Source organism: Thalassobaculum salexigens DSM 19539, assembly GCF_000423805.1.
Classification (GTDB): Bacteria; Pseudomonadota; Alphaproteobacteria; order Thalassobaculales; family Thalassobaculaceae; genus Thalassobaculum; species Thalassobaculum litoreum.
The window spans coordinates 56,957-114,627 of record NZ_KE384095.1; the positions used below are offsets into that span (position 1 = coordinate 56,957).

Annotated in this window: 44 protein-coding genes (2 of these 44 running past the window's edge); 13 read left to right on the top strand and 31 right to left on the bottom strand. The window is 68.3% G+C overall.

The genetic code is table 11. From position 1 onward, the window contains the following. On the top strand, positions 1–485 hold the 3' portion of the coding sequence (gene parA / locus G578_RS0120750; protein ID WP_028795872.1) for a ParA family partition ATPase. It extends 163 nt beyond the left edge of the window; the window shows 485 of its 648 coding nt (coding positions 164–648); its start codon lies beyond the left edge, outside the window; the stop codon is at positions 483–485. A gap of 50 nt (positions 486–535) precedes the next feature. Here parA and G578_RS0120755 read toward each other — a convergent pair whose 3' ends face one another. Further along, positions 536–2,188 carry an acyl-CoA synthetase gene (locus tag G578_RS0120755; protein ID WP_051245226.1) on the bottom strand — a complete coding sequence of 551 codons (1,653 nt, stop codon included), beginning with the start codon at positions 2,186–2,188 and terminating at the stop codon, positions 536–538. Positions 2,189–2,235: 47 nt separating this feature from the next. Then, the gene (locus G578_RS0120760) at positions 2,236–2,790 is read right to left on the bottom strand and encodes a manganese efflux pump MntP (protein ID WP_028795874.1); all 555 of its coding nucleotides are present in this window, start codon (positions 2,788–2,790) and stop codon (positions 2,236–2,238) included. A 330-nt stretch (positions 2,791–3,120) separates the two neighbouring features. Here G578_RS0120760 and G578_RS0120765 point away from each other — a divergent pair, with 330 nt between their 5' ends. Together G578_RS0120765 and G578_RS0120770 are read left to right on the top strand one after the other, a co-directional pair. Beyond that, the gene (locus G578_RS0120765) at positions 3,121–5,019 is read left to right on the top strand and encodes a propionyl-CoA synthetase (RefSeq protein WP_028795875.1); all 1,899 of its coding nucleotides are present in this window, start codon (positions 3,121–3,123) and stop codon (positions 5,017–5,019) included. 17 nt (positions 5,020–5,036) lie between these two features. Continuing rightward, on the top strand, positions 5,037–5,816 hold the full coding sequence (locus G578_RS0120770; protein WP_028795876.1) for an SDR family NAD(P)-dependent oxidoreductase: 780 nt from the start codon (positions 5,037–5,039) through the stop codon (positions 5,814–5,816). Positions 5,817–6,125: 309 nt separating this feature from the next. Here G578_RS0120770 and G578_RS27430 read toward each other — a convergent pair whose 3' ends face one another. The 6 genes from G578_RS27430 to G578_RS0120800 form a co-directional block, all read right to left on the bottom strand. Further along, positions 6,126–6,584 carry an Hsp20/alpha crystallin family protein gene (locus tag G578_RS27430; RefSeq protein ID WP_051245115.1) on the bottom strand — a complete coding sequence of 153 codons (459 nt, stop codon included), beginning with the start codon at positions 6,582–6,584 and terminating at the stop codon, positions 6,126–6,128. A gap of 170 nt (positions 6,585–6,754) precedes the next feature. After that, the gene (locus G578_RS0120780; RefSeq protein ID WP_028795877.1) at positions 6,755–8,887 is read right to left on the bottom strand and encodes a methyl-accepting chemotaxis protein; all 2,133 of its coding nucleotides are present in this window, start codon (positions 8,885–8,887) and stop codon (positions 6,755–6,757) included. Between the two features lie 58 nt (positions 8,888–8,945). Then, positions 8,946–9,806, bottom strand: coding sequence for a UPF0280 family protein (locus tag G578_RS0120785; RefSeq protein ID WP_028795878.1), 861 nt, complete (start codon positions 9,804–9,806; stop codon positions 8,946–8,948). Between the two features lie 8 nt (positions 9,807–9,814). Beyond that, the gene (locus G578_RS27435; protein ID WP_038015593.1) at positions 9,815–11,299 is read right to left on the bottom strand and encodes a 6-hydroxynicotinate reductase; all 1,485 of its coding nucleotides are present in this window, start codon (positions 11,297–11,299) and stop codon (positions 9,815–9,817) included. Continuing rightward, positions 11,296–14,052 (bottom strand): molybdopterin-dependent oxidoreductase, encoded by a 2,757-nt coding sequence (locus G578_RS0120795; protein ID WP_028795879.1) that lies wholly within the window; start codon positions 14,050–14,052, stop codon positions 11,296–11,298. Before G578_RS0120795 ends, G578_RS27435 begins: the two co-directional genes overlap by 4 nt. Next, positions 14,049–14,888, bottom strand: a complete 840-nt coding sequence (locus G578_RS0120800) for an FAD binding domain-containing protein (protein ID WP_028795880.1) — start codon at positions 14,886–14,888, stop codon at positions 14,049–14,051. Before G578_RS0120800 ends, G578_RS0120795 begins: the two co-directional genes overlap by 4 nt. Positions 14,889–15,120: 232 nt before the next feature. On the opposite strand from G578_RS0120800, the gene G578_RS27440 reads away from it, so the two are divergent. Then, on the top strand, positions 15,121–15,870 hold the full coding sequence (locus G578_RS27440) for a DUF1194 domain-containing protein (protein WP_051245116.1): 750 nt from the start codon (positions 15,121–15,123) through the stop codon (positions 15,868–15,870). Between the two features lie 5 nt (positions 15,871–15,875). Then, a complete protein-coding gene (locus tag G578_RS0120810; protein WP_028795881.1) occupies positions 15,876–16,586 on the top strand; it encodes a DUF1194 domain-containing protein in 711 nt (236 codons plus the stop codon). A 162-nt stretch (positions 16,587–16,748) separates the two neighbouring features. Here the strand turns inward: G578_RS0120810 and G578_RS0120815 are convergent, their stop codons facing one another. The 3 genes from G578_RS0120815 to G578_RS0120825 all read right to left on the bottom strand — a co-directional run bounded on the left by G578_RS0120815 (position 16,749) and on the right by G578_RS0120825 (position 24,091). Then, the gene (locus G578_RS0120815; RefSeq protein ID WP_028795882.1) at positions 16,749–17,780 is read right to left on the bottom strand and encodes a histone deacetylase family protein; all 1,032 of its coding nucleotides are present in this window, start codon (positions 17,778–17,780) and stop codon (positions 16,749–16,751) included. 272 nt (positions 17,781–18,052) lie between these two features. Next, positions 18,053–22,612, bottom strand: a complete 4,560-nt coding sequence (gltB, locus tag G578_RS0120820) for a glutamate synthase large subunit (protein WP_038015596.1) — start codon at positions 22,610–22,612, stop codon at positions 18,053–18,055. Positions 22,613–22,654: 42 nt separating this feature from the next. Then, positions 22,655–24,091 carry an NAD(P)-dependent oxidoreductase gene (locus G578_RS0120825; RefSeq protein WP_028795884.1) on the bottom strand — a complete coding sequence of 479 codons (1,437 nt, stop codon included), beginning with the start codon at positions 24,089–24,091 and terminating at the stop codon, positions 22,655–22,657. 315 nt (positions 24,092–24,406) lie between these two features. On the opposite strand from G578_RS0120825, the gene G578_RS0120830 reads away from it, so the two are divergent. Beyond that, complete coding sequence (locus G578_RS0120830) at positions 24,407–25,207, top strand: undecaprenyl-diphosphate phosphatase (RefSeq protein WP_028795885.1); 801 nt, start codon at positions 24,407–24,409, stop codon at positions 25,205–25,207. Between the two features lie 46 nt (positions 25,208–25,253). Further along, positions 25,254–26,507, top strand: a complete 1,254-nt coding sequence (locus tag G578_RS0120835; RefSeq protein ID WP_051245117.1) for a serine hydrolase domain-containing protein — start codon at positions 25,254–25,256, stop codon at positions 26,505–26,507. On the opposite strand, the gene G578_RS0120840 is transcribed toward G578_RS0120835, so the two are convergent. Then, positions 26,489–26,770, bottom strand: coding sequence for a helix-turn-helix domain-containing protein (locus G578_RS0120840; protein WP_245565665.1), 282 nt, complete (start codon positions 26,768–26,770; stop codon positions 26,489–26,491). The genes G578_RS0120835 and G578_RS0120840 overlap by 19 nt on opposite strands. Positions 26,771–26,913: 143 nt before the next feature. On the opposite strand from G578_RS0120840, the gene G578_RS0120845 reads away from it, so the two are divergent. Further along, positions 26,914–27,159, top strand: coding sequence for a hypothetical protein (locus G578_RS0120845; RefSeq protein WP_139189405.1), 246 nt, complete (start codon positions 26,914–26,916; stop codon positions 27,157–27,159). Positions 27,160–27,175: 16 nt separating this feature from the next. Here the strand turns inward: G578_RS0120845 and G578_RS27445 are convergent, their stop codons facing one another. From G578_RS27445 to araD, 11 genes are all read right to left on the bottom strand, one after another. Next, complete coding sequence (locus G578_RS27445; RefSeq protein ID WP_051245118.1) at positions 27,176–27,655, bottom strand: acyl-CoA thioesterase; 480 nt, start codon at positions 27,653–27,655, stop codon at positions 27,176–27,178. A gap of 28 nt (positions 27,656–27,683) precedes the next feature. Further along, on the bottom strand, positions 27,684–32,078 hold the full coding sequence (locus tag G578_RS0120855) for a translocation/assembly module TamB domain-containing protein (RefSeq protein WP_028795889.1): 4,395 nt from the start codon (positions 32,076–32,078) through the stop codon (positions 27,684–27,686). A gap of 3 nt (positions 32,079–32,081) precedes the next feature. Further along, positions 32,082–33,881 (bottom strand): autotransporter assembly complex protein TamA, encoded by a 1,800-nt coding sequence (locus G578_RS27450; protein WP_156907415.1) that lies wholly within the window; start codon positions 33,879–33,881, stop codon positions 32,082–32,084. A gap of 120 nt (positions 33,882–34,001) precedes the next feature. Further along, entirely contained in the window at positions 34,002–34,223 is a 222-nt protein-coding gene (locus G578_RS0120865) for a hypothetical protein (protein WP_028795890.1), read from the bottom strand. Then, entirely contained in the window at positions 34,216–36,225 is a 2,010-nt protein-coding gene (locus G578_RS27455; protein WP_051245120.1) for a TRAP transporter permease, read from the bottom strand. Before G578_RS27455 ends, G578_RS0120865 begins: the two co-directional genes overlap by 8 nt. A 92-nt stretch (positions 36,226–36,317) precedes the next feature. Beyond that, positions 36,318–37,286, bottom strand: coding sequence for a TAXI family TRAP transporter solute-binding subunit (locus G578_RS0120875; protein WP_169400894.1), 969 nt, complete (start codon positions 37,284–37,286; stop codon positions 36,318–36,320). Between the two features lie 150 nt (positions 37,287–37,436). Continuing rightward, positions 37,437–38,822: a sensor histidine kinase gene (locus G578_RS28745; RefSeq protein WP_051245121.1), complete on the bottom strand. Its 1,386-nt coding sequence runs from the start codon at positions 38,820–38,822 to the stop codon at positions 37,437–37,439. Positions 38,823–38,937: 115 nt separating this feature from the next. Next, positions 38,938–39,408: a GFA family protein gene (locus G578_RS0120885; RefSeq protein WP_028795892.1), complete on the bottom strand. Its 471-nt coding sequence runs from the start codon at positions 39,406–39,408 to the stop codon at positions 38,938–38,940. A 23-nt stretch (positions 39,409–39,431) separates the two neighbouring features. Beyond that, positions 39,432–40,298 carry a TauD/TfdA dioxygenase family protein gene (locus G578_RS0120890; protein ID WP_028795893.1) on the bottom strand — a complete coding sequence of 289 codons (867 nt, stop codon included), beginning with the start codon at positions 40,296–40,298 and terminating at the stop codon, positions 39,432–39,434. A 94-nt stretch (positions 40,299–40,392) separates the two neighbouring features. Further along, positions 40,393–41,097, bottom strand: coding sequence for an SDR family oxidoreductase (locus G578_RS0120895; RefSeq protein ID WP_028795894.1), 705 nt, complete (start codon positions 41,095–41,097; stop codon positions 40,393–40,395). A gap of 16 nt (positions 41,098–41,113) precedes the next feature. Beyond that, a complete protein-coding gene (araD, locus tag G578_RS0120900) occupies positions 41,114–42,838 on the bottom strand; it encodes an L-arabinonate dehydratase (protein ID WP_028795895.1) in 1,725 nt (574 codons plus the stop codon). Positions 42,839–42,988: 150 nt separating this feature from the next. Here araD and G578_RS27465 point away from each other — a divergent pair, with 150 nt between their 5' ends. Both G578_RS27465 and G578_RS27470 read left to right on the top strand, forming a co-directional pair. Next, on the top strand, positions 42,989–43,999 hold the full coding sequence (locus G578_RS27465) for a hypothetical protein (protein WP_051245122.1): 1,011 nt from the start codon (positions 42,989–42,991) through the stop codon (positions 43,997–43,999). A 14-nt stretch (positions 44,000–44,013) separates the two neighbouring features. Beyond that, a complete protein-coding gene (locus G578_RS27470) occupies positions 44,014–44,544 on the top strand; it encodes a cupin domain-containing protein (protein ID WP_051245123.1) in 531 nt (176 codons plus the stop codon). Between the two features lie 4 nt (positions 44,545–44,548). Here the strand turns inward: G578_RS27470 and G578_RS0120915 are convergent, their stop codons facing one another. The 5 genes from G578_RS0120915 to G578_RS27475 all read right to left on the bottom strand — a co-directional run bounded on the left by G578_RS0120915 (position 44,549) and on the right by G578_RS27475 (position 50,084). Beyond that, positions 44,549–45,808 (bottom strand): hypothetical protein, encoded by a 1,260-nt coding sequence (locus G578_RS0120915; protein WP_028795896.1) that lies wholly within the window; start codon positions 45,806–45,808, stop codon positions 44,549–44,551. After that, positions 45,805–46,638 (bottom strand): nucleotidyl cyclase domain-containing protein, encoded by an 834-nt coding sequence (locus tag G578_RS0120920; RefSeq protein WP_028795897.1) that lies wholly within the window; start codon positions 46,636–46,638, stop codon positions 45,805–45,807. Before G578_RS0120920 ends, G578_RS0120915 begins: the two co-directional genes overlap by 4 nt. A gap of 701 nt (positions 46,639–47,339) precedes the next feature. Beyond that, entirely contained in the window at positions 47,340–48,704 is a 1,365-nt protein-coding gene (locus G578_RS0120925) for a glutamate--cysteine ligase (RefSeq protein ID WP_028795898.1), read from the bottom strand. 13 nt (positions 48,705–48,717) lie between these two features. Further along, the gene (locus G578_RS0120930) at positions 48,718–49,539 is read right to left on the bottom strand and encodes a 16S rRNA (uracil(1498)-N(3))-methyltransferase (protein ID WP_342664904.1); all 822 of its coding nucleotides are present in this window, start codon (positions 49,537–49,539) and stop codon (positions 48,718–48,720) included. Positions 49,540–49,697: 158 nt separating this feature from the next. Next, a complete protein-coding gene (locus G578_RS27475; protein WP_038015599.1) occupies positions 49,698–50,084 on the bottom strand; it encodes a nuclear transport factor 2 family protein in 387 nt (128 codons plus the stop codon). 182 nt (positions 50,085–50,266) lie between these two features. Here G578_RS27475 and G578_RS0120940 point away from each other — a divergent pair, with 182 nt between their 5' ends. After that, positions 50,267–50,593: a DUF2312 domain-containing protein gene (locus G578_RS0120940; protein ID WP_084619091.1), complete on the top strand. Its 327-nt coding sequence runs from the start codon at positions 50,267–50,269 to the stop codon at positions 50,591–50,593. Between the two features lie 172 nt (positions 50,594–50,765). Here G578_RS0120940 and G578_RS0120945 read toward each other — a convergent pair whose 3' ends face one another. Both G578_RS0120945 and G578_RS0120950 read right to left on the bottom strand, forming a co-directional pair. Continuing rightward, entirely contained in the window at positions 50,766–54,293 is a 3,528-nt protein-coding gene (locus G578_RS0120945; protein WP_028795901.1) for an indolepyruvate ferredoxin oxidoreductase family protein, read from the bottom strand. A gap of 188 nt (positions 54,294–54,481) precedes the next feature. Continuing rightward, complete coding sequence (locus G578_RS0120950) at positions 54,482–55,051, bottom strand: PAS domain-containing protein (protein WP_169400895.1); 570 nt, start codon at positions 55,049–55,051, stop codon at positions 54,482–54,484. A 211-nt stretch (positions 55,052–55,262) separates the two neighbouring features. Between G578_RS0120950 and G578_RS0120955 the strand changes: the two genes are divergently transcribed. Next, complete coding sequence (locus tag G578_RS0120955; protein ID WP_028795903.1) at positions 55,263–56,276, top strand: NAD-dependent epimerase/dehydratase family protein; 1,014 nt, start codon at positions 55,263–55,265, stop codon at positions 56,274–56,276. A 6-nt stretch (positions 56,277–56,282) separates the two neighbouring features. Here G578_RS0120955 and G578_RS0120960 read toward each other — a convergent pair whose 3' ends face one another. Then, complete coding sequence (locus G578_RS0120960; RefSeq protein WP_028795904.1) at positions 56,283–56,804, bottom strand: SH3 domain-containing protein; 522 nt, start codon at positions 56,802–56,804, stop codon at positions 56,283–56,285. Between the two features lie 231 nt (positions 56,805–57,035). Between G578_RS0120960 and G578_RS0120965 the strand changes: the two genes are divergently transcribed. After that, on the top strand, positions 57,036–57,671 hold the 5' portion of the coding sequence (locus G578_RS0120965) for a 2-hydroxyacid dehydrogenase (RefSeq protein WP_028795905.1). 351 nt of this gene lie beyond the right edge of the window; only the first 636 of its 987 coding nucleotides appear in the window; its start codon is at positions 57,036–57,038; its stop codon lies off the right edge, out of view.

Sequence of the window (57,671 nt, forward strand, 5' to 3'; positions counted from 1 at the left end):
TGGGCCTGCCCGCCCCGTCCAACGGCAGGGGCAAGGGCAGCCTGTCGGTGCACCGGATCACCGGCTGGCGCACCGCCAACGAGGTCGAGAAGCTGGCCCGCGACCACGACGTGGTGGTGGTCGACAGCCCGCCGCACGCCGAGACCGAGGCCAAGATCGCCGTGCGGGTGGCGGATCTGGTGCTGGTGCCGCTGCAACCGAGCCCGATGGATTTCTGGGCGACCCAGGCGACCCTGGACCTGGCGAAGGCGGAGAGGACCGACGCCCTGCTGGTGCTGAACCGGGTACCGCCCCGCGCCTCGCTGACCGAGGCGATGACCGTGAAGATCGGCGAGATGGGGGCCAAGGTGGCCAAGGCGCAGATCGGCAACCGGGTGGCCCTGGCGGCGTCCCTGCTGGAGGGCAAGGGGGTGACCGAATATCAGAAGCGCGGCACCGCGGCGGCCGAGATAAAGGCGCTGGCCGCCGAGGTGATGAAGGGATAGCGGGGCCCGGATCCCCGGGATGACGATGAGGGGATGGAGAAGAAAGGCGCCTAAAGGTTCCGCGCCCGCTCCCGCAGGACGAATTTCTGCACCTTGCCGGTGGAGGTCTTCGGCAGTTCGCCGAACACCACCGTCTTCGGCGCCTTGAAATGCGCCATGTTCTCGCGGGCGAAGGCGATCAGTTGGGCCTCCGTCGCCTCCTTACCGGGGCGCAGGGTGACGAAGGCGCAGGGCGTCTCGCCCCATTTCTCGTCGGGACGGGCGACCACCGCCACGTCCATCACCGCCGGGTGCCTGTACAGCACGCCCTCCACCTCGATGGTCGAGATGTTCTCGCCGCCGGAGATGATGACGTCCTTGGAGCGGTCCTTGAGCTCGATATAGCCGTCCTCGTGCATCACGCCGAGGTCGCCGGTGCGGAACCAGCCACCCTGGAACGCCTTGTCAGTGGCCGACGGGTTCTTCAGGTAGCCCTTCATCACCACGTTGCCGCGCATCATGACCTCGCCCATGGTCTCGCCATCGGCGGGGACGGGGTCCAGGGTCTCGGCATCGGCGATGTACAGGCCTTCCAGCGAGGGATAGCGCACGCCCTGGCGCGACTTCAGCGCCGCCTGCTCGTCGACCGGCTTGATCGACCACTCGTCATGCCAGGCGCAGACCACCGCCGGGCCGTAGACCTCGGTCAGGCCGTAGACATGGGTGACATCGATGCCCAGGTTCTGCATCCCAGCCAGGACCGGAGCCGGCGGCGGCGACGCGGCGGTCATCATCTGCACCGATTGCGGAAACGACTGCTTGGTCTGCTCATCGGCGTTCAGCAGCATCGACATGACGATCGGCGCGCCGCAGAGATGGGTCACCCCCTCCTCGGCGAAGGCCTTGTAGATCGCCGCGGCCTCGACCTTGCGCAGGCAGACATGGGTGCCGGCCTGCACGGTGATGGTCCAGGGGAAGCACCAGCCGTTGCAGTGGAACATCGGCAGGGTCCACAGATAGACCGGATGCATCTTCATGCCCCAGACCATGATGTTGCCCAGCGCGTTCAGATAGGCGCCCCGGTGGTGGTAGACCACGCCCTTGGGGTCGCCGGTCGTGCCCGAGGTGTAGTTCAGAGCGATGGCGTCCCACTCGTCGCTCGGCCGCAGGCCCTCGAACGCCGGGTCGCCGGTCGTCAGGAACGATTCGTAATCCGTCTCGCCGAGCTTCTCGCCGCCCGGCCCCTCGCTGTCGTCGACATCGACCACAAGCAGCTCGCGGTCGGTCAGGGTCAGCGCTTCCCTGATCACCGGCGCGAACTCGGTGTCGGTCAGCAGGACCTTGGCCTCGCCGTGATCGAGGATGAAGGCGATGGTGGCCGCATCCAGGCGCGTGTTCAGCATGTTCAGCACGCCGCCGGCCATCGGCACGCCATGGGCCGCTTCCACCCCTTCCGGCGTGTTGGTCAGCATGGCCGCGACGGTGTCGTTCCTGCCGACGCCGCGGGCCGCAAGGGCGGAGGCCAGCCGGCGGCAACGCTCGGCCGTCTGCGCCCAGGTATAGCGGCGCTTGCCATGGGCGACCGCCAGCCGGTCCGGGAAGGTCGCGGCGGTGCGCGCCAGGAAGCTGAGTGGGGACAGCGGCACATAATTGGCCGCGTTCCGGTCCAGATCGGTCTCGTAAGGATTGGCCTGGGCGGGATCAGAAGGGGCGGTTGCAGTCATCGTCATCGCTCTCCGGTGGTCGCGGAGACCCTAGCCGAGAACGAATTCTATGCCCACACCCCGAGATGCTGAACCAGAATCACGCTACCGATGGCGATCAGGATGACACCGCCGATCGCGCCGGCGGGCCGGCCCAGCGCGGTGCCCGCCGCGCGGCCGAGCAGCATCCCGAGGCACGCCATCACGAAGGTGACGGCGGCGATGGCGAGCGCGGTCGGCACCAGGGCATCCTCCATCAGCGCCAGCACGGCGCCGACGGCGAAGGTATCGACGCTGGTGCCGATGGCGGTCAGCGCCAGGGTCGGCCAGATCACCGCCGGTCCGCTGTCGGGGTTCGCGACCAGGCTCTCCCAGATCATCTTCGCGCCGACGCCGCCGAGAATCCCGAACGCGATCCAATGATCGACCGCCGCCACATAGGCATTGGCGGCATGCCCCAGCGACCAGCCGAGCAGCAGCGCCACCGTCTCCGCCGCGGCGAAGAGGAAGGCGATCAGCAGCATGTCGACCGTGCGGTGACGGTCCTGCCTCGCGCCGTTCCCGATCGACACGGTGAACGCATCCGCGGAGACGCCGACAGCAAGGGCAAGGGTCGAGATCATTCCGGTTTCCGCCGGTCTGTGGATGGGGTGCCCGGGCACCCCCTTAAGGAAGCCCGTATATAGCCCCGCCCGGACCCGAAGTCAAAAATTAGGCAAAGCTAACTTTATGATATTAAATAGATTTTCTTACATGGACGATGAAATCTCCAACCCCTTGAAGCTTGTTAGTCGCCCCCATCGGAGTGGATGTCCGGACGGCATGCCGGCGCGTCACCATCGGGCCCCGCGACGAAGCGGGCGCTTAACAAGACCGCTGCCTCCCGCATAGAGTTCACCGAAGAACGAAGACACGGACCGATCACGGATCCGGCGACAAGGGAGAGCGCGACGATGGGCCAATTCGACGACGTCTATACGTCCTGGCAGTCAGATCCGCAGGCGTTCTGGGCGCGCGCCGCCGAGGACGTGGTCTGGACCAAGCGCTGGGACACCGTTCTCGACGACAGCAACCCGCCGTTCTACCGGTGGTTCGTCGGCGGCACGACCAACACCTGCTACAACGCCGTCGACCGCCACGTGGATGAAGGCCGCGGCAGCCAGCCGGCGATCATTTACGACAGTCCCGTCACCAATACCGTGGAGACCATCACCTACGCCCAGCTCAAGGAGCGCACGGCAGCCTTCGCCGGCGCCCTGGCGGGCTTGGGCGTGCGCTACGGGGACCGGGTGATCCTCTACATGCCGATGATCCCCGAAGCGGTCGTCGCCATGCTGGCCTGCAGCCGGATCGGCGCCATCCATTCCGTGGTGTTCGGCGGTTTCGCCTCCAAGGAGCTCGCCACCCGGATCGACGACGCCAAGCCGAAGGTCATCGTCGCCGCCTCCTGCGGCCTGGAGGGCCAGCGGGTGGTGCACTACAAGCCGCTGCTCGACCGGGCCATCGAGCTGGCCGAGCACAAGCCCAACGCCTGCATCATCAAGCAGCGCCCCCAGGAGGAGGCCACCCTGGTCATGGGCCGCGACTGGCTGTGGGAAGACGCGGTCGCCCAGGCGGAGCCGGCCAAATGCGTGCCGGTGAAGGCGGAGGATCCCGTCTACATCCTCTACACCTCCGGCACGACCGGGAAGCCGAAGGGTGTGGTGCGCGCCACCGGCGGGCACCTGGTCACCCTGAAATGGTCGATGCCCAACATCTACGGCATGGACACCGGCGACGTGTACTGGGCCGCCTCCGACGTGGGCTGGGTGGTGGGGCACTCCTACATCGTCTACGCGCCGCTGTTCCACGGCTGCACCACGATCCTGTACGAGGGCAAGCCGATCGGCACGCCCGACGCCGGCGCGTTCTGGCGGGTGATCGCCGACCACAAGGTCAAGGCGATGTTCACCGCGCCGACCGCCCTGCGCGCGATCAAGAAGGAGGATCCCCAGGGCAAGCTGTTGGAGAAATACGACCTCTCCCACTACCGCGCCCAGTTCCTGGCGGGCGAGCGCTGCGACCCGGACACCCTGAAATGGGCCGAGGACCACCTGAAGGTGCCGGTGATCGACAATTGGTGGCAGACCGAGACCGGCTCGCCGATCGCGTCGAACTGCCTCGGCATCGAGCTGCTGCCGTTCAAGCCGGGCTCGCCCACCCGCGCGGTGCCGGGCTACGAGGTCCATGCGCTGTCGCCGGAGGGCGAGGAGATGCCGCCGGGCGAGATCGGCTCGCTGGCGATCAAGCTGCCGATGGCCCCGGCCGCCCTGCCGACCCTGTGGAACAACGACGACCGGTTCATCGAAAGCTACATGGCGGAGTTCCCCGGCTACTACCAGACCGGCGATGCCGGGATCGTCGACGCGGACGGCTATCTCCATGTCATGTCGCGCACCGACGACATCATCAACGTCGCCGGTCACCGCCTCTCCACCGGCGGCATGGAGGAGGTGCTGGCCAGCCACCAGGACGTGGCCGAATGCGCCGTGATCGGCGTCGCCGACGAGGTGAAGGGCCAGGTGCCGCTCGGCTTCCTGGTGCTGAAGGACGGGGTGAACCGGCCGCATGAGGAAATCGTGAAGGAAGTGGTGGCGATGGTGCGCGACCGCATCGGGCCGGTGGCCGCCTTCAAACAGGCGACCGTGGTCCTGCGTCTGCCGAAGACCCGATCGGGCAAGATCCTGCGCGCCACCATGCAGAAGATCGCCGACGGCGAGAGCTTCGCCACCCCCGCCACCATCGACGACCCGGCGATCCTCGAAGAGATCGCCACGTCGCTGCAAACCATCGGATACGCCCGCAAAGGGTAGAACAAGAGGGATAGGACATGCGTCTGGAAGGAAAAGTTGCCGTCGTCACCGGCGCGGCGCGGGGCATCGGTGCGGCCATCGCCAAGCGGTTCGCCCTGGAAGGGGCCAAGGTCGTGGTGTCGGACGCCGACCCCATGGCCGGCGATACCTCGGTCGAGGCGATCAAGCAGGCCGGCGGCGAGGCCCGCTTCATCGCCTGCGACGTGTCCGACCGCGCCCAGGTCGCGTCGCTGATGGACCGCACGATCGAGGCCTATGGCAGCCTGGACATCGCCGTCGCCAATGCCGGGGTGATCCACAATCACCCGTTCCTGGAGCTGGACGACGAAACCTTCGACCGGGTGATCGCGGTCAACCTTAAGGGCGTGTTCCTGACCGGCCAGGAGGCGGCGCGGCGGATGGTGGATCGCGGCATCCAGGGCCGGATCGTCAACACCGCCTCGGTCAACTCGGTGATCGCCCCGACGGGGCTCGCCGCCTACAACGCGTCCAAGGGCGGGGTGGCGCAGCTCACCAAGACCATGGCGATGGATCTGGCGGATTACGGCATCCGGGTGAACGCCATCGGGCCGGGCAGCGTGGCCACCGACCTGTTCCGCGCCGGCATCCTCACCGACAACGAGGCGATGCGCCGGGTCGAGATGCGCACCCCCATGCGCCGGGCGTCGGAGCCGGACGAAATGGCCGGCGTCGCCCTGTTCCTGGCGAGCGACGACAGCTCGTATGTGACCGGGCAGGTGATCTACGCCGATGGCGGGCGACTCGCCCAGGGGCATGTGATCCAGCCGAAGGATTGAGCCTCCGCGCTCCTCCGATCGTCATCCCGGGAGACCCCGGGCTCGCCCCGGGGACTGCCCGGGACCCGGAGGGCGTCAGCCTGGGTCCCGGCCGACCTCCGGGTCAGGCCCGGAGCTCGCCGGGATGACGATGTTTTCTTGAATGTATCCCGCAACCGTTATCCCGGATCGACCCCGGGTCCGCCCGGGGCGAGGCCGGGACCCAGGGGCACCGACCTGCGAGGCCGGCGTGGCGGATCGGCGGCCGGACACGCATCCGTCCGGCGCCGATCCGCCTGCCCAGCCCCCCACGGGCCAACCGGTAAGTCCCTATTCGAAATTCGGCCGCGGATCGCCGGTGACGCCCTTGGGCGCGCGCTGGATCTCGATGCGACGCTTGCCCTGGGCGGTCTCCGCCTTCTTCGGCAGGGTGATGCGCAGGATGCCGTCTTCGCTATGCGCCTCGATTCCGGTCTCGTCCACGTCCGGCGGGAAACGGAAGGTCCGCCGGAACGCGCCGTAGGTGCGCTCGGAAAAGATGTAGCTGTCCGTCTTCTCGTCGCGCGAGGACCGCTTTTCGCCGCCGACCGTCATCTGGTCGCCATGGACCTCCACATGGATGTCCGCCTCGCGCACGCCCGGCAGCTCGATCTCGATGACGTAGGCGGCACTCGACGCCGTCGCATCGGAGGGCGGGCTGAAGAATTCGGCGACGCGGTTGCCGAACCGCCGCAGCGGGTCCATGACCTGCGGCCACCAGTCTGCATGGGATGGAACACCTTCGACCATAGTCACCTCCGTGGCGGGTTCCCTTGTCCGATTTCGGACGACGGAAGCTTGGCGGAGGTGCGGTCAGCCGACATTGACCTGCATCAAATACGGTCGAAAATCCGACTTGGGCGGTGCTTCCTGGGCGGCACTCCCCGGGCGGCTCTCCCCGGGCAGCGTTCTCCGGCCGGTCAGTTCCGGTAGGCCAGCCGCAGGTTACCCCAGATCCGGTCGGCCACCCGGATCGGGCAGTCGATCTCCTTGAGCACCTGCTTGTTGCCGCCGCCCATGTCGCGGACATAGCTCTGGATCTTGTGCTCGTCGGTATTGCGGGCGGCGAGCAGGCCGGCCCGGTCGTCGAAGATCCGTCGGTTGCGGCTGTTGGCGGTGTTCCAGACCGTCTCCCCCGGCTTCTGCGGCTTGGAGAAGGCGGTGTTGTGGGTCGGAAGGTAGGCGTTCCGGTCGACGGCGGCGCAGAACACGATGGCGGAGTTCTTCGCCACCACCGCCTCCTGGACGACAGGGAACTGCTCGTCGGTGAGGGCGAGGAACCGGGTGGAGTACTGCACCGGGTCGGTCCCCTGGATCGGCACGTAGTCGTCGTCGAACAGATCCTCCATATCGAGCCGGCCGGAGGACAGAGCCGAGGACAGGATGCCGGACAGCTTGTCCGCGGCATCCCGGCACAGCGTCACCAGCGGCGCATCATGGGTCTTGGTCGCCTCGATGACCCGCCGTACCCCGGCGATCTCGGTATCGGTCGGCGCCAGGAACTGCAGATGGGTACCCAGCGGGCTGCTGCCGACGACCCGGGCGCGCAAGGTCCCGATCCCGTCGACCTCCACCGTGCCCTCCTGCCCGGTCGCCTCCTCGTCGAGGCCCGGGAAGAACAGACCGCCGGAGAACGACAGATCGACGGTGTGGCCCTTCAGCGAGGCGGTCCCCATGGACAAGGTGCCTGGAATGCCGACGGCCACCCGGTCGCCCTGGCGCCGGTCGCCGACCCCCGAGGAGCGCAGCATGGTGGTTATGCGGCGCTGCAGGTCGCCGACATCCCGTCCGAGCCGCCCGGCGATCTCCGCCAGCCGGTCCGCCGCCCGCAGAGACACCTTGGCCGTGTCCTGGACCGCCCCGATCTGGTCGGCGACCTGTCCGGTCTCCAGGGAGGCGCGTTCGGCGCTGCGGGCGATCTCGGCGATGGCGGCGCGCTGTTCGTCGGCCGAGCTGGAGACCGAACCGGCCCGTTCGGACAGCTCCTCCACCCCGGTCACGATGCTGCCGAGCGCCAGGTTGACCGAGTCGGTCGAGGCCGAGATCTGCTGGGTGCGTTCGGTGACCGACGCGATCGCGTTCTCGGTCTCCGCGGCGAGCGATTTCACCTCGCCCGCGACCACGGCGAAGCCCTTGCCGGCGTCCCCGGCCCGAGCCGCCTCGATGGTGGCGTTCAGCGCCAGCAGGCGGGTCTGCTTGGCGATGCTGCGGACCAGTTCCGTCACGTCGCCGATCGCCGCCGCGCTCTCGGTCAGCGCCGCCATGGCGCGCTTGGCCTCCTCGATATCGGAGAGGGTGGATTCCGCCTTCTGGGCCGCGCCGGTGGTCTGGTCCGAGATCTGCTGGCTCGAGGCCTCCAGTTCCTGGGCGGCGCTGGCGACGATGTTCACGCCATCGCGGGTATTCTGTGCGCTCGCGCCGACGGTGCCGGCCGCCGAGGTGACGTCGCCGGCGATGTTCTCGAGCTGACCCGCCACCTGGCTCAGGGTCTGAACCTGGTGCCGCACCTCGGACAGGGTGGTCGACATCTCGCGCTCAAGACTGTCCGACATGGCCATCAGCCGGCCAGTGGAGTCGATCTCGTTCGAGGTCGAGCCGAACGAGGCTATGCTGGCGGCGATATCGGCGAAGCATCGACGCAGGATCGCACGGATCTCGTGCTCCTGTCGGTCGCCCTTCCTGACGCTCTTCACCACGCCGACGATCAGGTCCTCGGTCAGCTTCTCGTAGCCGGCCAGGTAGGTCGAGGTATCGATCCGCCGCTCCACATGGACACGGCCGATCCGTTCGGAGGTGGCGAGCACCGCGTCCAGGTCGCGCTCGGATCGCGCGGCGAACAGGGCAGTCCAGTGGCGCAGCTGCGCCTGCTTCAACCGGTCGAGGTCGGAACCCTCGAACAGTGGGGCGATGTCCTCGTGGCCGGTGGCCATGCGGTAGAAGTCGTCGATGGCCGACCGCGCCAGCTTCTCTCCCTCGGCGGCGGGGCCGCTCTCTTCCAGCTGGAACAGCTTGCGGATCTGTCCGGCCGTCGACGGCTCGATTCCATGGTTCATCCATTTCCCCCCGGTCGTCGCATCTGTTCGCGCGGCGACGTTCCCGGCCGGAGCTTTCCTACGTACCGTCGGACCATCTGACGCGGGCCGCCGGCACGGTTTCCCCGGCGATGCGCCACCGTCCTGCCAAAAATAGTACCACGGCATTTACGGGCATGCTTTTCGTAATCGTCTCGTATGCGAGCAATCCCGCATCCAGAGCCGCATCGATCTCCCCGGGGGCGAGCGCGCCGACGTCGAGCACCACCGGCCGGTCGCCGAGATCGCTGTCCGGATCCTCCGCCGAGGCCGAGCCGCGGCGGATTGCGGGATGGCCGGGCAGGTCGACCGCGTTGCCGATCAGCGTCGCCGCCACATCCGCGCTGGCCGCATCCCGGGCCAGGACCGTGACCGCATCGGCGATGCCGAAGGAGAAGGAGCGCCCGCCCCGCCCGCTGGTCGCCACGCCGCGCACCGGGTCCGTGTGGCGCAGCGTCGCCGTGCCCGCCAGGGCAGGCTCCTGCAGATCCGCCACCAGCCCGACATCGAAGCTCTGCTCCGGCGCCAGGTGGAAGGCGATGTCGCCGCCGTCATTGACCCAGGCGCGGGACAGATCGGGAGCGGCATCGAGCATGCACGCCAGGATGTGATCGGCGACCGCGCCGGCGACCGCCGCCATCGGCGTGACGAACCGGTCGGGCCAGGGGGCGACGGCGGCGACCATGCGGCGGGCAACGGGGCCGGACACGGCCGGAGGCGGATCGACGATGGGGCGGCGCAGGATCGGCAGCTCTCCGACCAGTTCCGTCAGCAACCCGTCGAACGCGGCGATCGCCGCCGTCTCAGCCGCGGCGCGGTCGGGGCCTTCCGCCTTCAGGATCAGGTCGATCGGCCCGTCCTGCAGGTGCACGCGGCCATCGTGAAGCCGGACGGCCTGCATGGCCGGCCTCAGGCGCGGGGCGACGCGGACCCCTGGGGCAGGTAGGGCCAGGGGTTGTCCGGCGCCTGACGCTCGCGGCGCAGGTCCGGCCGGCTCTCCAGCACCTCGGCCAGGGGTCGGATGGCATCCGTATAGCCGCCCAACTCCTCGTAGGCCCAGCGCGGCAGGGTGAACTCGATGGGGGCGACCAGCGCCGGGGTCGGCACATAGCCGAACGCGCCCCTGGGCAGTCGCGTGACGTCGACCATCAGGGTGATGCCGCCGCCGGGCCAGACATAGACCGGCGCGCCGCCGCAGGTGACACGGGTGATCGTCGACTGGACCGAGCGGGTCAGCCGCACCGGATTCTCGGTCACTCCGGCCCGCAGGCTGCCGCCGGCGCCGCCCATGAACAGCACGGTGCACAGGGCCGGCTCGCAGTTCTCGCCGATGCGGTCGACCACCACCTCCAGCGGCTTGGGCATTGGTTTGGCGACGAAATTCAGCCCGTCATCCAACTCGAAATAGGCGCTGTCCTCACCGGTGGTGGAGACCATCAGCACCCGCTCGCCCGGCCAGGCGGTCTTGGGGTCGACCCGGTCGATGATGTCCAGCGGATCGGTGACGTCGGTGCCGCCCCAGCCGGAGCCCGGCTCCGCCACCTGGAAGTAGCGGCCGGGCGTCGACTTACGGCCGCGCACGCGGATTCCGCCGGGCTTCATGTCGAGGAACTTGCCGGCCTGATGCTCGCTGAGCACGCCGGTGATGTGGTCGTCCACGACGATGACCTCGTCGGCATGGCCGAGCCATTGGGGCGCGAAGATGCCGATGGTGGCCGAGCCGCAGCCGACCCGCATCCGCGCCTCCTGCTCGCCGTCGACGATCGGCGGCTTGCCGGCCTGAACCGTGACCCGGCTGCCGCCGTCGATCTGCAGCTCCACCGCCTCGCCGTTGCACAGGGCCAGCATCGCGGCACAGGTAGCCGTGCCCTCCTTCTTGCTGCCGCCGGTCAGGTGGCGCACCCCGCCCAGCGACAGCATCTGGCTGCCGTATTCCGCCGTGGTGACATGGCCCACCGGCTCGCCGTCGGCCAGCACCTGGGCCTGTTCCGGGCCGAGATGGCGATCGGTGTCGATCTTCACCTTCACGCCGCAATAGCTGAAGATTCCCTCGGTCACGACGGTGACGGTATCCACCCCGTCCCATTCCGCGCCGACGATGAACGGGGCCGGCTTGTAGTCGGGATAGGTGGTGCCGGAGCCGATGCCGGTGACGAAGACCGGCGGCTCGGCCACGATCCGGCCGTCCCAGTCGGGGGCGCTCTCCAGGAACGGCACCACCGTGCCGTCGCGCTCGGCCACCTGTTCGGTCACCACCAGCGGGTCGAGCCGGACCAGGTCTCCCGCCACGTTCGCGTAGCGGTCGCAGGCCCCCGACTTGCCCTCGCGGATGCGGCACAGCACCGGACAGGCGTCGCAGCGCACGATGCCCTCGGGGAGCGTTTCGGCACTCATTCCGCCGCCTCCCGCGTCTGAGCCGCACGGATCGCCGCGCGCAGGCGGTGCGGCAGGACCGGCACCTTGTCCGGGCACACGCCGACCGCCTGGCGGATGCCGGCGAGAATGGCGGGCGCGGTCGGGACCAGGGCCGGCTCGCCGATGCCCTTGGCGCCGAACGGACCCAATGGCTCCGGATCCTCGATCAGGATGCAGTCGATCTGCGGCATGTCGCCGACCGTGGGGATCAGATAGTCGTGCAGGTTCTCCGTGCGGCCGGGGACGTATTCCTCCATCAGCGCCAGCCCGAGACCCTGGGCGATGCCGCCATGGATCTGCCCCTCCACCAGGGTCGGGTTCACCGCCCGGCCGACGTCGTGGGCTGCGGTCATGTGCAGGACCTTGGTGGTGCCGAGCTCCGGATCGACTTCCACGAGCGCGATCTGCGCGGCGAAGGCGTAGGTGGCGTAGGGAGTCCCCTGGCCGTCGGCGTCGAGCGGGGCGGTCGGCGGATCGAAGGTGCCCTCGCCCACCAGCAGGTGCCCGTCGCCATCCACCGGCAGGACCGACAGGTCGAGATCCCGCAGACCGGCGGCATCGCGCACGACGATCCGGCCGCCGTCGAAGGTCAGCTCCGCATCCTCGCCGGCATTGGCCAGCCGCAGGATCCGCGCCCGCAGGTCGCGCCCCGCCAGTTCCGAGGCCCGGCCCGACACGAAGGTCTGGCGCGAGGCGGAGGTCTTGCCGGCGTCGGGGGTCAGATCGGTATCGCCCCAGACCTGATCGACCAGGCTCAACGGCGCACCGAGCGCGTCGGCGGCGATCTGCGCCATGATCGTGTAGCTGCCCTGGCCGATATCGACGGCGCCGTTGAACAGGGTCAGCCGCCCGTCCGGCTTCAGCGCCAGACGCATGATCGACGGGTTGGACATGGAGGTGTTGCCGCAGCCGTACCACATGCAGCCGATCCCGGCGCCGAGGCGGGTGCGGCCGGCCTTCGCATTGTGGGCCGCCACCTGCTCGCCGTAACGCGCCCAGGCGGGTTTCAGCGCCTCGATGCAGGCCGCCAGCCCGACCGAGGCTTCGATGACCTGTCCGGTCGCCGTCGAGTCGCCGGCGCGCAGGGCGTTCAGCAGCCGGAACTCCAGCGGGTCCATGCCGATGCGGCCCGCCGCCTCGTCCATCAGCCGCTCGCCGATGATCGCCGCCTGAGGCACGCCGAAGCCGCGGAAGGCGCCCGCCGGCGGCCCGTCCGTATAGACCGCGGCACTGGTCGCCAGCACCGACCCCACCCGATAAGGCCCGGGGGCGTGGACCGGCACGCGGCCCGCCACGGTCGGCCCCCAGGACGCGTAGGCGCCGGTGTCGAAATCGCCGTGAAAGCGGAAGCCGGTGATCGCCCCATCGCGGGTCACGCCGAGGCTCGCGGTCATGCGTGCCGGGTGGCGCTTGGTGGTGGCGGCGAAGCTCTCCGGGCGATGGTAGAGCGTGGCGACCGGCCGGCCGAGCTTCCAGGTGGCCACGGCGAGCGGGAGCTGGATCGACTGGTCGAGCTTGCCGCCGAAGCCGCCCCCAACAACCGAAGGCGTCACCCGCACCGCCTCCTGGGCGATGCCGAGCACATGGGCGACCTCGTCGCGGTCCATATAGGGGGTCTGGGTGGTCACCCGCAGCTCGACCCGGTCGCCAGCCCGCCGCGCCCAGCCCGCTTCGGGCTCAATATAGGAGTGCTCGACGAAACTGGTCTGCATCGCAGCCTCGACGACCGCATCGGCCCCGGCCATCGCGGCGTCGACATCGCCGGAGGCCACCCGACCGCGGATCAGCACGTTGCCCGGCGAGGCCTCATGCAGTCGCAGCGCCCCATCCTTCAGCGCCGCCTCGACGCCGACCACCGCCTCGCGGGGCGACCAGTCGACCGGAAAGCCGGAGAGGTCCAACGCCTCGAACGCCGCCCGGGTCTCGACGATGACGGCCGCCACCGCCTCGCCGCGGTACCGCACGAAACCTTCGGCGAAGACAGGCTGGTCCTTGAGGGTCGGGTAGATGCCGAAACTGTTATGCCCCGGCACGTCCCGCGCGGTCAGCACCGCGACGACGCCCGGCACCGAGGCGGCCCAGGCGTCGACATCGCCGAAAGCGAAATCCGCCAGCGCATGGGGCGAGCGCAGCACCCGCAGCCACAGGGCATCCGCCGGCGTGGTGTCGTCGCCATAGAGGTCGCGCCCGTCGAGCTTGCCGACCCCGTCCAGTCTGGCGACCCGGGCGCCCACCGCCGCGCCGGGTGCCGGCGCCTCGGTATCGGGCGCGTTGGAGGCGACATCCAGCACCGCCTCGACGATCTTCAGATAGCCGGTGCAGCGGCACAGCACCCCGCCGAGCGCGTCCTCCACCGCCGCCCGCCCCGGCTGCGGGTCGCGACGCAGCAGATCGTGGGCGGCCATCAGCATGCCGGGCGTGCAGATCCCGCACTGGGCGGCCCCGTGCCGGGCAAAGGCACGCTGCAGGGCGGAATGGGTGCCGTCCCGGTCGGCCAGCCCCTCCACGGTGACGACCTCCCGCCCCTCGGCCTGGCCGGCGGGGACGAGGCAGGCGCAGACCTGCGCGCCGTCCAACAGAACGGTACAGGCGCCGCAATCGCCGGCGTCGCAACCGACCTTGGTGCCGGTCAGCCCGAGATCCTCGCGCAGCACCCTGGACAGGCGGCGCTGGGGGGCGACATCGACGCGGCACTCGCTGCCGTTGACGGTGAAGGTCAGGGTCGCGGTCATGCCGCCTCCGCAAGATCGGCCAGACAGCGCCGCACCAGAGTCCGGGCGGTGTCCATCCGGTAGGGCGCATCGCCCCGTACATCGGCGATCGGCGCCAGGGCGGCGAGGTGACCGTCGTCGAGCCGATCCGCCGCCTCTTTCGGCGACAGCCCGACCAACGCGGTCTCCAGCGCGCCGAGACGCAGAGCGGCCGCGGTGCAGGCGCCGACCGCCAGCCGCGTGCCGGCGATGGTGCCGTCGGCGGCCAGACGCATGGTGCCGGCGACCATGACGATGGAAATCACCAGATAGCGCCGCGCGCCGAGCTTCAGGAACCGGCCGGCCCCGTCGAGGGCCGCCTCGGGGAGGTGCACCGCCGCCAGCAGTTCGCCCGGCTCGAGCGCCGTCTTGCGGTTGCCGAGGACAAAACGGTCGAGCGGCAGCCGGCGGGTTCCGCCTGCCGAGACCAGCTCCACCTCCGCGTCCAGCGACAGCAACGCGGGCACCCCGTCGGCAGCCGGCGAGGCGTTGCAGAGATTGCCGCCGATCGTGCCCCGGTTCTGGATCTGCGCGCCGCCGATCTCCCGCGCCGCCGCCTTCAGCCCGTCGCAGGCCGCCGGCAACTCGGCATCGATCACCGACCGCCAGGTCGCCGCCGCGCCGATCCGCAGTCCGGCGCCGGTCCGCCCGATCCCCTGCAGGGCGTCGAGCGCGGTGACGTCCAGAATGTCCTCGCCGGTGTCGTGGGTGACCCGGGCCGGATAGTGGTCGGTCCCGCCGGCGAGCACCGTCCAGCCGCCGTCCGCAAGGGTGCGCAACGCCTCGTCCAGATCGCGCGGACGCAGATATCGGCTCACGGCACCCCCGATCCATTGCTGCGGAATTTCATTCGTGTACCAATGAAGTGTGCCACGAGTTTGTGAGCGGTCAAGAGGTGGTGCCGACCTTGCGACACTGGATTTGGCCACAATCGGATGCAACTCTTTCCGCATGAGCGCATCCGCTGCCCCGCCGTGGCCCGTACGCCGCCTCCAACCGACCGCCGCGGCACCGTGGAGGCCGACACTTTGGGCATCGCTGCTGTGTGGCGTGGCCCTGCTCCTGGCCGCTCCCGACGTCCGCGCGCAGACGCCGGTCGACCTGGCCTTGGTGCTGGCGGTGGACAGTTCCGCCAGCGTCGACGAGTCGGAATTCGCGCTTCAGCGCGGCGGCATGGCCCAGGCCTTCCGCGACCCGGAGGTGATCAAGGCGATCGAGAGCGGCCCGTTCAAGCGCATCGCCGTCACCGTCGTCGAGTGGGCCGGCCATGCGGACCAGGCGATCGACATCCCCTGGACGGTCGTCGACGGCGCCGCCGGGGCGCTGGACCTGGCCGACCGGATCGACGGCCTGGAGCGGCAGATCCTTACCGGTGCGACGTCCATCGCCGGCGCGCTCAGCTTCGCGAATTCCCTGCTGCTCTCCCACCCTTTCGAGGCCGACCGGCTGGTGATCGACCTGTCCGGCGACGGCCGCAACAACCAGGGACCGCCGGTGGAGACGATCCGCAAGGGCGTGGTCGCCCAGGGGGTGACGATAAACGGGCTGGCCATCGTCAACGAGCATCCCACCCTGAACTACTACTTCGAGGACCGGGTGATCGGCGGCACCGCCGCCTTCGTCGAGGTGGCGAACGACTACGGGGACTATCCGCGCGCCATCCGCCGCAAGCTCATCCGCGAGATCCGCACCATGAACATCAGCGCGCCCAGCGTACCCACCCCCCAGGGGACAGCCCGCGCGTGGCGCCCCGATGCGACCGAGCTGGCCACCCTGCCGGCCGCCTCCGAGCGGTGGTAGCGCCGATGCGTGCAGCCTTCCTGACGGTGCTCACGGCGGCCGGTCTTCTCGCCGCGACGTTTCTGGCACCCGGCATCCCGGCACCGGCCCGGGCGGCGGAGCCGGTCGACCTGGAACTGGTGCTCGCCGTCGACAGCTCGGCCAGCGTCGACTACACCGAGTTCAATCTGCAGCTCCAGGGCCTCACCCTGGCCTTCGAGGATCCCGAACTGGCCGACGCGATCGCCGCCGGGCCGCTCGGCGCGATCGCCGTCACCCTGATCGAATGGTCGAGCGCCGAGCGCCACGAGATCTCGATCCCCTGGACGGTGATCCGCAGCGGCGACGAGGCCCGCGCCTTCGCCGACGAGATCAGCCGCGCCCCGCGCCGGGTGGTCACCGGCGCCACGTCGATCTCCTCCTCGATCCTGTTTGCCGCCGGGATGTTCTACACCAACGGCTACGAGGGCACGCGCCGGGTGATCGACCTGTCCGGCGACGGCTACAACAACCAGGGGGCGGCCCTGTCCGTCGCCCGCGCGCTGGTGCTGGACCGGGCGATCACGATCAACGCGGTGGCCATCGAGAACCAGGTGAAGGGGCTCGGCGACTATTTCGAGGAGAGCCTGATCGGCGGCTTCGGAGCTTTCGTGATCCGGGCGTCCGACTACGAGGACTATATCGGCCAGATCCGCCGCAAGCTGCTGCGCGAGATCATGCCGGCGCCGATCTCGTAGTCCTGGCTTTTACTCTTCTCACACTCCCCGGATTTATTCCGGGGCAAGCCCTCGGGGATCACCGGGCGGGTCGGGGCGCACACGAGCGTCCGTTCAAGCCCTGGCGTTGCCCCGGAATAAATCCGGGGAGTGAATGAAGATGGGTGGGGGTATCCCTCCTCCCTATCCCCGCGCCGCGTCGAACCCCGCCAGCACCGCCGCCAGGTTGTCGCCCAGGATGTCGGAGATGTAGCCGCCCTCCTGCACGAGCACCGTCGACCGGTTGCCGCGACCCAGCCGGTCGCCGATCGCCCGGAATCCCTCGGTGGTGACGCCGAGGAAGGCGAGCGGATCCTTCTCCGAGGCGTCGAGCCCCAGCGCGATCACCAGGGCGTCGGCGCCGAAGGCATCGATCGCCGCCATGGCCTTGTCCAGGGTCTCCAGGTACTCCGCGTCCCCGGTTCCGCGCGGCAGCGGCAGGTTCAGGTTCGCCCCGCGCCCCGGCCCGGCGCCGATCTCGTCGGCATAGCCGGTGAAGAACGGGTAGTAGCCGTGCGGGTCGCCATGGATCGACACGGTCAGCACGTCGTCCCGGCGGTAGAAGATGCCCTGGGTGCCGTTGCCGTGGTGCACGTCCACGTCGAGGATCGCCACCCTGGCGGCACCCTGGTCGCGCAGGTGCTGGGCGGCGATGGCCGAATTGTTCAGGAAGCAGAAGCCGCCGGCCTGGTCGCCATAGGCGTGGTGTCCCGGCGGCCGGCAGAGCGCGTAGGTCGGCTTGCCGTCGCGCCACATCGCATCCGCCGCGGACAGCGCCACCTGGGCCGAGGCCAGCGCCCCCCGCCAGGTGCCGGGACCGATCGGGCAGGCGGTGTCGGCCTGGTAGTGGCCGGCCAGCCCGACGATATGGGTCGGGTGGATGTCCATGTTCCGGCCGGGATGCACGTTCGGCAGGATCTCCGGCGCGTGGTCCGGCAGGGCCGACCACTTGTCCCAGGCCGTGGTCAGGAACTCCAGATAGTCGGCGGCATGGACCGCCTGGACCGGGGCGAGGCCGAAATCCTTCGGCGCGATCACCGCGTGGGAGCCGGCCTCCACCGCCCGGCGCAGGATCGCCGCGCGCTCCGGCACTTCGGGATTGGCCGCCCGGTTGCCCCGGCTGATGAAGCCGCTCGGCGCGTGCACGCTGTAGTCATCGGCCAGAACGACCCGCATCTCATTCCTCCTGCTCGATCCGCCACGCAGATGTAGCGGGCGGGGGTGAGGGGGCGCAAGCCGTGGCCGTGCAAATCACATTCTCATCGTCACCCTGGACTACCCCGCACCTGGTCCGATGGCGGGACGCGAGACAGCCGTCCCGACGTCGGCCGTCCTCCTGACGTAAGTCAGGACCATGCCGCGAACGTATCCGCTCGGTCCCGATCGGCCCCCGGATCAAGTCCGGGGAGCCGCCGGGATGACGGACAGGGAGGAGCGAGGCGGGCCGCTTACGCCCGCCGCTCCCGGGTGGTGTTGCTGATCGGCTGGGACAGGCGGCTGACCATTTCCTTGGGCACCACCTGCCAGAAATTGTCGCGCTCGTGGCGCCAGTCGATCAGCAGCCGCTCGGCGAAGCGGGACTGGGTCTCGCGCACATGCTCCGACACCATGCGGCGCAGCAGCATCTCCCAGTAGTCGGTTTCGATCCGCTGGTAGACCACCGTCTCCGGGTTCACCACCTGCTCGAAATTGCCCGCCGCGTCGTAGATGAAGGCCATGCCGCCGGTCATGCCGGCCGCGAAGTTGTGGCCGACCTCGCCGAGGATCACCGCGGTGCCGCCGGTCATGTACTCGCAGCCGTTCGACCCGCAGCCTTCCACCACCGCATCGGCGCCGGAGTTGCGGACGCAGAACCGCTCGCCCGCCTGACCGGCGGCGAACAGCTTGCCCGCCGTCGCCCCGTACAGCACGGTGTTGCCGATGATGGTGTTCTCGTTCGGCGTGAAGGACGCCGCCGTCATCGGCCGCACCGAGATGATGCCGCCGGACAGGCCCTTGCCCACATAGTCGTTGGCGTCGCCGAACACCTCCAGCTTCAGTCCCTGCACCGCGAAGGCGCCGAGCGACTGGCCGGCGGTGCCGCGCAGGCGCACGGTGATGTGGCCCGGCTGCAGGCCCGACATGCCGTACTTGCGGACCAGAACCGAGCTCAACTTGGTACCGATGGCGCGCTGGGTATTGGCGATGTTGTAGGTGAGCTGCAGCTTCTCCCCGCCCTCGATCGCCGGCTTCACGTCCTTGATCATGATGGCGTCGAGGGTCTCTGGCACCTCGTTGCGGAACTCGACCGTGTTGTATGCCGGCAGCCCGCCGGTATCGGCGCGCACCAGGATCGGGTTCAGGTCGAGATCGTCCAGCGACGGATCGCCCCGGCTGACCTGGGCCAGCAGGTCGGACCGGCCGACCACCTCGCGCAGGTGGCGCATGCCCAGGCTCGCCAGGATCTCGCGCACCTCCTCGGCGACGAAGGAGAACAGGTTCACCACCTTCTCCGGCGTGCCCTCGAACTTGGCGCGCAGCCCCTCGTCCTGGGTGCACACGCCCACCGGGCAGGTGTTGGAGTGGCACTGGCGCACCATGATGCAGCCCATCGCGACCAGGGAGGCGGTGCCGATGCCGAATTCCTCGGCGCCGAGCATGGCGGCGATCACCACGTCGCGGCCGGTCTTGATTCCGCCGTCGGTGCGCAGGGTCACCTTGTGCCGCAGCCGGTTCAGGGTGAGCACCTGGTGGACCTCCGACAACCCCATCTCCCACGGGATACCGGCATACTTGATCGAGGTCTGCGGGCTGGCGCCGGTGCCGCCGCCATGGCCGGAGATCAGGATCGTGTCGGCATGGGCCTTGGCCACGCCGGCGGCGATCGTGCCGATGCCGGTGGAGGCGACCAGCTTCACGCAGACCCGGGCTTCCGGATTGATCTGCTTCAGGTCGTAGATGAGCTGGGCCAGATCCTCGATCGAGTAGATGTCGTGGTGCGGCGGCGGCGAGATCAGGGTCACGCCGGGGGTGGAGTGGCGCAGCCGGGCGATCAGGCTGTTCACCTTCATGCCTGGAAGCTGGCCGCCCTCGCCGGGCTTCGCGCCCTGGGCCACCTTGATCTCGATCTCGCGGCAGTTGTTCAGGTACTCCGCGGTCACGCCGAAGCGGCCGGAGGCCACCTGCTTGATCGCCGAGCTCGGGTTGTCGCCGTTCGGACGCGGCCGGAACCGGGCCGGGTCCTCGCCGCCCTCGCCGCTGTCGGACTTGGAGCCGATGCGGTTCATGGCGATGGACAGGGTCTCGTGCGCCTCCGGGCTCAGGGCGCCGAGCGAGATGCCCGGGGCGATCAGCCGCTTGCGGATGTCGGTGATCGACTCGACCTCGTCGAGCGGCACGGTCTGCTTGACCTGCTTGAAGCCGAGCAGATCGCGCAGGTTGATCGGCGCCTCTTCATAGACCGAGTTCGCGTAGCGCTTGTACAGATGGTAGCTGTCGGTCTCCACCGCGCGCTGCAGGGCATGCATCATGTCGCCGTTGAAGGCGTGACGCTCGCCGGTGCGCCGGTAGCGATACAGCCCGCCTACGGGCAGCGGCACGACGCTCTCGTCGAAGGCCTTCTTGTGCATCGCCAGGACCTTGGCCTGGATGCCGTTCAGGCCGAGGCCGGAGATTCGCGAGGACATGCCCGGGAAATACTGCTCCACCAGGGAGCGGGACAGGCCGACCGCCTCGAAGTTGTAGCCGCCGCGATAGGACGACAGCACCGAGATGCCCATCTTGGACATGACCTTCAGCAGGCCGTCCTGGATCGCCTTCTTGTAGTTGGCGAGGCAGTCCTCAAGGGTGCGGTCGGCGAACAGGCCGCGCGACAGCCGGTCGGCGATCGCCTCCTGCACCAGATACGGGTTGATGGTGGTGCCGCCGACGCCGATCAGCACGGCGAAGTAATGCACGTCCAGCACCTCGCCGCAGCGCACGTTGATCGAGGTGAAGGTGCGCAGCTGCTGGCGGACCAGATGGCTGTGCACGGCACCCGTCGCCAGGATCATCGGCATGCCGGCCCGGCTCGGCGTGGTCTCCATGTCCGACAGGATCACGTGGGTGCAGCCGCCGCGCACGGCGTCCTCGGCCTCCTGGCGGATCCGGTTCAGCGCCGTCTCAAGCGCATGCGGGCCGCCCTCGGCGTCGAAGGTGCAGTCGATCTCGGCCGCCGTCTCCGCCATGTAGTCGCGCATGGCGTGGAACTCGGCATTGGTCAGCACCGGGCTTTCCAGCAGCAGGTGGTCGCACTGCTCGCTGTCCTCGTCGAGGATGTTGCCCAGGTTGCCGAGGCGGGTGCGCAGGGTCATGACCCGGCGCTCGCGCAGGCTGTCGATCGGCGGGTTGGTGACCTGGCTGAAGTTCTGCCGGAAGAAGTGGTGCAGGCCGCGGTACTTGTCGGACAGCACGGCGAGCGGCGTGTCGTCGCCCATGGAGCCGACGGCCTCCTTGCCGCCCTCGGCCATCGGCTGCAGCAGCAGCTCCATGTCCTCCAGCGTCCAGCCGGCAACCACCTGGCGGCGGCGCAGCGCGTCGCGCTGGAAGGCCGGCTTCTCCTCGTGCTCGGCGCGGATCAGCTTGTCGATCTTGGTGCTCTCGGTGATCCACGCGCCGAACGGCCGGCTGGTGGCCAGCAGGTCCTTCAGCTCGGCATCGTGGTAGAGCTTGCCCTCGACCAGATCGACCGCGATCATCTCGCCCGGATCGAGCCGGCCCTTCTCGATGAGCTTGGCCTCGTCGATGCGCACCATCCCGGTCTCCGAGCCGCCGATCAGCAGGCCGTCATCGGTGACCGAATAGCGCAGCGGCCGCAGCCCGTTGCGGTCCATGCCGCCGAGCACCCAGCGCCCGCCATAGGCGGCGATCGCCGCCGGGCCGTCCCACGGCTCCATCACCGCGTTGGCGTAGGCGTAGAGGTCGCGCCAGGACTGCGGCAGGTCGTCCTCCTCGGTCCAGGCCTCCGGAATGCACATGCTCTTCACCATGGGCAGTTCGCGGCCGGAGCGGACCATCAGCTCGAAGGTGGCGTCCAGCGCGGCACTGTCGGAGGAGCCGGACTGGACCACCGGCTTGATGTCCTCGATCAGGTCGCCGAAGGTCGGGTGCGCCATCCGGGTCTCGTGGCTCGCCATCCAGTTGACGTTGCCCTTGACCGTGTTGATCTCGCCGTTATGGGCCAGCACGCGGAACGGCTGGGCCAGCTTCCAGGTCGGGAAGGTGTTTGTCGAATAGCGCTGGTGATAGACGGCGAAGTTCGACACGAACCGCTCGTCGGTCAGGTCGGGATAGAACTGGTCGACCTGCTCGGCCAGGAACATGCCCTTGTAGATGATCGACCGGCAGGACATCGAGCAGATGTAGAAATCGGTGATGTGCTCGGCCAGCGCCGCCTTCTCGATGCGGCGGCGGATGATGTAGAGGTCGCGCTCGACCTGCTCGGCGTCATGCTCCAGCGGGGCGGAGAACATGATCTGCTCGATCTCCGGACGGGTGGCGTTCGCCTTCTCGCCGATGACCGAGATGTCGACCGGCACCTGGCGCCAGCCGTAGATGAAGCAGCCGGTCTTCAGGATCTCGGACTCGACGATGATCCGGCAGCGCTCCTGGGCGGCGAGGTCGGTGCGCGGCAGGAACACCATGCCGACGCCGATCCGCTCGTCGAGCAGCTTGTGGCCGGTATTGGCCACCTCCTCGCGGAAGAAGTCGGCCGGGATCTCGATATGGATGCCGGCCCCGTCGCCGGTCTTGCCGTCGGCATCGACCGCGCCGCGGTGCCAGACCGCCTTCAGCGCCTGGATCGCCGAGGTGACCACCTCGCGCCGCGGCTGGCCGTCGATCGCCGCGACGAAGCCGACGCCGCAGGACTCGTGCTCATGGGCCGGGTCGTAGGCATGGCCGGCCTGCAGCTTGGCCGCGTTCTCCCGCCACTCGCGCACGAAAGTCTCGCCGCTCGGGGTCTCGCCGTTCAGGATGGGCGTGTCCGACATGTCTGGCCTCCTCGGGTCAGCAAACGGTGTCTGCGGGATGGGTCAGGCGGCCGACAGGGCCGTTTCGGCCTCGGCGGTCAGGTAGTCGTGGATGCGGTCGGCGGCGTCGCGGCCGTCGCGCACCGCCCAGACCACCAGCGAGGCGCCGCGCACGATGTCGCCGGCGGCGAACACCCCGTCGAGGCTCGTCATCATGGTCCTGAAGTCGATCGCCACGGTGCCCCAGCGCGAGACCTTGAGCTCCTCGGTGCCGAACAGTCCCGGCAGGTCTTCCGGGTCGAAGCCCAGCGCCTTGATCGCCATGTCGCACTCGATGGTGAAGCTGGACCCGTCGATCGGCTGCGGGGTCTGGCGGCCGGTGGCGTCGGGCACGCCCAGATGGATGCGCTGGCAACGCACGCCGTCGACCGTGGTATCGCCGACAAAGGCCTCCGGGGCGGCAAGCCACTCGAAGGTCACGCCCTCTTCCTCGGCGTTGGCGACCTCGCGCTGGGAACCGGGCATGTTGGTCCGGTCGCGGCGATAGACGCAGGTCACCGCAGCCGCCCCCTGGCGGATCGCGGTGCGCACGCAGTCCATGGCGGTGTCGCCGCCGCCGATGACCACGACCTTCTTGCCCTTGGCGTCCAGGGTGCCGTTGTCGAGCTCCGGCACGTCGTCGCCCAGGCCCTTGCGGTTGGAGGCGGTCAGGTAGTCCAGCGCCGGATAGATGCCGTCCAGGCCGACGCCCGGGCACTGCATGTCGCGCGCCTTGTACACCCCGGTGGCGATCAGCACGGCGGTGTGGCGCGCGCGCAGTTCCTCCAGGGTGACGTCGCGGCCGATCTCGGTATTGGCGTGGTAGTGCACGCCGCCCTCGGCCAGCAGCGCCGAGCGCCGCTCCACGACCTCCTTCTCCAGCTTGAAGTTGGGGATGCCGTAGATCATCAGGCCGCCCATGCGGTCGTAGCGGTCGTAGACATGGACCTGGTAGCCGCGCTTGCGCAGCTGCTCGGCCGCCGCCAAGCCGCCCGGTCCGCCGCCGATGATGCCGACGGACTCCTCGCGCTCGCGCACCGGCTTGACCGGCTTGACCCAGCCGTTCTCGAAGGCGGTCTCGGTGATGTACTTCTCCACCGAGCCGATGGTCACGGACTCGAAGCCCTTCTCGATGACGCAGTTGCCTTCGCACAGCCGGTCCTGCGGGCAGATGCGGCCGCAGATCTCCGGGAAGTTGTTGGTCGCCGAGGAGATCTCGTAGGCCTCCTCCAGGCGCCCCTCGGCCGTCAGCATCAGCCAGTCCGGGATGTTGTTCTGCAGCGGGCAGTGGACCTGGCAATAGGGCACGCCGCACTGGGAGCAGCGACCGGCCTGCTCCTGAGCCCTGGCCGGGTCGAACTCGGCATAGATCTCGCCGAAATCGGTGCGACGGTCCTCGGCGGCGCGCTTCTGCGGCATCCGCTTTTCGGTTCCGACAAACTTCAGCATCCGGTCGGTCATGGCATCGTCTCCTTGTCGGGAGCCGGGCGCGGAGACGCAATCCCGGATCCTTATCCCCCGCCTTATCGCGTAGCGGGCGGCTTCTATACACGTTGAGAGAGAGTCGAAAAAGACCAAATGTCCAATTTAGGTCCGATTTGGACCTAAATCGCATCGTACATGCCCGTGCAACCGGGAACAATCCCGGATCAGCGGCGGCGACGGTGTGATGTATTTTCGATTATAGATCCGATACGGGACTATTTTGCCGCCTGCGCCGCTCCGACGAATCTTATATTGTCCAAGCCGCGCAATCGGACAGCAGGGGGCGGGCGCGTGTCCATCGAACATCTGATCCTCATCGCCGTCGTGCAGGGGATCACGGAATTCCTGCCGATCAGCTCGTCAGGCCACCTGATCCTCGTCCCGACCCTGACCGGCGCGGCCGACCAGGGCCTGGTGATCGACGTGGCGGTCCATGTGGGTACGCTGCTGGCGGTCTGTCTCTATCTGTGGCGCGATATCGGACGCATGACCGCCGGCACCCTGCGCGGTCTGCGCGGCCGCCGCGATCCCGGCTTCCGTCTCGCCCTGCAGATCGTCCTGGCCACCATCCCGGTCATCGCCGCCGGCTACGCCCTGCAGCGTTACCTGGGTGGCATGCCGCGCTCGCCGGAAATCGTCGCCTGGGCGACGCTGGGCTTCGGCATCCTGCTCGGTGTGGTCGACTATGTCGGCATGACGATCCGGCGGATCGAGCACATGCGGTACGGCGAGGCGCTGTTCGTCGGCCTTGCCCAGGTGCTGGCGCTGATTCCGGGCACCAGCCGCTCCGGCATCACCATGACCGCGGCCCGCGCGCTCGGCTACGAACGCCAGGAGGCGGCCCGCTTCTCCATGCTCATGGGCATCCCGACGATCCTCGCCGCCGGCACCCTGGTCGGGCTTGACCTCTACGAGGCGGGCGACGCCCGGCTCACCGCCGACGCGCTGCTCGCCGGCGGCCTGTCCTTCATCGCCGCCCTGATCTCCATCGCCCTGATGATGGGTTGGTTGAAGCGGGCGAGCTTCCTGCCCTTCGTGGTCTACCGCATCCTGATGGGTGGCGGATTGCTGATCTGGCTCTATACGGCTTGAGGCGCACTGCCTACTCTCGGCCTCAAGAGCATCGGAGGGAGCCGAGATGACCGAATATGCCGAGCACCAGAGCCTCACGGCCTTCGCCGACCAGACCGACAACCCCAAGGCGCTGGGCTTCGACCCCGGGCGGCTGGCCCGGATCGGCGACTGGATGGAGCGCTATGTCGAGGCCGGCAAGCTGCCCTATGCCATGACCGCCATCCTGCGCGGCGGCGAGATCGCCTATCTGGACGCCCGCGGCTACACCGATCCGGACGCCCGACAGGCGCCAGCGGTCGATCATCTCGCCCGCATCTATTCCATGACCAAGCCGATCGTCACGGCAGCGGCCATGACCTATTACGAGGAGGCGCGGTTCCAGCTGGAAGACCCGATCTCGCGCTTCCTGCCGGAATTCGCCGAGCCGCGGGTCTATGTCTCCGGCGAGGGCGACAGCATGGTGACACGGCCCGCCGAGGGACCGATCACCATCCGCCAGCTCATGACCCATACCGCCGGGCTGACCTACGGCTTCTTCGATCCGGGCCCGATCGGCGCGGCCTACCGCAAGAACAACGTCAACTACTTCCCCGGCAAGGAGACCGTCGCCGAGGTCACCCAGCGCACCGCCGCGGTGCCGCTGCTGTTCGAGCCCGGCAGCCAGTGGACCTATTCGGTCGCCATCGACGTGCTCGGCCGGCTGGTCGAGGTGGTCGCCGGCAAGCCCCTGGGCGAGGTGCTGCGCGAGCGGATCTTCGAGCCGCTCGGTATGTTGGACACCGCCTTCGGCGCGCCGGAGGACAAGCTCGACCGCTTCGTGCCCTGCTACGAGAAATCCGGCCAGGGCATGAAGCGCGGCGAGGAGGCGGCGACCTCCAAGTTCCTCGGCAAACAGGTCATGGAATCCGGTGGCGGCGGGCTGGTCGGCACGCTGCCCGACTACCTGCGCTTCATGGAGATGATGCGCCGGGGCGGGACCTTCGGCGCGGCCCGCATCCTGGGGCGCAAGACCGTCGATCTGATGATGTCGAACCACCTGCCGGGCGACATCGCCTCCATGGGCCAGTCGAGCTTCTCGGAGATGCCGATGGTCGGCATCGGCTTCGGCCTCGGCGGCTCGATCCTGCTCGACACCGCCGCCGCCCAGATCCCCGGCAGCGCCGGCGAATTCGCCTGGGGCGGGGTGGCGAGCACCGGCTTCTGGATCGACCGGGCGGAGGAGATCTCCGCCGTGTTCTTCACCCAGCTCACCCCGTCCTCCGCCTGGCCGCTGCGCCGGGAGCTGCGGGTGCTGACCTATCAGTCGCTGGTCGACTGAGGCTCGGCAGGCGTTTCCTTCTCCTCGCGTGGCGGGCCGTCATAGTCCGCCACGCCGGCGGCCACGGCGGAGCAGGCCAGGCGGATATATTTCGGGATCTGCACCTTCTCGCCGTCGCGCTCGCCCTTCTCGTAATACTGGACGACGCGGCGCTTGAGGCCGAGCGCCTCGGCGGCCTCTTTCTGCGAGAGCTTCAGCGTCTTGCGCCATCGCTTGAAGTCCGCCGACTTCATCACATTGGAATCGTTGGACTGTTTAGCCACGGACACCCTCGCATTCGGTTGTGCCGGGATTTAACAGCTTCTTAAGCATCCAGCCAATATAAAATGCGCACGACGTGCGGTTTTAGCCTTGAAAGGACGCACGGTGTGCGCATATGTATATTTCTGGAAAAACGGAGGGCATGATGGCACGTCATCTTTTTCTGCATAACGGCATCGCTTATGAAGGCGAGCTCGCCCTGTTCAAGAGCGCCCATGTCGGCGCGTCCAGCGCTCAGGCCGAGGCCGATCTGCCGGGCCTGCGTCCGGGCTTCATGTACAGCGTGACCGACGGCGCAGAGACCCGGATCATGGACGACGAGGTGGCGGTCCACCGCTACATGTTCAGCCATCCCGGCGCGACGGTAACGACGGTGCCGATGAGCCACTGATCCGTCGCGGCCGTTCCTATCCCGGGAACGGTCCGTCGCCGGCGCGTTCGCAGGCCGCCAGAAGCTGGCCGCGCAATACCTCTGAGATCGGCACGGAGCGACGGGCCCGCGGATCGAAGCAGACGGCGGTCGCCACCGCCGTCACCCGGCAGGTCCCGTCCACGAAGATCCCCTGCTCCACCCGGCAGGACGTGTTGCCGAAGCGCGTGACCCGCGTCCCGGTCCACGCGATGCCGGGGAAACGGATCTCCCGCACGAAATCCACCTCCAGGCGCCGCACCACCCAGGTGGTCTCCGGCGAGCCGCCCTCGGCGGCGGCACTGTAGAGGTTCTCGCCCGCCGCCATGAACATCCGGACCCGGCCGTTCTCCAGGAACACGCCGATCGCGTTGTTGTTCACGTGCCCGACGATGTCGAGATCGCCGGCGCGCAACCGCTCCTGGGTCCAGAAGGCGAAGCTGGAAGGCGTGCTCGGATCGAAGGCGGCGTCGGTCATGGAAGGTCCCCGGAAGCGTGAGGCCTCCTCAATAGTCGAGCTCGTAGGTGACGCCAACCCGGCTTTGGGAATCCGCACCCACATCTGTCTCCACCGAGATGCTGTCGGTCACCTCGACCTCCACCACCGCCCGGCTGGACGCCCCGGACAGACCCTGCTGCAGCTTCAGGAACACGCCCGGCGCGATGTACTTGCCCACCGACAGCGACGCGCCGACCGAGCCGTCATCGGCGGTGCTGGTGTCCACGTCGATCGTGTCGACGCCGATCGCGTCGCGCACCTGCTCGGTGATGCCCGGACCGGAGCCGAAGCTGCCGGAGAGGATCGCCGCCGACCGGGCCAGCTTCAGCGCCTGAATGGGCGTCAGCTCCGCCTTGGTGGAGCCGAACAGGATGTGCGACAGGATGTCCTCCTCCGGCAGGGCGGGATCGCTTTCCAAGCTGATATCCGGGTCGCTCGCCCGGCCGCCGACGATGATGGAGGCGCGGATCTCCGTCAGCTCGGCGGTCAGACGCATGTCGAGGGCCGGATCCTCGGCGTCGCCGCCGTCGAAGATCACCCGGCCCCTCTCGAAATCGAAATTCTCGCCGACCGCGCTCAGCACGCCACGCCGCACGGCGATCTGGCCGTTCACCGCCGGCGCATCGGCCAGCCCCGTGACGGTCAGGTTGCCACCCCACTCGCTGTCCAGACCGCGGCCGCGCACGAAGACCTGGCCCGGAATGTCGATCTCCAGGTCGAGACGCAGGGGTGCGCTCGGCGCCTGCTCGGCCTCCTCACGCTTCTCCTTCTCCTCGGGGTCCTCGATCACCCGGCCGTCGCGGATTTCGACCACATCGATCGAGACCACGCTGGGCGGCAGGTTCTCCGGGATGCGGATCTCCGTCGGCAGCACGGTCACCTTGCCGGCAAGCAGGTATTCCGGCGAGGCGCCGCTGGCCCGCAGGTCCATATCGATGGAGACCGAGGCCATGTCCATGTCGGAGGCGTTGAAGTTGTCCGCGGTGATGCTGATGTCCGCCGGGAACCCGGTCTCCGGGTCGGCCGACAGGCTGCCGGAGGCGGAGACGGTGCCGCCGCCGGCGGCCCGGGCGTCGAAGCGCCGGATGACCAGCTCCTGACCCTCGCCCTCGGCCCGAAGCGCCAGATCGCGCAGATAGAGTCCGGCCGACGGCACGTCGACCCGACCTTCGTCCACAGTGACCGCGCCGGACAGGGCCGGATCGCCGACCGTGCCGCCGGCCCGCACCCGCGCCTGGGCCCTGCCGGCCATCGCCACAAGGTCGATCGGCAGGAAGGCGGAGAGCCGGGCCAGATCCATGTCGGCGTCCACGCTGGCCTGCAGGCCCGCGCCCGGCTCGAAGACCGGCGGCGAACCCGCCGGACCGGCGGCGCCGTCCACCACCGCCGAGACCGTCACCGTGGCCCCGTCCCCGACGGACGCGTCGAGCCGGGCGTTCGCCTGCCGGTCGGCCAGTTTCAGCACCGCCTCGGCCACCAGCGGCGGCACGTCGGCCAGATTGGGGTCGAGGGTCCGCACCCCGGGCGTGGAGAGGGCGATGTCCGCATCGGGATTCCCGATCGGGCCGGAGACGGCGATGTCGCCGCCGATCCGCCCCTCCAGCTCCAGGCTCGGGTCGGCCAGCCGGGCCAGGGCCGCCGGCAACTCGCGGAGGGCGATGACGATGTCCAGATCGGCGGTGTCGAGCCCGGCATGGCCGCTGACCCGCCCGTCGTCGATCGCCAGATCGATGCCGTCGATGCGCGGCGCCGGGTCGAGGGCGACCTGCATCGCCCCCTGCTGGCGGATCGCCACGTCGCCCACATCCGCGTCGAGCCGGCTGACCTTGATCGGACCCGCCGCCGGATCCAGCGGGACGGAGGCCACCGCCGCGAGGACCATCGGCACGCCGGCCTCGCCCTCCGCGTTCAGGGTTACCTGGGCCACCCCACCGGTCACGTCGGCGCCGAGCACCGCCGTCTTTAGCGTGGCCCCGTCCACCGTCGCCCCGCGTACCGTCAGGTCGACGCGTCCGTTGGCCTTGCCGGTCGCGTCGGCCAGCGAGGCTTCCAGCAGAACGCGGTCCACCGTCGGGCCGTCGGCCACGGCCAGGGAGTTGGCGTCCAGGGTCAGGCCGACACCCTGGCCGTTGCGGTCCGTGAGACTGAGCGCGCCGGCGACGCTGCCGCCGGTGATCGGCACGTCCAGGGCGGTGCCGACGATGCCGAGATCGGCGATGGCGATCTCCAGATCGCCGCGGGCCAGCGTGCTGTCGAGTGCGACCGACGCGTCGCCTGAAACCGTGGTGCCGAGCCCGTCGAGCGACACGCCGCTGACCCGCAGCACCCCGTCGCCCAGGGCATAGCCAAAGGCCAGATCCACCGGCTCGCCGCGGAAGCCTAGGGACGCCGTCACATCCCCGGCCGGGCGGTCCGGCAGGCCGGCGACGGTGGCAGAGCCGGTGATCTCGTCCACCGGAGTGCCGGCCGCCACCAGATCGGAAATCCGCCAGGAGGCGGAGGCCGCCGGCGCCTCCAGGGTGCCGCCAAACGCCACGGCGACAGCGGCCGCACCGGACAGGTCGGAACCGGCGATGCCGCTCAGCGCCGACAGGTCGGCGGCGGCGAGGTCGATCCGGCCGCCGATCCCCCCACCGTCGAGATCGAGGGAGACGTCGCCGGTCGCCCGGGCGGCGTCGGCGATCAACTCCAGCCCGATCACCTCCAGCCGCCGATCGGGGCCCAGGCTGATGCCGGCGATCAGGCTCGGCGCCGGGCCGATCAGTCCGCCCAGGGCCGGATCACCCAGCCCGAAGTCAGAGCCGAAAACCGAGAGGGTGGCGGACACCGTCAGCGGGTCGAGATCGACGGTGCCGTCCAGTTCCACCTCGGCGGCGCCCGACAGATCCAGGCCGGCCAGATCGTTGAACCGGCCGAGATCGCCGGCCGTCAGCCGCAGAGTCGGGGTCAGCCGGTTGCCGTCGGTGACCGTCGCGCGCCCCTCCAGCGTCGCCGCATCCGTGGTGAGCGCCAGGCGGTCGACGGTCGCATCCCCGGTCTCCGGGGCCACCACACCGGCCGCGGTCAGTGCCAGCCGGGGACCGAGCAGGCCGGCGGTATCGAAGCCCTCCAGCGCCGGCGTCGCCACGTTGCCGTCCAGGGCGACGCGGATCTCCGACGGCAACTCGGCCAGCGCCTGCTGCGCCTCGGCGGTCAGGGTCAGGGCGAGACCGTCGAGCGAAATGCCCTCCGCCACCGGCGCGCCCTCGACCGTCGCCACCAGCCGGCGCCCCTGCTCGTCCAGCCGGACGGAGAGCCCGAGATTGCCGCCAAGCGCCGATCCGGCAAGGTCGGCGAAGACGCCGAGCTCCGGCACCGCCAGATCCGCCTGGGCCGCCACCGGCGTGCCGGCCGCATCGACCTCCGCCGACGCCTGCAGGGTGGCCGCCGGCAGGGCGACCTCCAGGCTCTCCAGGCGGGCGCTGCCGTCGGGACGGGTCCGGGCCATCAGGGCAAGGTCGATCGGCTCGGCCAGCAATGCCCGCAGATCCGGCGGGGCGAGTGCGGCGGCGGCGACGCTCCCGTCCACCGCCAGGCCGTAGCCCTCGGCCGAGGAAGTCACCACCAGGTCCAGATCCAGCCGCGCCTGCGGTCCGAACCCGCCTTCCAGCGCGCCCTGCCAGCGTTCCAGCCCGCCCTCCCCGGTCAGCGACAGGGCGAGGGCCGGGCGGCCTTCGACGCCCAACAGCCCGGCGACCAGCCCCCCTTCGGGCTCGCGCAGGCTGAGATCCGCGCGCAGCACGCCGCTGGACGGCACCAGGGCGGCATCGATCTCCGCCCGGGCCGGCGGGCCCTGCGGCCGCACCGCCTCGATCCAGCCGCCGGCCCGGACCGCGTCGGCGGTGAGGGCCGCCGACAGGTCGGCGGTGACCGTCACCCGCTCGCCGGCGATGGCGGGGCCGAGGGTCAGGGCATCGACCGACAGCCGGTCCAGGGCGACCTCGATCCCAGGCACCTCGAACTTGAGGGACAGCGGCTCGGGGTCTTCCGGTACCGGCTCCTCCGGCGTCTCGGGCAGCACCGGCAGACGCTCCAGACCGGCATCCGCGAGGGCCAGGACGTTCACCGACACCCGGCCGGCCAGCAGGTCGAGCAGCGTCCAGTCGAGCAGCAGCGACCCGGCCCGGGCGAACTGCCCCTGGTCGTCATAGGCGGCGACGTCGCGCAGCTCGATCCGGCCCGGCAGGGTGCCGTCGATGGCGCCGATGCTGACGCGCACGGGCCCGTCGGCCGTCGCCTCCTCCACCAGGGCGATGATCCGGGCCCGGCCCCAGTCGGTATTGGCGGCCGCGACCAGCCCCAGCACCGCGACCATGAGGACCGCGATCACGCCGGCGAGGATGAGGAGCGCGCGCCGCAGCATGGCTCAGAACGCCTGGCCGAGGCTGAAATAGACCTGGAAGACGTCGTCGCTGTCGCGCGGATTCAGGGGGAAGGCGATGTCGGCACGGATCGGGCCGATCGCGGTGAAGTAACGGAAGCCCAGGCCGGCCGCCCATTGCAGTTCCTCATCCAGGCTCGGCAGTTCCTGGTCGTAGACCTGGCCGGCATCGACGAACGGGACGATGCCGAAGTCGCCGAAGGCCCGCCAGCGCAGCTCCAGGCCGAAATCCAGCAGGGCACTGCCGCCGGTCGGCTCGTTGCCGGCATCCAGCGGTCCGACGCTCTGCAGCGCGTACCCCCGTACCGAGCCGGAGCCGCCGGCATAGAACCGCTTGTCGGCCGGCAGGTTGCCGGTCGAGGCGCCGACGATGGAGCCGATCCCGGCCCGGCCGGCCAGCACCAGGTCGCCCTCCTCGTCCAGGGCGAAGTACCGGGAATGGCGCAGGGACGTGGAATAGAAGGACAGGGTGGAGCCGAGGCTCTCCAGATACGGCGTGAACTTCAGCCGGGTGCGCCCGCCCCGGGTCGGATTCAGCAGGTCGTTGGAGGTGTCGATGGAGGCGCCCAGCGGAATGCCGACCAGGGTGAACCGGTCCTCGGTGCCGTTCTCCTCGATCCGCGAGCGCTCCAGGCTGAGGCCGTAATCCACCGACAGGGCCTCGGACAGGCGCCGGTCGAACCGGCCGGAGAGCTTGTAGCTCTCGCTGTCGTAGCTGTCGGTGTACTGCTCGATGTACCCGGTCTCTATGGTGAAGGTCTGATCGGTCACCAGGACGTCCGGAAGGGTGAAGGCGCCGGTCAGGCTGGTCTCCACCTCGGCGACGGTCACCTCCGTGCGCAGCTTCTCCGCGCCGCCGAAGAGGTTGCGGTGTTCCCAATGGGCGCGGGTGCCGAGCCCTTCGGAGGTCGAATAGCTGATGCCGGCACCGATGCTGCGGGGCGGATGCTCGCGCACGGTGACGGTGACCGGCAGCAGACCGTCCGGGCCGACCTCGTCCGCGAAGGCGATGCCGGCGCTGTCGAACAGGCCGGTGCTGGCCAACGCCCGTCGGCCCTTGTCGAGCGCGCGGATATCCACCGGCGCACCATAGGTCCAGGGCAGGCGGCGCACGATGTAGTCGCGCTCGATGCTCTCATTGCCCTCCACGGTGACGGCCCCGTACCGCGCCCTGCCCTTCGGATCGACCCGGAAGATCAGATCCATGGTCTTGGCGTCGCGGTCGATCACCGCCTTGCGGTCCACCAGCTCGGCCAGGGGATAGGCCTGCTCCTGCAGCAGGCGGATCAGGGTGGTCTCGGCGTTCACCACCGCGGACGACTTCGCCGGCGCGCCCCGTTCCAGGCCCAGATCCTCGCGCGGCAGGCTGATATCGGCGGGTATCTGCCCCTGGCCGTCCGCCTCTTCGGCGGCGCGGACGGACACGTCGGCGAAGGTGTAGACGTCGCCGGGGTCGCCATAGACCAGGACGCGGACCGGGCCCTCCGGCGTGGCCGGATCGTCGATCCGGGGCACGAAGACCGCGTCGTAATAGCCCAGCGAACGGGCGACCCGGTTGAAGATCTCCTCGTCCTCGCGCGCCCGGCGTTCCAGGGCGGCGCGCGAGATCGGCAGGTCGTCGATGCGCGACTTCAGCACCGAGCTTTCCGCCACCAGGGATCTCAGCTCACCGGTACCGTCGAGCCCCTCGATGGTGACCTCGTAGACGATGCCGGCCTGCTCGTCCTGCGCCGGATCCTGCGCGAAAGCAGGGCAGATTCCGCCCGCGAACAGCAGGAGTGCCAAAACGGAAAACAACGCAAAGCGCATGAGCGCGGCCGGACCTTTAGTGGTCAGAACCTTCGGGTATAAGGGCCGATAGACTGGGAGTCACGCCTTGCCGCTGCCGCCGGCGGATCGCCGGCATCACTCCTCCGGCATCTCGATCGGCTCGCGGGTGATGCGCTCTCCGGGCTTGTGGGTCAGCACGACGGCCAGGACGACCACGAGACCGATGGCCAGGCAGATCGTCGTGAACAGATTGAAGGCGTAGGTGTGGAGGTAGAACACCCCGACCACGCCCAGCAGCACGAAGGCGATGACCAGCAGCCCCCAGTGCCACGCCTTGCCGATGAAGATGTCAGCCATGGGCCCCTCCCTTGCTGCCGGCGAACTGGGGCGCCGGATCGCGCCGCCGCATCAGGGCGACGGCGGCGCCGAGCGCGAGACCGCCCAGGGACAGGATGACGCCGGGCACCCCGAGGATATCGACGGTCGGCGGCATCAGGGCCAGCACCGCCGCGGCGAACACCGCCAGACGCTGCAGCCCCTTGAGCGGACCGTAGAGCCAGGATTCCAGGGCGGCCGAAAGCAGCCACAGCCCGGCCACCGCCGCCACGGTGGAATACACGGTCCACAGCACCGACCCCTCGAACAGCAGGGACGGATTATAGACGAAGGCGAACGGCACCAGATATTTGGCGATGCCGACGCGCGCCGACTCCACCGCCGTCGCCATGGGCGGTGTCTTGGCGATCGCCGCGCCGGCGAAGGCCGCCAGGGCCACCGGTGGCGTGATGGTCGAGACCACGCCGAAGTAGAAGGCGAACAGATGGGCCGCCATCGGCAGCACATCCAGCTTCTCCAGCGACGGCACGATCAGCGCCGAGACGGTGATGTAGACCGCCGTTGTGGTCATCCCCATGCCCAGCACGATCGCCGCGATCGCCGTCAGGGAGAGCAGGATCAGCAGATTGCCGCCGGACATGTCGATCACCGACTGGGTGAACTTCAGGCCGAGGCCGGAGACGAAGACCGAGCCGATGATGATGCCGGCACAGGCGCAGGCCACGGTCACCGGCACCGTCGACCGGATGCCGCTCTCGAAAGCCGCCAGGATATCGGCCGGACTCATCCGGGTCGCGGGTCGGATGAAGCTGAGGCCGACCAGCGCCAGAATACCCCAGAACGCCGACTTCATCGGCGTGTAGCCGGTCACCAGGAAGAAGATCAGCACGCCCAGCGCGAACAGCAGGTGCCAGCCGTCCTTGAGCACCTCCAGGGCGCGCGGCAGCCGGTCCTTGGAGATCCGCTCGATCCCGGTCTTCTCCGCCTCAAAATGCACCATGAAGTAGATGGTGGCGAAGTAGAGGAAGGCCGGGATGACGGCGGCCAGGATCACGTAGACGTAGGGCAGCGCCAGGTTCTCGGCGATGATGAAGGCGGCCGCGCCCATGATCGGCGGCGTGATCTGCCCGCCCGACGAGGCGCAGGCCTCCACCGCGGCGGCGAATTTCGGGCGATAGCCGAGCTTCTTCATCAGCGGGATGGTGAAGGAGCCGGTGGTCACCACGTTGGCCACGGCCGATCCGGACACCGTTCCCATGAAACCGGAGGCGACCGTGGCCGCCTTGGCCGGCCCGCCGACCCGGTGACCGGTCAGGGACACGGCGAGGTCGATGAAGAACTTGCCGGCACCGGAACGGATCAGCAGGCCGCCGAAGATGATGAACAGCACGATGTAGGTCGCCGCGACGTGCAGCGGCAGGCCGAAGATGCCGTCGGTGCTCATGAACATCGTGTCGATGTACTTCGCCGGCCGGGTCGGCGGGCCGTAGAAGAAGCCGAAGAACTTGTGGGCGTACAGCGCGTGGAAGATGAAGAAACCGGTCACGCAGACCATCGCCAGGCCGACGGTGCGGCGGGTCGCCTCCAGCACCAGGGCGATGCACAGGGTACCGACGATCAGATCGCCCTGCTCCTTGGAGCCCAGGCGCAGCTGGAAGGCGTCGATATCCCACATGGTCCAGACATGGACAAAGATCACCGCCAGCACGAGGCCCAGGTCGATGCCGAAGCCCAGCTTCTTCATCGGGCTATCGATCGGCTCGAAATGCGACCGGCGGAACAGCGGGTTGATCAGCAGCGCCAGAACCATCATCACCGTGAGGTGGGTGGTGCGGAACGAGCGGCCCTCCGGCGTGCCGAACTCGGCGACGTAGAGGTGGAAGAAGGAGAGCGCAACCGCGATCACCACGCAGAACAGGGTGATGGTCCAGGACAACGTCCAGCGCTTCTGCACCAGCAGGCGCTCGAGAAACGTGACCTCCTTGACCTCGCCGTAGTCGAGGGCGTTTTCCGTCTGGCTCATCGCGGCCGTCCCGGCTGTCTAATCTCAGGAATGGAATCGCTAAGCGGACGCCGGAAGGCCCGGCGTCCGCGAAGATCGGCGCTGCGGGGCGATCAGCTCGCCGGACGCACGCCCTTCTCTTCGTAATAGCGTGCCGCACCCGGATGCACCGGCACCGAGGCCCCGTTCAGGGCATTCTCGAGGGTCACGTCGTTCCACGTCTTCTTCACCTCGGCGAAGGCGGCGTGGTTGTCCCAGAAGATGGTCATCATCTGGTAGACGAGGTCGTCCGGCAGATCCTTGCTGACGATCATGCTGGTGACGATGCCCAGGGTCGGGATGTCCTGCTCCACACCCTCATAGGCCGCCGGCGTGATCGCGCCCCGGATGTAGCCCGGGTTGGCCTTGATGATCTCGGTCAGCTTCGGCTCCGGCACGCCGATGAAGCGCAGGCCCGGGCTGTGGTTCAGTTCGATGAACGACGCCTGCGGCATCGAGGTGGCGGCCATGAACACGTCGATATGGCCGTCCTTCATCAGAGCCACGGACTCGGTGTAATCCACGTAGTGGACGGTGCCGCCGTTGTTCTTGATGTCGTTGAAGTTGAAGCCGTAGGCCTGCAGAATCGACTCGGCGAAGGCCGTGCCGGTCCAGCCGGTCTTGCCCGGCGAAATGTTGGCGTCCTTCATGTCCTCGAAGGACATGATCTTGCTGTCGCTGGGCACCGCGACCTGGAAGGTCGACGGATAGAGCGTGGCGAAATAGGCGATGTCCTTGACCGCCTTGTCGAACTTGCCCTTGCCCTCGTAACCGTTCGCGGCCGTATGGGCATAGGTCCAGCCGATCTCCGCGTCGCCGCCGCCGACCGCCTTGACGTTGGCGATGCCGCCGCCGGACGTGTTGGACGCGGCCACGCCGTCGATGTTGTCCTGCATGACCTGCATGATCTTGGCGCCGAGCGGATACCAGGAACCGCCCGAGGGGCCGGAGACCATGCGGACGAACTGATCGGCACTGGCGCCGGTCGCACCAAGGGCCAGAATGGGGGCGGCTACCATCGCCGCACGTGCGAGACGTCTCATCGTGTTTCCTCCATCACCTTCAATTCTCACCGGCCGTCTCATGCGGCCGTCCGACTGCAAAATTGCATCAGAGTGCCAGGGAGGCAAGAGACCATGCACGCCTAGAAGGGGATCGGAAGGGTCCAGGGCGCCGCGCCGAACCGGAAATTCTCAGCCGCGCAGGCGCTCTTCGGGCAGATAGAGATGGGCCGTCGTGCCTTCGCCGACGGTGCTCGTCAGGACCAGGGAGCCGTCATGCAGCTCCGCCAGGGTGCGCGACAGGGCCAGGCCGAGGCCCAGTCCCTCGGAGGCGCGCACCTGCGCATGGTCGCCGCGCACGAACGGCTCCATGACGCGCTTCAATTCCTCGGGAGAAATGCCGAAGCCGGTATCGCTGACCGCGATGTCGAGCCCGCCGTCGGAGGATCGGCGGATCGACAGCGCGATCCGGCCGCCGCTCTGGGTGAACTTCACCGCGTTGGACAGCAGATTGATGACGATCTGACGGATCTTCGACGGGTCGCAGCGCAGCGGCGGCAGGTCGGGATCGACCGCGACCGTCAGGGTCAGACCCTGAGAAGACGCCCGCTCGGCGATCAGGGCCTTGCAGGTCGATGCCAGCTCGGCCAGCGGAACCAGCTCTTCCTCCAGGGTGATGCGGCCGCTTTCCAGACGCGAGAGATCCATGGCCTGGCCGATCAGGATGTCGAGATGCTCGCCGGCATGCACGATGTTGCTGGCGTACTCGGTATAGCGCTTGTTGCCGATCGGCCCCCAGAGTTCCGCCTCGATCGCCTGACCGAAGCCGATGATCGCGTTCAGCGGCGTGCGCAGCTCGTGGCTGAGACTGGCGAATCCGTCATGGCGGGTCCGGTCGATCTCCCGCGCATGCTCGCGCGCCATCGCCAGGTCGCCGGCCAGCGCGTAGTTCTCCAGCCGCAGGCTGATGCTCTCCACCAGGGTCCGCGAGACCACCCGGCCCCAGGCCACCACGGCGCCGAAATAGGGGATGCCGATCACGCCGATGGTCTGCAGGACCGGCTGATCCGAGACCAGGAAGCCGCCGACCGGCGGAACCACCACGATCACCAGGTAGCCCAGGAAGCAGCGCCACCAGATGGCGAAGGAGAACACCGCCCCCGCCGCCAGGGCGGCGATGCTGGCGGCGTAGAGGGTGACCGCCTCGAGCGGCATCTGGCCGGAATACAGCAGGATCGAGGGCATGGCCCAGCCGGTGGCGGACGCCAGCACCCCGAGATCGTGGACCAGCGCCCAACCGCGGTGGTTCGTTCCGGTGATGCGGCGGCGGCGCGCCAGATTCCAGGCATAGACCCGGCCGGTCGCCAGGACCACATGCACGGCCATCCACGCCATGGCCAGCTCGAGCCCGACCACGCCGATACCGATATACGCCAGGACGACAGCCGCAAAGGTGCTCGCCAGCACCGAGGCCGGCGACCTGTACAGATAGCGAACCCGTTCCGTATCCAACGCGTCGCTCGACACGCCGAATCCCGGACCGGTCCCCCCTCTCCCCTCGAAGGCGGGAGCGGCCATGACTGACCTCCCAATAGGCTCAGGCGGCACTCGGTGCCGCCCTGTGCGGCGACGCTACAAAGCTGAAAGTTAAGGATTGGTTGATTTGTAAGTGGGCCTCCATCCCCGCCGTCGTTTACGAAATAAGTCCTCTGCTGGCATGCCAGTCAGCGATAGATTCGTTCGGATATTCCTCGAAGCACTGATCGCCGGGGTCGACCGCGGGCACCACCCAGGGCGCCCTGGATCCCAGCATCAGATGGACCTTCTCCGGCGGCACCGGCAGGGCGGTGTCGATCGCCGAGGCGAAGGGATGGATGAGGTCGGGCCAGCGGCTGTCCCAGGCCCAGAGCATGCTGCCGCAGTGGGCGCAGAAGCGCCGGCCGAGCGGGCTCGGGCCGTCCGGCCCCTCGGCGTGATAGACCGTCACATGGTCCCCGCCCTCGACGCTGAGGGAGGCCGCCTCGCCGCCGAGATTGATCGCGAAGCCGCCGCCGCCGGCGGTCTTTCGGCAGATCGAGCAGTAACAGAGGTTGAAGGGATAGGGGTGGGCGCTCTCGACGCTGAACCGCACCTTCCCGCAATGACAGGAGCCTTCGAGCTTCATTCCCCCCTCCTCTGTGTCACACCTCAGTGCGGGCGGTCGCCCTGCAGCGTCACCCGCCGCATGTGCCGGCGGTGTCCCTCGTAGTCGTTCACCGCCCGGTGCATCAGACAGCGGTTGTCCCAGACCGCGACCGAGCCGCGCTCCCAGCGGAACCGGCATACGAACTCGTCGCGGATCGCGTGGGCGTAGAGAAAGTCGAGCAGCGGCTTGGACTCCGCCTCGCTCCAGTCCCTGAAGCGGATCGTGTAGTTCGGGTTGACGAACAGCCCCTTGCGGCCGGTCTCCGGATGGGTGCGCACCACCGGATGCTCGATCAGCTTGTCGCCCTCCTCGTTGGCGTCGATCGCCATCGAGACCGAGGTGTTCCGGCCGCCCTGGAACTTCGACTGGCTTCCATAGGAGCGGATGCCGCTATGCAGCGCCGTCATCCCCTCCAGGCTGCGCTTCAGGCCGTCGGACAGGGTCTCGTAGGCGGCGTAGAGGTCGGCGAACAGCGTGTCGCCCCCGCGCGGCGGCACGTCGAGCGCGTAGAGCAGCGACCCCATCGCCGGCGTTTCCAGGAAGCTTGTGTCGGTGTGCCAGTTACCGCCAAAGTTGTATTTCCCGACGTCCTCGGCCTCCTTGACGATGTCGATGATCTCCGGATGGCCGTCCAGCGACTTCACGAAGGGGATCGCCACAGGCTCGCCGAACAGCCGGGCGGCGCGCTTCTGGCGCTCGGGGTCGTCCAGGTCCTGGTCGCGGAAGAACACCACCGAATTGGCCAGAAACGCCGCGTGCACCTCCGCCGCCTGGGCGTTGGACAGCGGCGCGCCAAGATCGACGCCGCGGATGACGGCGCCGATCGAGCCGCCGAGCGGTTCAACGGCGATGGTGTCGTAGCTGGTCATGATGGCGTCCTCCGCACGTTCCCGTTTTGCGACAGTCTAGCCGCTGAAAACGGGAGCGCGAACAGGCGAATGTAGCCACCGATTGAGGTTCTTCTCACACACTTCGTGTGATGCCGCCGTCTACCCTCAGATTCTGTCCGGTGATGTAGGACGACGCGTCGGAGACCAGGAAGGCGGCCACGTCGGCGATCTCCTCGGCCCGGCCGTAGCGGCCCATGGGGATTCGGGCGCGGAACGCCTCCTTTTCCGGCCGGCTGTCGATGAAGCCCGGAAGGATATTGTTCATGCGGATGCCGGCGGCGGCGTATTTGTCGGTCACCAGCTTGGTGAAGGCGGCGAGCCCGGCGCGGAACACGCCGGAGGTGGGGAACGCCTCCTCCGGCTCGAAGGCGGCATAGGTGGAGATGTTGACGATCGTCCCGCCGCTCTGCTTCTCCATGACCGGCACGACCAGACGGGTCATGCGGATCACGTTCATCAGGTAGACGTCGAGGCCCAGGTGCCAGTCCTCGTCGGTGAGGTCGAGCACCGGCCCCTTCGGACCGTGGCCGGCGGAGTTCACCACCGCGTCGATCCGCCCCCACTTGTCGAGAGCGGCATCGACCAGCGCCTTCAGTACGTCGGGCTCCAGGTTGGAGCCGGTCACCGAGATACCGCCGAGTTCCCGCGCGAGATCCTCGCCCTTGCCGGACGAGGAGTTGATGGCGACGGCATACCCGTCCGCCGCCAGCTTCCGCGCGATCGCCGCGCCCATCCCGGAGCCGGCGGCGGTGATCAGAGCGACTTTGGTGTCGGGCATTCCGTGCCTCTCCAGCTCAATGAATCTCCGGCTCCGGCGTCGCCATGGTGCCCATCAGCACGTCGAAGTCGCAGCCCTTGTCGGCCTGGGTGATGTGGTCGGCGTAGATCGCGCCGAAGCCGCGCTCGAACTTGCGCTGGGGCGGGGTCCAGGCGGCCTTGCGGGCGGCCAGATCCTCGTCGGACACGTCCAGATGCAGGCGACGGCCGTCGACGTCGAGCTCGATCATGTCGCCGTCCTGCACGAAGGCCAGCGGGCCGCCGACCCAGCTTTCGGGCGCCACATGCAGCACGCAGGTGCCATAGCTGGTGCCGGACATGCGGGCGTCGGAGATCCGCACCATGTCGCGGATGCCCATCTCCAGGATCTTCTTGGGGATCGGCAGCATGCCCCATTCCGGCATGCCCGGCCCGCCCTGGGGACCGGCATGCTTGAGCACGATGACGCTGTCCGGCGTGACCTCGAGGTTCGGATCGTCCAGGCGGGCGGCCATGTCGTTGTAGTCGGCGAAGACCACCGCCGGGCCGCGGTGCTTCATGAACTTCGGGTCCATGGCGGTCTGCTTGATCACCGCCCCGTTGGGCGCCAGGTTGCCGCGCAGCACCGCCAGCCCGCCCTGCTTGCTCATCGGGTTGGCGCGGCGGCGGATGACCTCCTCGTTGTAGACGTCGGCGTTGGCGATATCCTCGCCCAGGGTCTTGCCGGAGACGGTCACCGCGTCGGTGTGCAGCAGGTCCTTCAACTCGCCGAGCAAAGCCGGCAGGCCGCCGGCATAGAAGAAGTCCTCCATCAGCCACCGGCCCGACGGCCGGATATCGGCCAGCCACGGCACCCGGCGCGAGATCGCGTCGAACCGGTCGAGATCGATCGGCAGGCCGAGCCGGCCGGCCATGGCGATCAGGTGGACGATGGCGTTGGTCGAGCCGCCCATGGCCATGACGGTGGAGATCGAGTTCTCGAACGCCCCCTCGGTCATGATGTCGGACGGCTTCAGGTCCTCCCAGACCATGTCGACGATGCGCCGGCCGGACAGGGCGGCCATGCGCGAATGGTTGGAATCCGGCGCGGGGATGGCGCTGGAGCCGGGCAGCGACATGCCCAGGGCCTCGACCGCGCTCATCATCGTGGCCGCCGTGCCCATGGTCATGCAGGTGCCGGGCGAGCGGGCGATGCCCTCCTCGATCTCCTCCCAGTCGCGCTCGGAGATGTTGCCGACCTTCAGCTCGGCCCAGTACTTCCAGGTGTCGGAGCCGGAGCCGAGCGTCTTGCCGTGCCAGTTGCCGCGCAGCATCGGCCCGGCGGGCACGAAGATCGACGGGATGTTCATGCTGGCCGCCCCCATCAGCAGGGCCGGCGTGGTCTTGTCGCAGCCGCCCATCAGCACCGCTCCGTCGGCCGGGTAGGAGCGCAGCAGCTCCTCGGTCTCCATGGCCAGCAGGTTGCGGTACATCATGGTGGTCGGCTTCTGGAACGGCTCCGACAGGGAGATCGCCGGCAGCTCGACCGGGAAGCCGCCAGCCTGCCACACGCCGCGCTTCACCTCTTCGGCGCGCTGGCGGAAGTGGGTGTGACAGGGGTTGATTTCGGACCAGGTGTTGACGATGGCGATCACCGGCTTGCCGTTCCAGTCCTCGCGGCTGTAGCCCATCTGCAGGGTCCGCGAGCGGTGTCCGAAGGCGCGAAGATCGGCCGCCCCGTACCAGCGCGCACTGCGCAGATCCTCGTATGTCTTGCGCGCCATGTATTTCCCTCCGGTCGCTTGCTTGGTTCTGTGTTTTGCCGCAGTCGAGCACCGCACCCGGCGGGGGTCAAGGTGCGGCGTCAGGGTGGCCGAACCGACCGCGGGCGGCCATACTCGCGGCCTGATTCGCGGAATGCGCCGGGGGGGCTCATGGAATTCGACGCACACCACCTGCTGATGATGCTGGGGTTCCTCCTGGCCGCCTATTCGGTCGTCGCCAACGACGCGATCCAGACCCTGGGAACCTTCCTCAGTTCCAACAGCCACCGGCCGTGGTGGGTGCTGTGGCTGTTCGCCGGCGGCATCCTGACGGCCGTCTTCTTCTACGGCTGGTTCGCCTATGACGGCGACATCTCCTACGGGCGCCTGGAGAAGTTCCCGATCCCGGACCTGTTCACCTGGGCCCTGGTCCTGCCGCCGCTGATCGTGCTGATTCTGACCCGCTACGGCATTCCGGTGAGCACGACCTTCCTGATCCTGACCTCGTTCACCGCCACCGCCCTGCCGGCGATGCTGGTGAAATCGATCGTCGGCTACCTGGTGGCCTTCGGCGTGGGGCTGGTGGTGTATCTGGCGATCAGCAAGCTGTTCTACAGCCGCATCCTGGCGAGCCGGGACCGCGAACCGGCCAGATACTGGGTGGCACTGCAGTGGATCTCGACCGGCTTCCTGTGGAGCCAGTGGCTGGTCCAGGACCTGGCCAACATCTTCGCCTACCTGCCGCGCAAGCTCGACATGTCGATGCTGATCTTCGCGCTGGTGGTGATGCTGGCCCTGCACGCCTATCTGTTCTACCGGCGCGGCGGCGCGATCCAGGGGATCGTGACCTCCAAGACCAACACCCAGGACATCCGCTCGGCCACGCTGATCGATTTCGCCTATGCGCTGATCCTGATCTTCTTCAAGGAATTGTCGAACGTGCCGATGAGCACCACCTGGGTGTTTCTGGGCCTGCTGGCGGGTCGGGAGATCGGCCTGGTCCTGATGCTGAAGGTGACCTCGCTGAACCAGGCGGGCCGGACCGCGGCGTCGGACATCGCCAAGGCGCTGGCCGGCCTGATCGTAAGCATCGCGGTCGCCTTCGCCATGCCGTACCTGGCGGCCTATACCGGCGGCTTCACCCACGACCACGCCCATCCGGTAACGGTCTCGCCGGATTAAGCAAGGGAGCCGACATGACCGACGCGACACCGACCGTCACCACCCCGACCGTCTCCACCCTGAGCTTCGGCCCGGACCGGGCGGCACCGAACCATCCGACCCTGCCGGTGCTTGTCCTCGGAGGCGCCGTGCCGGCCGGCACCTCGGCGCAGGAGGTGCAGGCCACTGTGCGCCGGAACGGCTGGGGCGGGGCCTGGCTTTACGGTGTGTTTCCCTATCACCACTACCACTCCAACGCCCATGAGGCGCTGATCTGCGTCGGCGGCGAGGCTGACCTGCAGCTCGGCGGCGAGAGCGGGGAGCGGGTGACGGTGAGGCGCGGCGACGCCCTGGTCCTGCCGGCGGGAACCGGACACAAGTGCCTGTCGGCCAGCGGCGATTTCCTGGTCTGCGGCTGCTATCCGCCGGGCCAGGAGAACCCCGACCTCAAGCGCGAGAACGACCCCCGCGACGGTGTGGACGCCCGGATCGCAGCCGTTCCCCTGCCGCAGACCGACCCGCTGTTCGGGCCGGTCGGACCGCTGCTGGACGCTTGGGTCCGGTAGACCGCTACATGCGGGCGCCGGCCCGGCGGCGTTTCTTGACCTGGTTGGGATCGACCTTCGGCTTCGCCTGTTCCTCTTTGGCCGCCGCGACCCGCTGCTCCAGTTCCTTGTCGACCGTATTGTCGGTCCAATTGACCATGGTGCGGACCATCTGGACGCGCGCCATCTCGAAGCCGCGCCGGACCTTCGACCGGTCGTCGTTCTGGTTCACCTCCTCGTCCGGCATGATCGGCAGGTTGGCCAGGATATAGCCGATCGCGTCATCGATGGTTTCGCCCTCTTTGCTGTCCAGGGCGGTGAACCAGATCCTGCACAGGTGACTCCAGCCATCGAGCGCATAGGACACGTCGCGGCGGATCTGCTGGGCGAAGCCCTTGGTCTTATCGTACTCGCGGAAGACGTTCATGAAGTACGAGAAGAACTGCTCGATCTGATTGAAACGGTCGTCGACGTAGTCGAGAAAGTCCTTGATCGCGAACCGCACGAGCGTGATCCGGTCGGACGTCTCCGTGCGCGCCGTCTTTGAGTACTGCGTCATCGTCCGGTCCATCCGCTTGATCTCGTTCCGAGTCCGCGTCAGGAAGCCGTCGGTCTTGTTTTCCGCCTCGATGTTCACCGCGCCGAACGGAGCCATGTAGCTGGTCAGTTCCTCCAGGCGCTTGTTCACCACCTTCACCGGCGCGTCGAGCTCCTCCGAGGCGAAGGTCAACACGCGCTCGGTCAGGGCCGAGGCGTCGAGCCCGGCCTCCTTGCTGGCCTCCTTGTCCTTGGTGAGCCGCATCAGCAGCGCGGTATCGGCACTTGCCATGAAGGCGTCGCCCTTGCGGATGCCGCAATCGCGGGTGAGCTGAGCCAGGAAGCTGAGATAGGTCATCAGCCGGTCCTGCTTCTCCCGGTCGACCTCCAGCGCCGCCTGCTGCCGGACCTCCTCGGTCTCGCCCATGGTCTGGTCGACGCGGATGCGGATCTCCCGCACCTTGAAGGGATCCGGGGATTCCGAGTCGTCGATGTCGTCGATGCGCTGGTACAGCTCCTTGTCGCGCAGGGTCATGCCGGCGAAGGCCGGCACGTCCCGCCAGGGCAGGATCATGACGCTGCGGGAATCGGTCCCGCCCATGCCGCTCGGCACGGTGATCTCCCAGTCCAGCTCACGGCCCAGATCGACCACACGCAGGCGGCATTCTCGCAGACTGGTGCTCTCGAACGGAACGCTGGCGCCACGCGCCTCAAAGCTCATCGGCAGGGGGCGGTCCTTGCGGCTCATCGCGGCGCCTCCTGGATCGACTCATTGAAGTTGCTCCAGGTCGACTGATCCACCGCCGCGGCCGCCCGGTCCAGGATCATGTCCGGGTCGGTCTCGCTGCCGCCGAAGGTGGTCATGCCGATGTTGCAGCGCACGGCGATCCGCCGGCCCGCATAGTCGATCGGATGGCCGCAGGCTTCCCGCAGCCGGCCGGCCAGAACCTGGGCGCCCTCCAGGGTCAGGCCGGTCGCCACCAGACTGGCGAACCAGTTGCGGCCGAGCCAGGAGACGATGTCGGCCGAGCGCATGGTCGCGCACAGCCGGGTGCAGATCAGCTCGGCCAGCGCTTCCGAGGGGACCGTCTCCTCGGGCACGACGCGGAGCAGGATCATGTAGCCGATCTGGCCGTGGCGATGAACCACGGACCCGGTATAGGCGATCAGCCAGCGCAAGGCCTGACCGTCGACGCAGTTCTCCTGGTCGATCACGCCGTTCCCGAAGCCGGAGGACCGGGCGCTGTCGGCCCGCCGGATCTGCAGCGCGATCGTTTCCGGCACGGGGCCGTCCACCTCGGCGGCGACAATGTAATGATCCGCCCCGCGGCTCATCGCCTGCAGGCCGTCCGCATGGGTCGGCACGATGACCACCGAGGTGACGCCATCCTGGCAGATCGGGCCGCCGCAGTCGGAATTCAGCGCCAGAGATCCGATGACGACGCCGCCGGGCGGCACCTCGAGCCAGGACTCGCAAGTCTCGGGCCCCCGAAACCCGCGTCCGCCCTCGCCGATCATCCGCTGAGCCGCAACCTGGGCCGCCAGATCCGCTCCCGAAATATAGATCGAACGCTCCATTCCTACCTTCTCCCGACCCCAACGGATGTGGCCACCCGACCCCCGGCCGGTAAACTCCCCAACCTTCTATTGCCCGCCATACGCGTGCCGATGAAGGCCTTCTCCTACCGCGGCCCTGTATTCCGACCGCAGAACCGAGCGAACACCACCGGGCGACCGCCGCATGCATTGGGACACCGTCCATCCGACAAGAGTGGCCGGACGAGAGCCAGACGACACCGAACCCCGAGAACCCCTTCAACTTACAAAGTATTTTAAAATCTTTCGAACTGCCGCCCAGAACCCCCAGTATTCGTAGAATGTAGCATATCCGGAATTTTCGTCTCAACCGGAAAGCCCATCAAAATCAAGACAATTAAATGCCTTTTGCTTTTGACTTCACCACGGCAGGAGCATTTCTGTTATCATCGAAATGTAACATCTTATGCAGATGCCCATAACGACTGGAAATAGACCTTCCGCACCGCTCGCCGACGAAAGAACTAAGGTCAGCACTTTAAGAATGGGTTAACCGCCATGGTCCCGCGGTCCGGCACCCCTCGCACCCCCGCGGCGGCCGGCGGCAGGCAGGCTCGGGGGTCACGCCGCGCTCTCGCCTGAAGATACGCGCGGGTCCTGGATTTCTCGCAATGCGGGTCGACGCCGCACCGCCGGCGGCAAAGGAGGGCATGCCCCCGGACATGGCGGGGACATGCTTGCGATCAGTAGCGCAGTTCCTCGAACACCGGGTCGACGCTGCCGTTCCAGCGGCCGTTATAGGCCTCGATCAGGTCGGCGGCCTGGCTGCGGCCGGTGGCGACGATCTCTTCCAGCGGCTTCAGGTAGCCGGTCTCGTCACTGCCCTGGTAGTCGAGACGGGCACGGCGCTTCAGGCCCTCGCGGGCCAGATCCACCACATCGGCCGACCAGTCCTTGAGGCTGCGGCCGCGGAACTCGGCGGCGAGGCCGTGACGGGGAACCGCGTTGCGGAGTTCCTCCTGCTCCTGGACCGTCCAGTCGCGGCAGAGCTGCCAGGCCTGGTCCTGCACGCCCGGGTCGTAGAGAAGACCGACCCAAAGGGCCGGCAGGGCGCAGATGCGGCCCCAGGGACCGCCGTCGGCGCCGCGCATCTCGATGTACTTCTTCAGACGGACTTCCTGGAAGACGGTGGTGGTGTGGTCCGACCAGTCGCCCATGGAGGCGGTGTGGCCCGCCACCTCCGGCAGCTTTCCGTCGATGAAGTCGCGGAAGCTCTTGCCCGCCACGTCGATGTACTGGCCGTCGCGGTAGACGAAGTACATCGGCACGTCGAGCAGGTAGTCGACATAGCGCTCGAAGCCGAAGCCCTCCTCGAAGACGAAGGGCAGCATGCCGCAGCGGTCCGGGTCGGTGTCGGTCCAGACATGGCTGCGGAAGGTGCGGAACCCGTTCAGCTTGCCCTCGGTGAAGGGCGAGTTGGCGAACAGGGCGGTGGCGATCGGCTGAAGCGCCAGCGAGATCCGGTACTTCTCCACCATGTCGGCCTCGGACTCGAAGTCGAGATTCGCCTGGATGGTGCAGGTCCGCTTCATCATGTCGAGGCCGAGCGAGCCCTTCTTGGGCATGTAGGCGCTCATGATCCCGTAGCGGCCCTTCGGCATCCACGTGATGTCCTCGCGGGTCGAGGTCGGGTCGAATCCGAGGCCGAGCATGCCGACCCCGAGTTCGTCGCAGACCTCGCGCACCTGGGCGAGGTGGGTATGCACCTCGTCGCAGGTCTGGTGCAGGTTGTCGAGCGGCGCGCCGGAGAGCTCGAACTGGCCACCCGGCTCCAGGGTGATGGCGCAGCGGTTCTGGGTCAGGGCGATGACCTTGCCCTTCTCCTCGATGCCTTCCCAGCCGAAGCGCTTAAGGCCGTTCAGGATCGCACCGATCCCGTCCGACCCCTCGTAGGGCAGCCGCTTGTGGTCGGACAGGCGGAAGGCGAACTTCTCGTGTTCGGTCCCGACCTTCCAGTCACTGCGGGGCGTGACGGCGGAGGAGAACCACTCGATCAGCTGCGCCTTGTCGGTGATGGGCGCGCCCTGATCTTCAGGCGGACGGGACATTGAGCCTCCGGTATCAGTCGTGGCGAGCGGTCCAATCGCCCACGAGCGCCTGCCAGATGGCAAGCACCGCGAGCGCGGCCGTGTCGGCGCGCAGGAGACGCTCTCCCAGGCTGACACGCGTAACAAACGGCAGCTTCCGAAGCCGGTCAAGTTCCGGTTCGGCAAAGCCCCCTTCCGGTCCGATCAGGAATCCGGCCCTTGTCATCGGACGCTCCCGATGCATGGACAGCGCCTCGGCGATCGGCGGGCCGCCGGTCTCGTCGGCCAGAATCAGGGCGCGATCGGCCGGCCAGGCCTCGATCAGCGCCTCCAGTTTGGCCGGTTCCCGGACATCCGGGACGGTCAGCCGGTCGCTCTGCTCCGCCGCCTCGACGGCATTGGCGCGCAGCCGCTCGGTGTTCACCCGGTCGACCATGGTGTGCCGGGTCATCACCGGCCAGAGCACCGACGCGCCGAGTTCCGTCGCCTTCTGGGCGGTGAAATCGATCCGCGCCCGCTTGATCGGCGCGAAGGCGAGCCAGACATCGGGCTCGGCCCGCTGCGGGCGGGTCTGTTCTATGACGGCGAGGTCGGCGGATTTCTTGGCGACGGCAGCGATCTCGGCGCGCCATTCGCCGTCGCGCCCGTTGAACAACGCCACCCCCTCGCCGGGGCCGAGGCGCAGCACGTTCTTCAGGTAGTGGGCCTGATCCTGGCCGAGCGCCACCACCCCGCCCGCCGCGAGCGGGGCGTCGACATAGAGCCGCGTTTCGATCCCGTCCTTCATGGGCGCGGTGTAGCCGGGGAGCCGGGGATGGGCAAGCGGGGTGTCGGTGCGCATTGCTCGTTCACGCACCTTCATTCTCTCATCGCCGTCATCCCGGTTCGCCCCCGGACCTGATCCGGGGCGAGACCGGGACCCAGGGTCCGGCAGTTGGGGCTGGGTCCCGGCCGACCTTCGGGTCGAGCCCGGAGCTCGCCGGGATGACGGCTGAGGAAAAGGGTGGCGGCCGTTTACAGCCGCTCCACCCAGTCGGAGCGGTCGTAGGGCGGGGTGCCGGCATCGGCGAAGTATTCCTCCGCGCTCAGGATCTTGCCGCCCATTACCCGATAGAACCCGACCGCGTACACATCCTCCTCGCCATTGGAGATGTGGATCCGGGCCACAGCCCCCTCGGCCGTGGCGTCCACGGTCTTCACCGCGATCTTCCAGTCGCCCGGATAGGTCCGATTGAGCCCGACGTAATTGGCCGGAGAGGCGATCCGCTCCCCGGTCTGCGGCCAGATCGCCTGGAAACCGCCGTCGAGCAGCCGCGCCACCGAGTCCCAGTCGCGATGGTTCATCCGTTCCCACAGGGCGCGCACCGGGTCGGTCGGATCCGAAATCATGGTCGCCAGCATGCCAGCCTCCTGTTGCCGGGCTCGTAGTGCCAGGGCCGCAAATGTTCTATTTTTGTTCTAACGCTGTCAAGCTTGATTGCGCCGCGGGCTGCGCGTAGGGTCCGCACCCGTTTTCAGCGCCTTTTCCGCGCCCCGTTCCGCGCGGCGCCCCGCGCAACTGACCGCCTGAAGGAGAGCCTGCGATGTCGGACGACTACGACGACGAGACCGCCCCCGCGCCCGCCAGCAACAATTCGGGCATTGCCTCAGCCAGCGAGGGCGATTCCCCCTATGTCGGCGGCATCAACGCCGGCCAGCTCGAGTCCTTCATCCAGCGGATCGAGAACCTGGAGGAGGAGAAGGCGAACCTGATGGCCGACATCAAGGAGATCTTCGCCGAAGCCAAGGCCCAGGGCTACGACGTGAAGATCATGCGCCAGATCCTGCGCCTGCGGAAAATGGAAGAAGACGACCGCGACGAGCTGGAGACCCTGCTGGAAGTCTACAAGCGCGCGCTCGGAATGGCCTAAGGGCTCACTCCACCTTTACTCCGCTCCCCAAAACACCGTCATCCCGGCGACGTCCGGACTTGATCCGGAGGTCGGCCGGGACCTAGCCGACGGACGCCAGGGGCCCGGGCAGTCCCCGGATCAGGTCCGGGGTCTCCCGGGATGACGACCGGGTGGTGTTTGACGGCGCCCCCTACTCCGCCGCCTTCCGTGCCGCGTCCGGGTTGCGGAGCTGCTCCTCCAGCGCCTTCACCTTGGCCTCGGCCCGCTCCACATGGGCCTCCTTCACATGGCCGTAGCCGCGGATCTGTTCCGGCACCAGGGCCAGGTCGACCGCCACCGGGTGGGTCTGGGGTGACAGGCCGTCGGCCAGCCGCTCCATGCGGGCGATGTACTCGTCGCGCAGGCGGCGTTCCATCCGGCGCTCGTCCGTCCTGCCGAAGATGTCGAAGGCGCCGCCCCGCAGGCCCTTGAACTTCGCCAGGATGCCGAAGGCGCTGAGCATCCAGGGCCCGTAGACCGATTTCTGCAGCTTGCCGGTCTCCGGATCGCGTTTGGCGAAGAGCGGCGGGGCCAGGTTGAACTCCAGCTTGAAGTCGCCCTCGAACGTGTCGTGGAGCTGCTTGCGGAAGGTGCCGTCGGTGTAGAGCCGGGCGACCTCGTACTCGTCCTTGATCGCCATCAGCTTGTAGGCGTAGCGGGCCACCGCCTTGGCCATGGCGTCGCTGCCCGGCACCGCCTTCTTCTCGGCCGCTTCCACCTTGTCGACCAGCGCCTTGTAACGGCCGGCATAGGCCGCGTCCTGGTACTCGGTCAGAATGTTGAAGCGCCGCTCGACCATCTCCGCCAGGGTCTCCGGCGCGGTCCGGGCCGGCGCCTCGGTCTTCGGGGCGACGATCCGCTCTACCGCTTCGCGGTCATGGGCGGTGCGGCGGCCCCACAGGAAGGCCTGCTTGTTGAAGTCGACGGCGACCGCGTTCAGCTCGATCGCTCGCTCGATGGCGGCGGCGGACAGCGGCACCAACCCCTGCTGATAGGCATAGCCCAGCATGAAGAGGTTGGAGGCGATGCTGTCGCCCAGCAGTTTGGTGGCGATCCGGTTGGCGTCCACGAACTCGGCGGAATTGTCGCCGGCGACCTCGCGGATCTGGGTCTTCATGGCCTCGGCCGGGAAGTGCAGGTCCGGGTTCTGGGTGAAGGCGCCGGTCATGGTCTCCTGGGTGTTGACCACGGCCCGGGTGCGCTCCCGGCTCATCGCCTTCAGCCCGTCCTTGGACACCGCCGTGGCGATGTCGCAGGCCAGCATGAGGTCGGCCGAGCCGGTGGCGACGCGCGGGGCGTGCACGGCGTCGGGCGAGCTTGCGACCTTCACATGGCTGATCACCGCGCCGCCCTTCTGGGCGAGGCCGGTCATGTCCAGGATGCTGGTGCCCTTGCCCTCAAGATGGGCGGCCATGCCGATCAGCGCGCCGATCGTCACCACGCCGGTGCCGCCGATGCCGGTGACCAGGATGCCGTAAGGCTCGTCCAGACCGGGGAGCGCCGGCTCCGGCAGTGCTTCGAAGACCGGCGGCGGCGTGTCCGACTTGCCGGCCTGGCCGGTGCTCTTGCGGACCTTGCCGCCGATCACGTTGACGAAGCTCGGGCAGAAGCCCTTCACGCAGGAATAGTCCTTGTTGCAGGTCGACTGGTCGATCTTGCGCTTGCGGCCGAACTCGGTCTCCACCGGCTGGATCGACACGCAGTTCGACTGCACGCCGCAATCGCCGCAGCCCTCGCAGACCTGCTCGTTGATGAAGATCCGCTTGTTCGGGTCCTCCATCAGGCCGCGCTTGCGCCGGCGGCGCTTCTCCGCGGCACAGGTCTGGTCGTAGATGATGACCGTCACACCGGGCGTCTCCCGCAGGTCGCGCTGCAGGCTGTCGAGGTCGTCGCGGTGATGGACCTTCGTGCCCTCGGGCCAGATGCTGTCGGAGGGATACTTGTCGGGATCGTCGGTGACCACGTCGACCCGGGCCACCCCTTCGGCGGCGACCATGCGGGCGATGATCCAGGGGGTGAGCTGGCTGTCCGAGGGCTGGCCGCCGGTCATGGCGACGGCGTCGTTGAACAGGATCTTGTAGGTCATGGTCGCCTTGGCGGCGACCGCCTGTCGGATCGCGAGGCTACCCGAGTGATTGAAGGTGCCGTCGCCCAGATTGGCGAAGATGTGCTTGGTCTCGGTGAACGGCGCCATGCCGACCCAGGGCACGCCCTCGCCGCCCATCTGGGTGAAGGTCTCGGTGCTGCGCGGCATCCAGGACGCCAGGAAGTGGCAGCCGATGCCCGCCATGGCGCGGGACCCGTCCGGCACCTTGGTGGAGGTGTTGTGCGGACAGCCGGAGCAGAAATACGGGGTGCGCGCGAAGTCGGAAGGCTTGGCCTGCTCCGACTTCATGCGCTGCTCGACCAGGGCGCGGCGCGCCTTGATCCGCTCCAGATCGGCGATCTCCAGCACCCGGTCGGCGATGGCCAGCGCGATCTCGTTGGCGAACAGCTCGCCGTTGACCCGGAACAGCGGCTTGCCGTCGATTGTCTTCTTACCCTCGACCTTCGGCTGGCGGGCATGGGGCTGGTCGTAGAGGATCTCCTTGAGCTGCCACTCGATCAGCGAGCGTTTCTCCTCGATCACCAGCACCTTTTCGGCGTCGGCCGTGGCGGCGATCGCCCCGCTGGGCTCCAGCGGCCAGGACATGCCGACCTTGTAGAGGCGCAGGCCGATGTCGCGGGCCATCTCGGCGTCGATGCCGAGATCGTCCAGCGCCTGGCGCACGTCGAGATAGGACTTGCCGGTGGTGACGATCACCAGACGCGGCTTGTCGGTATCCCAGACCACCGTGTCGAAGGCGTTCGCCTGGGTGAAGGCGCGGACCGCCGGCAGCTTGAAATCCTGCAGCCGCTGCTCCTGGCTGGTCCAGTCGTCGGGCCAGCGGATGTTGAGCCCGCCCGGCGGCATGTCGAACTCGGGAATGGTGATGTTCACCGACTCCGGATCGGCAGTGACCGAGGCCGTGCTGTCCATGATCTCGGCGGTGGTCTTGAAGCCGATCCAGCAGCCGCTGAACCGGCTGAGCGCGATGCCGAGCAGACCGAAGTCGAGCGTGTCCTGCACCCCGGCCGGGTTCAGCACCGGCACGTTGGCGTCGACGAAGGCGTATTCGCTCTGGTGCGGGACGGTGGATGACTTGGCGGTGTGGTCGTCGCCGGCGAACAGCAGGACGCCGCCGAGCTTGGACGAGCCGGCGAAGTTGCCGTGCTTGAACACGTCGCCGGAGCGGTCGACGCCCGGCCCCTTGCCGTACCATAGGCCGACAACGCCGTCGGCGGTCGCCCCCTGGAACAGGCCCGGCTGCTGGGAGCCCCACACGGAGGTCGCCGCCAGTTCCTCGTTCACCCCCGGGGTGAAGTGGATGCGGTGCTCCTTGAGCAGCTTGCCGGCGCGCCAGAGCTGCTGGTCGTAGGTGCCGAGCGGCGAGCCCCGGTAGCCGGAGATATAGGTCGCGGTGTCATGCCCGGCAGCCTGGTCGATCCGCCGCTGGATCATCGGCAGGCGTACCAGCGCCTGGACGCCGGTCAGGAAGATCCGTCCCCGGTCGAGGGTGTACTTGTCGTCGAGCGAGACAGTCGCGAGGGCGCTCGCGGACTGTGCGGTACTGGACTGCGCGGTACTGGACCGATCCATGCCATGGCCTCCCGGCTCGTCTGGTTGTGCCCCCCTGATGTGGGATGCGAGCCTCTGTCTCAAAGGTAAAGGTTACTGACCTAACCGACAACCGGCCGTCGGTCGCCCCCTGCTCCGGAGCGTCGATTACGACAGACGTGCCCGGTCCTGGCAATGCACGCAGGTGGGCTGCGGGGCCGGTCCGGGAGCTAAATCGACTCGACACCGACAAAGGCGACGAAGTCGTTGGTGAAGCGGGGATTGTCGACCCGGTTGGTGTCGCGCCCCATCTCCGACTGATCCACCGTGCCGATCAGGAAGCGGGCGGTGCCGTCCTCGTCGCGCAGCGGCAGCACGAGCCGGCGCGCATAGTAGACCGCCTTGCCGTCCCGGTAGACGCGGCCGCTGGTGAACATGATCTCGGCTTCGGACAGAATCCGCTCGCAGCGGCTGCTGATCAATCGGCTCATGTCCTGATCGAAGATCTCGTGCACGTACCGTCCGCGCATCGGCATGTTGAAGTTCCGCCGGATGCTCTCGCCGATCAGCCGGTAAAAGCAGGCACCGCCGGCGTCGCGCTCCAGGACCCAGACGAAGGGCAGAAGGCCGGCCTTGGCCAGGATGATAGGGTCCAGGGCGGATCGCGCCGCCATGGCGTTGCCGACCCGGGCCGCTTTCCAGATGTCGAGCAGCGCCGCGCAGCGCGGCGCATGACCGATCCTCTCCAGAACCACGTGACGTGGCCCGGTCCACTCCTCCGTCACCTCGCCATCCGTCACGTCGCCCCCCATACCCACCGACTATATCGCTAGCAAATTGGCTCCCGAAGTTCGAGGCAATACTGATTTACTCACTCCGGGACGCCCACCTGCCGCGGCGGGAGCGGAAATGCGACACGACTCGGCCTCGACGCGGCGAGGCCGAGAGGTTAAGCAGGCGTCGCAGTAGGAACGAGGCCCCCAAACGGGGCCGCGGGGAGACCCTAAGCAGATGACCGTGCTCGTCACCGGTGCCGCCGGCTTCATCGGTATGCATACCGTGCGCGCCCTGCTCGACCGGGGCGAACAGGTGGTCGGCATCGACAATCTGAACGCCTATTACGACCCCGCCCTGAAACGGGCGCGGCTGGCCGAGCTCGAGGGTCGAAACGGCTTCCTCTTCGAGCGGATCGACTTCGCCGACCGGGCGGCCATGGCCGCGTTCGACGCGCGCCATCCGGCGATCGACCGCATCGTCCATCTGGGCGCCCAGGCGGGCGTGCGCTATTCCCTGCAGGAGCCGTTCGACTACGCCAACGCCAATCTGATCGGCCATCTGGTGATGCTGGAGATGGCCCGCGGCCGGATGGAGGCGAGGGCCGGCCGGCCGGCCCTGAAGCATCTGGTCTACGCCTCCTCCTCCAGCGTCTACGGCGCCAACCGCGAGATCCCCTTCTCGGTGGAGGACAGGGTCGACCGACCGGTGTCGTTCTACGGGGCCACCAAGAAGGCCAACGAGGTGATGACCTACAGCTATGCCAGCCTGTACGGCATCCCCGCCACCGGCCTGCGGTTCTTCACCGTCTACGGCCCCTGGGGCCGGCCCGACATGTCACCCTGGCTGTTCACCGAGCGGATCCTGCGGGGCGAGCCGATCCAGGTGTTCAACCACGGCCGGATGCGGCGCGACTTCACCTATATCGACGACATCGTCGCCGGCGTCCTCGCCGCCCTCGACCGTCCGCCCGCCGGCGCCGAGGGCGCGCCGCCGTGCGTTCTGTACAACCTGGGCAACCACGAACCTGTCGCCCTGCTCGACTATATCCGGGTGATCGAGACCGCCTGCGGCCGCGCCGCCGAGCTCGACATGAAGCCGATGCAGGCCGGCGACGTGGTCGAGACCTATGCCGACATCGCGGCCAGCACCCGGGACCTCGGCTACCGACCGGCGACCTCGATCGAGGACGGCATCCCGCGCTTCGTCGACTGGTTCAAGCGCTATCATCGGGCTTCGGCACGGCCCTGACGGAAACTATTCCTCGACCGACTCGTCCGCGCGCACGCCCCAGACGTCGCCGCGGCGCAGCCAGCCGTCGATGCCGGCGACCTCGACCTCGCACCAGTCGGCGCGGCAGGCCTCCAGCCAGGCGATCACGCCCGGCTCCAGACGCGCCATCGGCGGCGAACTCTCCGCCGGCTCACTGCGCAGCAGACGGACGGCGGTGATCACGATCACCGTGCGCCGGCCGGACAGCATGGACTGGTGCACCCAGCCCTCGGTGCCCTCGAAGTCGCGGATCTTGCGCCAGGTGTCGAACTCGGCGACCACCTCCACCGGCAGGTTCGGGCGCTGGAACACCCAGTCGATCGGATAGCGCACGCCGGGCCCGGTGCGGACATTCACCTCGCGCGCCCGCAGGGTGACGAAGCGCGGGATCGGCAGGCCGGTCTCGGTGCCGACCGAGGTCATGGCCGACCGGCTCGCGCCGGACTGCGCTCCCGCCGCCGCCGGTGCAGCCAGGAGGGCGACGAGGAGCAGAACGAAGGCGCGCATTGGGGCTCCGGATGTCGCGGTGGGATATCGGTCCACGGGTCTTATACCGCTATCCATGGCGCTCGTTAAGGCCACGCACTACAATATGCGTCGTCGTCTCGCCCGTGCCGGGGGACAGGGGCCGGCGGCCGCATCGACGCAGGTGACAGGACGCCGCGACCCTGCTACCCCACCGCCGGGCGCGGCCGGGCTCGTGCCCATCGCGGCCGGATCGATCGCCGGGAGGAGAGCATGCCGCAGTCGAAGAAGCGCGTGGTCGTCACGCGAAAGCTTCCCGATCCGGTGGAAACCCGGATGATGGAACTGTTCTCGACCGTCCTGAACCTGTCGGACGAACCGATGAGCCGCGACCAGCTCGCCGCCGCAGCGCGGGACTGCGACGTGCTGGTGCCGACCGTGACCGACCGGATCGACGGCAGCCTGATCGAGCAGGCCGGCGAGCGGCTGAAGCTGATCGCCTCGTTCGGCACCGGCGTCGACCATATCGACCTGCGCGCGGCGAAGGCCCGCGGCATCACCGTCACCAACACCCCCGGCGTCCTGACCGAGGACACCGCCGACATGGTCATGGCGCTGATACTGGCCGTCCCGCGGCGGCTGGTGGAGGGCAATGCCCTGATCACCTCGGGCAAATGGACCGGCTGGGCACCGACCCGGATGCTCGGCCACCGGATCCACGGCAAGCGCCTGGGCATCGTCGGCATGGGCCGGATCGGCCAGGCGGTCGCCCGCCGCGCCCGCGGCTTCGGCCTCTCGGTGCACTACCACAACCGCAAACCCGTCCATGCCGATATCGAGAACGAGCTCGAGGCGACCTACTGGGACAATCTCGACCAGATGGTCGGGCGCATGGACATTCTGTCATTG

What these genes read in the sequence shown, in the direction of transcription:
- gltB (WP_038015596.1), bottom strand. Translation starts at nt 22,612, where the DNA reads ATGTCGGACACGCCCATCCTGAACGGCGAGACCCCGAGCGGCGAGACT.
- G578_RS0120770 (WP_028795876.1), top strand. Translation starts at nt 5,037, where the DNA reads ATGCGTCTGGAAGGAAAAGTTGCCGTCGTCACCGGCGCGGCGCGGGGC.
- G578_RS0120920 (WP_028795897.1), bottom strand. Translation starts at nt 46,638, where the DNA reads ATGGAGCGTTCGATCTATATTTCGGGAGCGGATCTGGCGGCCCAGGTT.
- G578_RS0120795 (WP_028795879.1), bottom strand. Translation starts at nt 14,052, where the DNA reads ATGACCGCGACCCTGACCTTCACCGTCAACGGCAGCGAGTGCCGCGTC.
- G578_RS0120760 (WP_028795874.1), bottom strand. Translation starts at nt 2,790, where the DNA reads ATGATCTCGACCCTTGCCCTTGCTGTCGGCGTCTCCGCGGATGCGTTC.
- G578_RS0120875 (WP_169400894.1), bottom strand. Translation starts at nt 37,286, where the DNA reads ATGAGACGTCTCGCACGTGCGGCGATGGTAGCCGCCCCCATTCTGGCC.
- G578_RS0120755 (WP_051245226.1), bottom strand. Translation starts at nt 2,188, where the DNA reads ATGACTGCAACCGCCCCTTCTGATCCCGCCCAGGCCAATCCTTACGAG.
- G578_RS27475 (WP_038015599.1), bottom strand. Translation starts at nt 50,084, where the DNA reads ATGCTGGCGACCATGATTTCGGATCCGACCGACCCGGTGCGCGCCCTG.
- G578_RS27470 (WP_051245123.1), top strand. Translation starts at nt 44,014, where the DNA reads ATGACCGACGCGACACCGACCGTCACCACCCCGACCGTCTCCACCCTG.
- G578_RS0120960 (WP_028795904.1), bottom strand. Translation starts at nt 56,804, where the DNA reads ATGCGCGCCTTCGTTCTGCTCCTCGTCGCCCTCCTGGCTGCACCGGCG.
- G578_RS0120815 (WP_028795882.1), bottom strand. Translation starts at nt 17,780, where the DNA reads ATGCGGGTCGTTCTGGCCGATGACTACAGCGTGCACGCGCCGAGCGGC.
- G578_RS0120780 (WP_028795877.1), bottom strand. Translation starts at nt 8,887, where the DNA reads ATGAACCATGGAATCGAGCCGTCGACGGCCGGACAGATCCGCAAGCTG.
- G578_RS28745 (WP_051245121.1), bottom strand. Translation starts at nt 38,822, where the DNA reads ATGGCCGCTCCCGCCTTCGAGGGGAGAGGGGGGACCGGTCCGGGATTC.
- G578_RS0120785 (WP_028795878.1), bottom strand. Translation starts at nt 9,806, where the DNA reads ATGCAGGCCGTCCGGCTTCACGATGGCCGCGTGCACCTGCAGGACGGG.
- G578_RS0120825 (WP_028795884.1), bottom strand. Translation starts at nt 24,091, where the DNA reads ATGACCGACCGGATGCTGAAGTTTGTCGGAACCGAAAAGCGGATGCCG.
- G578_RS0120945 (WP_028795901.1), bottom strand. Translation starts at nt 54,293, where the DNA reads ATGGATCGGTCCAGTACCGCGCAGTCCAGTACCGCACAGTCCGCGAGC.
- G578_RS0120835 (WP_051245117.1), top strand. Translation starts at nt 25,254, where the DNA reads ATGACCGAATATGCCGAGCACCAGAGCCTCACGGCCTTCGCCGACCAG.
- G578_RS0120810 (WP_028795881.1), top strand. Translation starts at nt 15,876, where the DNA reads ATGCGTGCAGCCTTCCTGACGGTGCTCACGGCGGCCGGTCTTCTCGCC.
- G578_RS0120915 (WP_028795896.1), bottom strand. Translation starts at nt 45,808, where the DNA reads ATGAGCCGCAAGGACCGCCCCCTGCCGATGAGCTTTGAGGCGCGTGGC.
- G578_RS0120865 (WP_028795890.1), bottom strand. Translation starts at nt 34,223, where the DNA reads ATGGCTGACATCTTCATCGGCAAGGCGTGGCACTGGGGGCTGCTGGTC.
- G578_RS0120855 (WP_028795889.1), bottom strand. Translation starts at nt 32,078, where the DNA reads ATGCTGCGGCGCGCGCTCCTCATCCTCGCCGGCGTGATCGCGGTCCTC.
- G578_RS0120925 (WP_028795898.1), bottom strand. Translation starts at nt 48,704, where the DNA reads ATGTCCCGTCCGCCTGAAGATCAGGGCGCGCCCATCACCGACAAGGCG.
- G578_RS27465 (WP_051245122.1), top strand. Translation starts at nt 42,989, where the DNA reads ATGGAATTCGACGCACACCACCTGCTGATGATGCTGGGGTTCCTCCTG.
- G578_RS27430 (WP_051245115.1), bottom strand. Translation starts at nt 6,584, where the DNA reads ATGGTCGAAGGTGTTCCATCCCATGCAGACTGGTGGCCGCAGGTCATG.
- araD (WP_028795895.1), bottom strand. Translation starts at nt 42,838, where the DNA reads ATGGCGCGCAAGACATACGAGGATCTGCGCAGTGCGCGCTGGTACGGG.
- G578_RS0120940 (WP_084619091.1), top strand. Translation starts at nt 50,267, where the DNA reads ATGTCGGACGACTACGACGACGAGACCGCCCCCGCGCCCGCCAGCAAC.
- G578_RS0120955 (WP_028795903.1), top strand. Translation starts at nt 55,263, where the DNA reads ATGACCGTGCTCGTCACCGGTGCCGCCGGCTTCATCGGTATGCATACC.
- G578_RS0120895 (WP_028795894.1), bottom strand. Translation starts at nt 41,097, where the DNA reads ATGCCCGACACCAAAGTCGCTCTGATCACCGCCGCCGGCTCCGGGATG.
- G578_RS0120890 (WP_028795893.1), bottom strand. Translation starts at nt 40,298, where the DNA reads ATGACCAGCTACGACACCATCGCCGTTGAACCGCTCGGCGGCTCGATC.
- G578_RS27445 (WP_051245118.1), bottom strand. Translation starts at nt 27,655, where the DNA reads ATGACCGACGCCGCCTTCGATCCGAGCACGCCTTCCAGCTTCGCCTTC.
- G578_RS27455 (WP_051245120.1), bottom strand. Translation starts at nt 36,225, where the DNA reads ATGAGCCAGACGGAAAACGCCCTCGACTACGGCGAGGTCAAGGAGGTC.
- G578_RS27435 (WP_038015593.1), bottom strand. Translation starts at nt 11,299, where the DNA reads ATGAGTGCCGAAACGCTCCCCGAGGGCATCGTGCGCTGCGACGCCTGT.
- G578_RS0120845 (WP_139189405.1), top strand. Translation starts at nt 26,914, where the DNA reads ATGGCACGTCATCTTTTTCTGCATAACGGCATCGCTTATGAAGGCGAG.
- G578_RS0120765 (WP_028795875.1), top strand. Translation starts at nt 3,121, where the DNA reads ATGGGCCAATTCGACGACGTCTATACGTCCTGGCAGTCAGATCCGCAG.
- G578_RS0120885 (WP_028795892.1), bottom strand. Translation starts at nt 39,408, where the DNA reads ATGAAGCTCGAAGGCTCCTGTCATTGCGGGAAGGTGCGGTTCAGCGTC.